We start from the raw sequence: 48385 nt of genomic DNA, 5'->3' as shown, positions 1-48385 counted from the left end.
GACCACCGTGACCTGGTCGGCGGTGATCTGTCCGGCGGCGAACCCGGCGGCCAGGGCCGGCAGGTGCTCCAGTGCCCGGCCGTTGCCGACCACCCGGCGGACCGCGGCCGGGGACAGCCGGGCGTGGCCGCGCAGCCAGGACGGCATCGTCGTGAGACCGTCGTGTTCGGCGGCGCCGGCCAGCTCGCACTGCCGCACGGTGCGCGTGATCTCGGCGGCCAGCCGGTTCTCCGCGACCAGCAACCCGCGCAGCCGGTCCAGCAGCGCCGGCCCGAACAACGAGTCCAGCTCGTCGTCGGCCAGCCCGTCCAGCGCGACCGCCAACTCACCCATGTGCGCCTCCCACCACGCTTCGATCAGGTGTTCGAAGTCTACCTCGCCGGGAGTTCAGCAGCGCCTGAATCCCCAGGTCAGTCGCCCGTCCACAGATCCCGGGGCGGTCTTGCACAAGCCCTGCACCGCCTCCCATGACCCGCCCGCCGTTGAGGCTGCCGGCGTCCACGACGAGCCGCCGTACTCGGGGTGAGCAGCGGCTGCGCCGGCGAGGTGGCTCCAGCCGATGCCTGCCTCGAGTGCCGAGCCGACCTGACGGTTCAGCGCGCGAGATCGAGTTCCTCGGCGCCGGGATGGCGGCCGCTCAGGATGGATCCATCTCCCCGCCCTCACTGGCGGTACTCAGGCGTGCGGAAGGCTGAGGCGGTCCAGGTCGGCGCCGGAGAGGGTGACGACCTCCGGGTCGTAGCCGAAGCGCACCGTCACCTCGCCCAGCCGCGCCTCGACCAGCGTCGTCGGGCGCTCGGGTGAGCCGTCGGCCGGGCGGTACCACCAGCGCTCGGCGAGCAGCGGCAGGCCGCGATGGCGCAGGAACGCCGCCGCCTGCTCCCGCGCCGGGAAGGCCCGCAGCGGAGAGCCGAAGAGGGAGCGCGCCACGCACACGTCCGCGCCGTCCCGCCGCTCGGCGGTCAGGTAGCCCACGAGTTCGCCGTCCTCACGGCGGTGCACCGGCTCCAGCTCCTCGGTTCGGGTCATGTCCCGACGGTAGGGAGACCGGCAACCGGGTTTCGCAAGCTTGCGGATTCCTTGCGGTTGCCGGGCGGGGACCCTGCGGTTGGCCCTCCAGAGTTCTCCCTGTCGCCGGGACACGGCGACGAACCGGACCGAGGAGGACCACCGTGACCGCCCAGAACGCCCGACTCCGCGCCAACCGGAGGCGCGTCCTTGCCTCCGCCGGCGTCCTCGGGGTCGCCGCGACCGTCGCGGGCCTCGGCACCTTCGGCACGTTCACCGACAGCACGACGCCGGTGGTGACCCAGCTCGACACCGGGGTGCTCTCGATCGCGCTCACCGAGGCCGCCGACGCCGCGACCCTGTCGCTGTTCGACAACGGCAGCTTCCTGGCCGGCGACGCCGAGAGCTCGGCGATCGACCTGGTCAACGACGGCTCGGTGGCGCTCTCGGAGCTGCGGCTGACCTCGACGGCGACGACGTCGAGCGTCCTGGACTCCGACGCGGACGACGGCCTGCAGCTGCTGGTCGAGTCGTGCTCGGTGGACTGGGAGCTGAACGCGGGCCTGTGGTCCTGCGCCGGGACGACGGCCCGCCACTACGCCGGCCCGGTCGTGGCCGACACCGCCCTGGGCGGCTCCGCGGGCCTCGCGGCCGCCGGGGTGGACCACCTGCTGCTCACCGCGTCCCTGCCGTCGACGACCACCGCCGACCTGGTCGCCGGTGCCGTCAGCGAGCTGGACTTCACCTTCAGCGCGGTCCAGCGCGACGGCGGAGCCCGATGAGCCGGCCCTCCGGGGCCTGACAGACAGCCGGCGTCTCCCTTGCACGGGGGGATGGAGCCGCCGGCAGCACGACCGGCGACGCTGTGGGGGACAGCGTCGCCGGGAGCACCACCGACGACGTTGCGGGGGAACAGCGTCGCCGGGAGCACGACCGGGGGCGCTGTGGGGGACGGCGTCGCCGGGAGCACCACCGGCGTCACCGTGGGGGACGGTGCCGCCTCCCGGGGGACGTCCGGTACGGCTGCGGGGGACAGCGGTGCCGGACGGGGACGACGAGGCCGGTCGCGGACATCCGCGACCGGCCTCGCCGCGTGTGGGGGCCGCCGGGGAACCCGTCGCGGACGGAGATCCACCATGGGGGCTGCGCCACGCCCGGGCCACGCAGTACGTTCGATCGGTGACCGACGGTGAGGACAAGCGCCCGCCATCGGCGCCTGCCCGCACCCGCAGCGGCGTCCGACGGCTCGACCCGGCGCGCGACCAGGCCATCGCGGCCGCGGTGCTGGAGGTGCTCGGCCGCGACGGGTACGCCGCCCTCACCATGGACGCGGTGGCCCTGGCCGCCGGGGTGGGCAAGGCGACCATCTACCGCCGCTGGTCGAGCAAGTCCGAGCTCCTGCTCGGCGTGATGGACGTGCTGGGCGAGCTCATCGTCGCCCCGGACACCGGCACGCTGCGTGAGGACATGCTCGGTCTGCTCACCTCGACGCTGGACCTGCTCGCCGGCCCGCCCGGCCGGGCCACCCGCAGCCTGATCGGGGCCGTGCTCGACGACTGCGTCCTGGCCGAGGCCTTCCAGCGGGGCCCGCTCGCGCACTGGGACCGCGCGTGGGCCACCGTGCTGGACCGGGCGGTGGAGCGTGGTGAGGTGAGCCGGGCCGCGGCGGACTCGCTCGCGGTCGAGGCCGGGACGGCGGTGGTCGCCCTGCGCTGGCTGGTCACCGGCCGGACGCTGGACGCCGACGTCGTGCGGGAGCTGGTCGACGGCGTGATGCTGCCGCTGTTGCGCGCCCGGTAGCTGCGGGTTTTGGATCGCCCCGGACGGGGCAGCGCAGGGCCTCAGACGCGGGAGGCCGGGTGAACCTCGAGAAGGTCGTCTTCGGCTTCTTCGTCGTGCTCGCCGCCACCCTGAACTTCGGGTTCTTCATCGGCGACATCGACGACCCCGAGCTGCACAACCCCTACGAGCTGTTCGCGGCGGTCGTCGTCAACCTGATCGCGACGGTGCTGAAGTTCGGTGACCGCACCCAGATCGGCGCCGTCCACCTGGCGACCAGCCTCGTCGCCGACCTGCAGCTGATCGGCGCCACGCTGATGTTCGGCTACGCCTCGTACGTCTCCACGGCCGGCATGACCCCCGCCTGGACGGCGAGCGTGGTCTCGCTGTCCGGGGGCGCGCTGCTGGCCAACATCGTCTCCGTCGTCCTGCTCGTCGTGGAGACGGTGTCCTTCCACCGCGGGTGACGGAGGTCGTCGTGGGCAACCCCCTGCTCGCCTTCTGGCGGAACGTCTTCGGCCGCGAGGACGACCGGCCGGTGCGCCGCAGCACCCTCCTGGTCGCCGCCGCGTCGGCGGCCGAGGCCTCGGCGACGATCTTCCTGGTCATGCGGCGGATGCGTGCGCCGCTCATCGTGCTCATCGTCATCTTCGCGGTCAGCGTGCTCGGGCTGACCCTCATCCCGGGGCAGGATCTCGAGGGCGACCCGTACCGGATGGGGTTCTTCGACGCGTTCTACGTCATGAGCTACACGGCCTCGACGATCGGCTTCGGCGAGATCCCGTACCCCTTCACCTACAACCAGCGGATGTGGGTGACCATCTCGATCTACCTGACGGTGGTCGGCTGGGCCTACGCCATCGGTTCGCTGCTCGCCCTCCTGCAGGACCGCGCGTTCCGCTCGGCGCTGGCCCTGCAGCACTTCACCCGCAAGGTGTCCCGGCTGCGCGAGCCGTTCCTGCTGATCGCCGGGTACGGGCGCGCCGGCGAGCTCCTCGGGCGGTCGATCGACGCGCTCGGCCGCCGGTTCGTCGTCCTGGACGCCAACTCCGAGCGGATCGACGACCTGGAGCTCGCCCCGCTGCACGCCGACGTCCCCGCCCTGGCCGCCGACGCCCGCGACCCCGGGCACCTCACCGTGGCCGGCCTGAACCACGCGTGCTGCGAGGCGGTCGTGGCGCTCACCGACGACGAGGAGACCAACCTCACCGTCGTCATGGCCGCCGCGCTGCTCCGGCCCGAGCTGCCGGTCATCGCCCGCGCCACCTCCCGGGCCATGGCCGACCGGATGCGGGCGTTCGGCGACCCCAGCGTGGTCGACCCGTTCGACCGCTTCGGCGACCACCTGCGGCTGGCGCTCAGCGCACCGGCGTCCTACCAGCTGCTCACCTGGCTGGAGAGCGGACCCGGGGCGCCGCTGCCCGGCCGCGGGACGCCGCCGCGCAGCGGGCGCTGGGTGGTCTGCGGGTACGGCCGCCTCGGCCGGGAGCTCACCGCCGACCTGCGGGCCGAGGGGATCGAGGTCACCGTCATCGAGCCGAACCCGACCGGTCCCGAGGACGCCGACATCGTGGTGGGGGACGGCTCCGAGCCCGAGGTGCTCGAGCGGATCGACCTCGCGCACGCGGTCGGCTTCGTCGCCGGCACGGACAACGACACCGCCAACCTGTCACTCGTGGCCGCCGCCCGGCGGGCCAACCCATCGCTGTTCGTCGCGGCCCGGCAGAACCGGCCGGCGAGCGCGCCGCTGTTCTCCGCCATGGCGGTCGACGCCCTCCTGGTGCCGACCGAGGTGATCGCGCACGAGGTCTACGCGCAGCTGTCCACCCCGCTGCTGTGGCGCTTCATCCGCGAGATGCCGGCCCAGGGTGACGCGTGGGCGGCCGACCTCGTCGACCGGCTCACCCAACTGTGCGGTCCGGAGCTGCAGGTGCTGTGGAAGGTCCGGCTGACCCCCCAGGAGGCGCCCGCGCTGACCCGGTGTCTGCCGTCGGGCGAGGTCCGGCTCGGCGACCTGCTGCGCAACCCGGAGGACCGGGACGAGCCGCTGCACGCCATGGTCCTGCTCGTCCTCCGCGGCGGGCGGGCCATGCTGGCGCCGGACGACGACGTCGTGCTGCGGACCGGTGACGAGCTGCTGCTCGCCGGCTGGGCGGCCGCGCGGCGGGCGCTGGGCCGGATCCTGCTGGTGGACTCCGTCCTCGAGTACGTCGTGTCCGGACGCCGGGTTCCCACCAGCTGGGTCTGGCGCACGATCACCCGCACCCCGGTGGGGGCACCGGCCGAGCGCCCGACAGAACGCACGCCGTCGTAGCGACGACGAGAGCGCGTGTCGTCGGATGCGGCGGAGCCTCACCGTCGGCGCGGCCCACCCTCGTCGAGTCCCTGCTCGACGGCACAGCGGACCAGCTCGACGCGATCGTGCAGCTGCAGCTTGCGCAGGGTGTTCTGCACGGTGCGGTGAGGCAGGGTCAGCTCCGCACTTTCTCGCGCTCAAGCGCCGACACGACCCGGGCGAACTGCTCCGCAGCGACTGGTACGCCCGGCATCGTGACCTGGCCCGGAACCTCTCCCCGGCGGCCGGAGGGCCGCGGCAAACGGATCCGCGAACTCGAACTCTCACTCGGACCCGTGGGTGGAGTGCGCGCAGTGGCCCGTGGCCGGCCCGGGGATGTCGAGGGCGGGGTTGCGGTCGAAGAAGCCGACCGGCGCGAGCGTGAACCCGCACGAGTCGACCGGCATCACTGGCCACTCCTCCGGCCGCGGGAAGTGGACCATCCCGAAGGTGTGCCACAGGACGACGTCCTGGTCCTCGAGCGGCCGGTCGCCGGCGACGAACACCGGCAGCCCGCCGGCCCCGGCGTGCTGGTTGACCAGGTCCCCGGCCGGGTGCCGCTGGGCAGGGTCGTACTGCGTGACCCACAGGTGTCTCGTGGCGAACTCGGCCCGCTCGTGGATGGACGAGGACTCGTCGGCCAGCAGGACCGGCTTGCCCTCCGGGATCAGGACGTAGCCGACCGGTTGCCCGAGCCGGTTGGTCACCGACGGATTGACCACCTGCCACATCCGGTCGACCGACGGATCGGCCATCCGTTGTGCCTCCGACTCACAGCTCAGCGGCGTCATCCGGCGGCGGAACCCGTTGCCGTAGGGGTTGACGCCACCCACCGCGTCCGGGACGGCGTCCACCTCGTAGACCGAGTTGGTCATCCCGTCGACGGCCATGTCCAACCGCGCGGAGAACAGGTGCTGGTGGAACGGGGCGCCCAGCCCGGGGGCGACCTCGGTCGCGTAGGGGTGGTCGATCCCTCGGTAGGAGCTCGTCCAGAGGATGCCGGTCGCCTTGACCTCCGCCTGGATCCGTCCGTCCAGGTAGAGGTACCAGTAGAAGCCGTAGTCGTAGTTCCCGACCGTGGTGACGAAGCTGATCACCAGCCGGCGCTGCCGCCGGGTCTCGGCCATGTCGAACCACAGGTCGCGGTGCTTCCAGAGGAGCCCGAAGTCCTCTTCGTGCATGCAGATCGCGTTGCGGATCAGCTGCGGGTGGCCCATCTCGTCGGCCAGCGTGGCGTCGAAGTAGTGGATCTCGCCGAGGCAGTCGCAGCCGAGCTCGAGGCTGTTGGCGAACCGGCCGAAGAGGTACTCGCTGCCGTCGAAGTAGTTCTGCCAGTAGCGAGCCGGTGAGGGGTCGGCGTAGGGCACGACCATCTCGGCGATCGATGCGCGGTAGACCACCGACCGGCCGTCATGCGTGAGCTGGTGCAGCGAGAGTCCTTCGCGGGCGTCGAAGCCGATCCGGAACCGCCAGCCGGCCCAGCTGACCTCGTCGTCGACGACGACGAAGCTCGCGCCCTCGGGCTGGGTGATCTCGATCGGCTTGAGGTCCGTCCGGGATTCCACCGCGTGCGGCGGGGCGTCCCAGCGGCCGCGTTCGGACGGAACCGGGAGATCGAGCAGGTCGTGCACCGCGGTCACCACGCCCGCCGTGAGGTCGATGACGCCGACCAGGCCGTCCACCGGGTGAGCCATCGGGTTGTCCTGCGGATCAGGCTGGTGGAAGGCGAGCACGCGAATGAGCCGCCGGCCGACCTCCTCGGACAGGCCGTACATGCCCGCGGACAACGGCGCGCAACGGACCTCCGCGACGGGGAGACCCCGCCGGGCCAGGGCCGCGGCCCACCGCTCGTCGGCCGCCACGATCCCGTCGAGCTCCATGAACTCCTCGACGAGGAGGGGTACCTGCCCCTCGGTGGCGGCGTCTATCACGACATCCCGGGCGACGGCGCCCTCCGTCAGCGAGACCGACACGTCGCGGGCGACCCCGGTGGCGCGGTCGAGCAGCAGGACGCGCGCCCGCCTGTCGACCTCCGCACCGGGCCGCCAGCTGAGCACGTCGCCCTTGTCGGGCTCCTCGAGCTCGACGAAGACGAAGCGGGTGGTGTCGGTGAGCATGCCGGCGGCCGCGAGCTGGTCGCGGACCTTCTCGATCTCTTCTGCGGTCAGCCGCGCCAGTGGGTGGCGGACGGTCGTGGCCCGGGTGGATGTCGCGGTCATCGGAGCTCCTCGCGCGCGGGTTGCCCACGCTTCTCCCGTCCGCGGCCGAGGGTCAACGGGCTTCGCCGTCAGCCCGGCGGGTCCTTCAGCAGGGCAGGATCCGTCGGCACGTGTCGTGGTCGTAGCCGCGATCGGCGGGGGCTCGCTGGGGAGCGACGGAGGCCGTCTCACGAACTCGCAGGTCAGGAGCAGAAGCGTTGCGAGCGATGAGTTCGGTCGTGCCCGGCAGTCTTCCCCGGGAGGTGCTGGGCGGCACCCGGGCCGTAGCTGTCCACCGGGTGCGACCGACCTGGATCAGCGGTGTCCCGAGGGGAGGCGTCACATGACGGATGCTCCTTCACGCACGCACGCTGACGTCGGGCTTCCGGAGGTGGTCTCGCCGGCTGAGTGGCGCGCCTCGTTCGAGGCGCTGTTGACCAGGGAGAAGGCGCTCACCGCTGCTCGTGACGAGATGTCCGCGGCGCGGCGGCGGATGCCGATGATGCAGGTCGACACCGGCTACCGGTTCGTGGGTCCCGCCGGTGAGGTCGGTCTGGTGGACCTCTTCGAGGGCCGCCGGCAACTCATCGTCTATCGCTTCTTCTATGCACCCGATGTCGAGGGCTGGCCGGAGGGAGCGTGCTCCGGCTGCTCCATGTTCGCCGACAGCATCACGCATCCCGCGCACCTGAACGCTCGCGACACGACACTCGCCTTCGTGTCCGCCGCACCTCAGGAACGCATCGAGACCTACCGCGACCGAATGGGATGGAGCGTGCCGTGGTACACGCTGGTCGGCGATGACTTCTCCCGGGACTTCGATGTCGAGGAGTACTTCGGCGTCAATGTGTTCATCCGGGACGACGACGCGGTCTTCCGCACGTACTTCGTCAACGGGCGTGGTGTCGAGACGATCGGATCCGCGCTCACGTTTCTCGACCTCACGCCGCTCGGTCGCCAGGAGCACTGGGAGGACTCCCCGGCGGATCGCCCGCAAGGCGACCCGTACGTCTGGTGGCGACGACACGACGAGTACGGCCAGATGTGATGGCGAGTAGCGCGGCGTGACCACGAGCGGAAGGAGCCACCCGTGCTGAGGCAGGTCGCGGAGGGTGTGCTGGTCCACCGGAGCGAGTTGCTCCGGAACAACGCCGTCGTCGTGCGAGGGCGAGCCGGCGTGTTGCTCATCGACCCCGGCATCACGGGCGACGAGATGTCCTGCCTCGCGAACGACCTGTCCGATCTGGGCCAACCCGTTGTGGCAGGCTTCTCGACGCATCCTGACTGGGACCACGTGCTCTGGCACGCCCCACTCGGCGACGCGCCCCGTTACGGCACAGCCCGCTGTGCGGCCCGTGTGCGAGATCTGCGGTCGGACGCGGACTGGAAGTCCCGCGTCGCCGAGGGGTTGCCGCCGGAGATCGCCGATGAGGTACCGCTGGACCTGTTCGGCCTCATCACCGGTCTGCCGGACGCGACTGCGCGGCTTCCCTGGGATGGCCCTCGAGTGCGGATCATCGAGCACCCGGCGCATGCCCCGGGCCATGCGGCGCTGTTGATCGAGGAGCGTGGCGTTCTCGTGGCCGGCGACATGCTCTCTGATGTGTTCATCCCGATGCTCGACGACGTGGCCAGCACCGATGACCCGATCGAGGACTACCTCGTCGGGCTGCGGCTGCTGGAGGGCGTGGCGGACGACGTCGATGTCGTCATCCCCGGTCACGGGTCGGTCGGCGGAGATGGTCAGGTACGCGCACGGATCGACCAGGACCGCGCGTACGTCCACGCCCTGCGTGACGGCCGTGCTCCCGACGACCCGCGGATCGGCCCATCGGTCGAGCCCGGCTGGGAATGGGTGCGCGACATACACGCAGGGCAACTCCAGAGCCTCGCTCGACGACGCGAGCGCGATGGGACGCCCGGCTAGCTTTCGCCCTTGACGTCAAGGGCGAAAGCTAGCCGGTGTCAGCCGTCTGAGTGACCTCAACCGCATCCGCCTCCGGTTGGGGGCAAACTCGGCCGGTGCGAGGGTGGCGACGGCTCAAGACTCCACGCGGGGTCTTCTGGTCCCTCGTGCTTTCGGCCCTCCTCATGGCGGTCTTCGGGGTACTCGTGCTCCTCTACGGAGATCAGGCTCACCAGGTCATCGGTGCAGGCGCCTTACTCCTCGCGTTGATCAACGCGGGGAAGGCCATCGGCCAGTGGTCAGAACTGAAGGCGGCTGAGAGTTCGGCTGATCGCGAGCTACCGAGCTAACAGGCCAGCGTCCGGTGTCCCACAGTGGGCCGCTTAGGGCACAAGGCGCAGGGGACAAGGGGCAGGCTTCGGGCTTGAAGCGGGTCCGGCTGGTCCCTACCCGACGAGGCATGCTGCCCCATGTCGTGGCCTACCCCAGGACCAGCGGGGTAGTGGGCGTCGATGGATGCAGTGTCGCTCGGCAAGGCTGGTCTCCAGGGTTGGCGCGCGAAGGTGGGAGACGCCGTCGCGGGACCGATCGCACAGCGCTCACCGTTGACCGACGACCAGGTGCGAGCCGCCGTGGGTGGACTGTTCTTTGTGCTCTCGCTGATCTACGTACTCGGCACGGTCAGGCGCCTCGCGCGTAGGAACTGACCTAGTGCCGGGTCAGGCAACCTTCGCCTTCTTGATGGTGGAGGCGCGCTTGATGACCTTGCGGAGCTTTGGGTCGGTGGTGTGCCGGTTTCGCCAGCCGATGTAGCGGCGGATCATGCGCGCCTGCTCGCGGTGGGTGGGGTGGTCGGTGCCGTCGAGGGTGAAGTAGCGCAGGGCAGTGAACTGCGCCTCGATGCGGTTGAGCCAGGAGCCGTAGAACGGGGTGTAGGCGATCTCGACGTTGTTCGCCTCGGCCCACGCCCCGACCCGGTCATCGCGGGTGGTCGACAGATGGGGGCTGAAGTTGTCGCAGACGATCGCGATCCGCACGTCGGCCGGGTAGAGCGAGCGCAGGTACCGGCAGAAGGCCAGGAACTGGGTGCGGCCCTTGCGGTGGGTGACGTGGCCGTAGAGCTTGTCGCGGGGCAGGTCGAGTGCGGCGAACAGGTGCCGCACGCCGTGCGGGCGGGTGTAGGTCGCCCGGCGTCGGCGCCGTCGCGGAGCAGTCGGGTCCCCGCGGCCGCTGGCCCGTGGCGCCCACTGCTTGCCCGGATGAGGCTGCAGGTTCAGCGGCCCGAACTCATCGACGCAGAACACGATCGTCGGGTCGTCCGGCCCGGGCTCGACGATCCCGTCGGCGATCGCGTAGAGCGCCAGCACCCGGCTGGTCTTGGCCTCGTAGTCCGGATCGGTGCTGGTCTTGAAGGTCTTCACGGCTTGAAAGCTGACGTCCTCGTCACGCAGGAGCAGGCGCAGGCCCTCGTGGGAGATGTCGTCGACCACCCCCTCGGCGACCAGGAAGTCGGCCAGCTTGGACAGGCTCCAGACCGAGAACGGCAGATCGTGATCGGCCGGGCGGCTCAGCGCGATCTGCTTGATCTGCTGACGTTGGGGCAGCGTGAACTTCGGTGGCCGACCGCCGGCGTAGCGCGGATACAGCGAATCGAACCCGTCGGCGTTGAAGTTGTGCAGCACGTCGCGGACCCGGTCGGGACTGGTGAAGGTGACCTCGGCAATCTTGGCCACCGGCATCCGCTGCGCGGAGAGCAGCACCATCTGCGCCCGCCGCCAGGCCACCACCGACCCGGTGCCGCGGCGCACGATGCGCAGCAGCCGCATGCCCTCGTCGTTGCTGATCGGCCGGACCTGCACGGGCTGGACCATCTCGCATCTCCTGCGGGGAAGTCAGGATCAGACGAGACAAGGCTGACCGGCACCGCCCCAGCCGAGAACCGGTCCTGCACCGGGCAAAGGTTGGCAGCCGCGGAACTAGTCGCGGGTGTCCACCACGACCGCCAGCTCGTGGCCCTCGGTGTGGGCCGTGGTGGCAAGGGCGGCCAGCGTCTCCTGCAGCGCGGCGGGATTCGGGTGCAGGCGGATTTGGCCGCGGACGCACAGCGCGTCGAAGACCGCCCTCGCGTCTTCCCCGCGGCGCATGGCCAGGGTCAGCTCGGCGTAGCCGGGGTCGGGCACCGTGCGCCCGGTATCGTCGGTGCGGAGGAACCGGTGGACCGCGTCGAGGGTCGGGCGGGCGGCCGGGTCGGCGGCGCGCAGCGCGAGATCGAGCACGCCGCCGCGGCCGACCGCGGGCAACTGGTGGCGGTCGCCGAGCATCGCGATGCGGACTCGGCACTCGTCGGCCAGGGTGAGCAGGGCGCGGGCGGTGTTCTGGTCGAGCATGCCGGCCTCGTCCACGACGAGTAGATCCCCGGGGAGCAGCCGCGCCCGTTGGGCCGGGCCGGCGTGGACGGCGCCGGTGGCCGGGTCGGCCTGCCCTGCGGTGAGCCGGGTCCAGGCGCCGTCGTGGTTCCAGCGCCAGCCGTGCTGGAAGGCCAGCCAGGCCGCCGAGCCGGCCGCGGTGCCGACCTCGGCGGAGGCGACCCGGGCCGCTTTGAGCGTCGGGGTGACCACCAGCAGCCCGCGCCCCTGTTGCGCGAGGAGGTGGCGGGTGGTGGCGAGGGTGGTGGTCTTGCCGGTGCCGGCCGCGCCCTCGACCACGACCAGCGGCTGGTTTCCGGCGAGCGCGGCCGCGGTGGCGGCCTGCCCGGCATCCAGCCGCCCCAGGTCGGCCGCCAGCTCCGGCTGGAGGTCGGCGCCGAGCCCATGGTCGGTGCCGCGGGCGGCGAGGCGGGCGGTCAGGTCGGCTTCGACCTCGAGCACCGCCGGCGAGGTCCACGCCCGGAGGTGCTCGGGTACCCCGTCGCGCGGCACCAGCGGAACGCAGTGGGCCAGGGCGCGGGCGGTGAGGTCCTCGGCCAGCTCGCTGCGCACCGCGGCCTCGGCCACGACGCCCTCCGCGGCGATGAGCTGTTCGGCCTCGCCGCGAAGGTCGGCGGCGTTCCACGCCGAGCGGCCGGCGGCCAGCCGGCTCAGCATGCGGTCGACGGCGCGGTCGCGGTCGAGCGCGCCGACCGGCGTGGGGCGCAGCTGGACCGGGGTGTCGGGGTCACGGTAGCCCAGGGCGGCCAGCTCGGCCTGCCAGCGCGCGATCAGGTCGGCGCCCGAGCGGGGGGTGACCTTGTCCGGGCGTCCGTCGGCCCACGCCCGGGCGTCCCAGGCTCGCCGCAGCGCCGGTCCGGGCTGCTGTCCGGGGTGCGCCTGCATCCAGTCGCGTTCGTAGCGGTCCAGATTGCGCCCGATCTGCGCTGCCCGGGCGTTGAACGGACCGGCGTACTCGGCGAGCTCCGGTATTTCTCCAGTCGCATCGACGGTGTAGCCGTGGGTGGCCAGCGCGGCCCGGAAGTGCGGATCGGTGGTGACCGCGGCGTGCCCGATCCCATTGAGCAGCGAGGAAGTCCCGCACGCCGACGGTGTGCAGCCCGCGCCACTGCCCGGCGGCGAACACCCGGGCGCCGATCTGCAGGTGCAGATGCCGGTGCGGATCGCCGGCGCGGGAGGTGTAGTGCCGCACCGTCGCTGCCTCCAGGATCTGGACCGGCAGCTGCACCTGGCCGCCGCGCGGGCCGACCCGGGTGGTCGCGTGCACAGTCAGCCAGCCGACGATCTGGGTGGCGGCGCGGTCCTGGGCGGCATCGTAGGCGGCGGCGATGTCCGGGTGCACCGCGGCGGCCAGCGACCAGGACTTCGGGCCGTTGACAACGACCTCGACGAAGCGCACCGCGCGCTCGTCGGTACGCAGCCGCCCCCGCGGTTCGCCGGTGTCAGGATCCCGGCCGGCCACCCACGTCTCGTAGGTCTCTCCGGTCAGCGCCGCACGTTCCTGCACCCGCCCGGCGCGGGCGGTGAAGCGGCGGGCCAGGCCGGTCCCCCCTGCCAGGTAGTAGTCATCGGCCCGCCCGCGATCGGCCTCCAGGTACTGCCGCGCGGCGGCCGGCGGACCGGCGTATACCTTCATTCCGCCGTGCATCTCCAACGCCTCCCAACAATGACCAACAGGTCACCCCTAGAAACGGCGATCGGGCCCCGCGAAGCGGGGCCCGAGCTACCCATATTGGTAGCATGCGTGCCGTTCTTCAGTAAAGGCTTGGGAGTTGGCGGCAGTTGTTGGGTGTCGTGAGCGCTAGGTCGTCCTAGAACTCATCTTATTGGCCGCTTGGTGCGACTATTCATCGTTGAGAGAGGCTGATCGCCTAGTGCTCCGTAACTGACGTGGTTGATGTCTTGCGGTGCCGTGGACCGGTGGCCTTGGCGATGATCGTGTCGGGATCCTTGGTCCAGGTGAACGGCCGGCAGCGGTCGTTCCAGGCGCCGATGAACCGCTCGATCGCGGCGATCAGGTCGGCCACGGTCGGGAAGCTGCCGCGGCGCAGCGCTTGGCGGGTGATGATCGAGAAGAAGGCCTCGACCAGGTTCAGCCACGATCCCGACGTCGGCGTGAAGTGCAGGGTCACCCGCGGATGACGGGCCAGCCAGGCGCGCACCGCCGGATGGTTGTGGGTGGCCAGGTTGTCGACCACCACGTGCAGCTCGCGGCGCGGATAGGCGGCCGCCACCTGCTTGAGGAAGGCCAGGAACTCCTGGTGGCGATGCCGGTCGGTGCAGGCCTCGGTGACCCTGCCGGTGGCCACCTCGAGTGCGGCGAACAGCGTGGTGGTGCCGTGCCGGACGTAATCGAAGGTCCGCCGTTCGGGAGAGCCTGGCCGCACCGGCAGCGTCGGCGCGGTTCGCTCCAGCGCCTGGATCTGCGGCTTCTCATCGACGCAGAGCACCACCGCCTTCTCGGGCGGATGCAGGTACAGCCCGACGACGTCGCGGATCTTGCCCGCCAGCTGCGGATCGGTGGAGAACTTGAACGTCTCCGCGCGCCAGGGCTGCACCCCAAAGCGGTGCCAGATTCGGGCGATGGTGGCGTGCGAGATCGGGGTGCCCTCCGCGCCCAGCGCGTCGGCAGCAGCCGCGAGGACCAGTGGGTCGCCCCGAGGGCGGTCGGCGGCTCGGTCAGGGTCAGCTGCAGCACCCGATCCCGCAGCCCCTCCGGCAGTGGCGAGGGCTTGCCCGACCGCGGCAGATCCTCCAGTCCGGCCAGGCCGTGCTCGGCGTAGCGGCCGCGCCAGGTCACCACCGTTCCCTCGGCGCAGCCCACGGTCGTCGCGATCTGCTTGCCGGGTACCTCGTCGGCGGCCAGCAGCACGATCCGGGCCCGCTCGACCACCCGCGCCGGCGCGCCCCTGTCCCGGGCCCGCTGCTGCAGCTCCAGCCGATCAACCTCCGGAACCTGCACCACCCGCACATGCGCGGCTATGAGAAATGGTCACCCCGGCCGTGAGATCACATCAAGGAGCACCGCGACGGAGCACTAGACTAGAGCCGCAGGAGTCTCCGACCCGGTTCGGTCACCGTGGCGTGAAATCGCGAGGCGTCCATGGCGTCGCGATCGACGGAAGAATCATGCGAATTCACGACCCCTGAAGGACTCGGCCTCTCCCCGCGTCTTCAGGCCTGACCCCGCGCAGTAGCAGACTGACGCTGTCGCCTGCCTTGGCCTGGTCGACGGCTTTGCCGGACATCAACGCCAGTCTGGTGACGACGCTGAACGTCGGCTTTGCGCCGGCGCCTGTGATCGTGACGGGGTCATTCTCTTTGACAGCGCCCTGCTCGATCCTCCCCGTCACAAGAGTGCCACGGCCCGTGATTACGTGAACGTCGTCGATCGGCATTCGGAACGAGCGGGCGGGAGCCTTGGCCTGTGGAGCTGTGCTCATGGTTTATGCCACCTCCGGCCATCTCCAGGGATCGCATCCTGATGGATCGGACATCCGGTCACGTCAGCTCGTCGATCTCGAGCCAAATCTCCTCGGCACCTTCGATTTGGGCGGAAAAGCCGTGCAGGCCGCTGGGTGGGGGGGTCCGACGGAAGGTTCCGGTGACGCTCTCGCCGGACGTCAACCTGGTGTCCGGCAGGTCTCTGCGAGCGATTTCGGCGGGCTGAGCGGAACGAAAACTCATCGCGGTCACGTCGTCATCGAGCGGCCGCCCCGACATGTCCGTCAGGGTTCCCGGCACGATTCGCGCGATGAGCACGTGATCGAAGCTCGGCCTCGCCGTGATCTCGTGGACGAGATGGAGCCGGCCGGCCGGGCCGAAGCACAAGTATCTCAACTCGGCATCCGGCGCCGGCTCACGCTCGACCAACTCGCTGAAGTGCACGACGTGCAGCACATCGGCCACGGCACCGGTGACGATCGAAACTCCCCCGCGCTCGAAGTGCCCGCGGAAGATGGTGCCCTCCAGAGAAGACCTTTTGGGACCGTTCCGGGGGTCGAGCTCGGTGATGGGAAAGAGTTCCGGGAGGAACGTGTACAAGCCACCGTCACCCGTGGCGCGGTCGGCAAGAAAGGCACGGGACGAGTCGTCGTCGAACCGCACCGACAGCAGCACTTGAAAGTTGTGCGGAAAGTGGAACATCGGCAGGTGTGACAGGTGCAGCACTTCGTCGCCGAACAGCAGCATTCCGTGGCTACCTGTCGTGTCGGGGTGGTCGTGACTGGAGTCGACCGGCTGTCCGGATGTGTGAGTCTGCTGATCGTCCATTTTGGCTCATCTCCTCACGTGATCCAGCACCGCTCCGGGCCCGACATCTCGCCCTGCTGCGCTGGGGTGACAGTGCGAAAACTGGTGTGTCCTGAATGACCCGCATCAACTGAAGACCTAGGCGCTCGCCCTGGCTCGCCGAGTCGGGTCCTGAATGCTGCGGTCTCCCGAGCCCATGGGAGGGCGGCACCAGCTCCTTTCGGCGATTAGTCCTCGGCAACTGGTGGAGCCGCGGCGGGCGACTGCTCCATGGCGAAGGCGACTCCGCGCTCGGCGGGGTGACGGCGGTGTACTCGTCGTGCCCATGCGTCGCCGACCGAGGTGACGTGGACGCGCGCCCTCCTTGTCGGTGAGCGCCCGGAAGTAGTAGTCCGGCAGCACGACCGTCGCCCTGCCGTGCGAAGCGCTCGACCGCCGCGTCGACCGGGTGACCGGCCCGCGATCCTGATCTTGATCCTGGGTCCGCCGCCCGTGCTCCTCGACCCACACCCAGGGTCTGGTACTCGGAACATCCCACGCTCCCTGATGCCCGCCGTTGCCAGCATCGAGCGCAGCATGGCAAGGAGGTGTCACTGCGCCGTCACCCGGTCGTCAACGCCGCGGTTAGGCGGGCGTTTGAGTGCCCGGTCATCGCCGCGCCCAGCCGCAGAATCTTGATCCGCCTATTGCCGTTGCCCAGTTGGGCCGGCGCGGTCAGATCGCGCTCGCGTCTCAAGCCTCGTAGGCTGCCACCCGATAGATGTCCTTCCAGGCTTGAGAGCCGAGTTGTCGCAAACACGGTCATCGCCGATTGGTACGGGTACCTATCGCCGTCTCACCGGCAGCGTCGCGCCGCTACTCGCGGATTCGGTCAAAAGACGAGTTCCCAGCTAAGGCCCGCGGCCTCGTACAGCTCTTGGAGTTTAGGCTTCAGTTCCTTGTGATCGTTGATCCACACTACAGAGGTTCCTAGTGGACGCAGCGACGCCTCAACCGCATCGTCCACCCGAGGGACGCTACTGTGCTTCAATATTGCGAAATGCCGTTGCACCTGTCGCCGAATCTCGTCCGGCTCTAGCTTTCTTTCATTCTGGTGACCATGCACCCGCTCCAACTTCGAGACGTGAAGCAGTCGCCGGATGTTCTCATCTTGCATTGAACTGCCGATGAAGAGAAAGGACCACTCGCGCAGAAGATACAAAAAGGTGTAGTTGAAGAGACTTGTCGGACTTCCGAAGAAGTCGTAGTAATCTTGTTCCGTAAGGACCACAGCGTCTGGCGCATTCTTCGCAGGATCGGCAGCCTTGGGGTCGAAACGAGTGAATCCGTGCATATGGTACACGTTCGTGCGCCCGACAATAGCCTGCGCAGAGGCTCTGTCGATCGTGCGCAATAGTGAGACTCCGTATCGTCCCCGGACGTATTCCTGTAGCACGTTGTCGAGATTTGACGTGACGACCGCGTGGACTTGTGGATTCGGCGAGTAGCGTGCATGCTCACTATCGCGCATGGCGCATAGACTAGCAACGGCTTGCAGCGTTACATTATTGAGTTGCACGTGCTGGACTAGCTCGGCTCGGACGTCGTGGTTGATTGGACCTGGAAAAAATGGAAACTCGCTGTACAGCGCCTCTCGAACTATTGCAACGAATTCTTCTCTGTCGCCGCACCGTTCCTCTAGGACACTCGCGATGACCTGCAATGGAACGTGACAGCTTTGGAGCTCGCGGACGAAGTCTGTACCGCCTTCATCCTCCACTCGGTCCGCAATCCTCTCTAATAGTCCGCTCCAGGTTGGTAAGCCGGAGCCGACCGAGACACCTGCCCCCAATACTACTACTATTCCGTGCTTGACGTAGGTCTCCTTCAGGTGGTCCCAGTTCATCAGTACCACGCATCCTCGTTCACGTCGGAATAGCGTACATGCCGCATCCATACTGGCCCTTCGATCGTGACCAAACAAGGTTCCTCGGCACGCCTGAATCAACAGTAGCGGCGGCCTTCGGTCCATTCGTCGTGCTGCTCGGACAGGACGGTGCCGACCAGGCGGACCAGCGCGTCGCGGTCGGGAAAGATGCCGACCGCGTCGGTGCGCCGGCGGATCTCGCGGTTGAGCCGCTCGGAGGGGTTGTTACTCCGGATCAGCCGCCGGACCTCCCTGGGCGAGGCGGTGAAGGCCAGCACGTCGGCGCGGGCGGCCTCGAGGTGCTCGGCGACCTTCGGCAGCTTGTCTGCCAGGGCGTCCAGGACGCGGTCGAAGTGGGCGTGCACGCTTGCGCACCCACGCATCCGGGGCGATCACCTCGACCGCGCGGCGGGCCAGCCGTTGGCGCACCGACTCCACCGCCCAGGTGGACGACGAGACGACCTGCTGAAGCCCCTGCTCGTCCACCCCGAGGCGCGCGGCCATCGACTGCATCGACTTGCGCCGCCCGTCCAGTAGCAACCCGCGCACATACGTGGTGCCCTTGTCCCGCTGTTCACGACGCATCAGCGGCGCGAACATCTCCGCCGGGAACTCCTCCAACCGCCCCCACACAGCGGCCAGCTCCCCCGGAGTCATGCCCAATCGCAGCGCGCGAACGCTGCTCAGACAGGAGCTAACGAAGTACTACTAGTAGTGCTTCGTTAGGTCGGTGCTCGGGCATGGGCGTCGACGGGTTGTCCGCAGACGATGCAGGTGCCGGTCCAGGTGGCCAGGAGGGTCTGCAGTTGGTGCAGGACCGCGTAGAGGCTCAGGCCGGCGCAGCCGCTTTTGGGCTGGTCCGCAGCACGGTGACGAACAGCTGGGCGGCGGTGACCAGGGTGACGTGGCGGTGCCAGCCGGCCCAGGTCCGGCCCTCGAAGTGGTCCAGGCCGAGGGCTGTCTTCAGCTCGCGGTAGTCGTGCTCGATCCGCCAGCGGATCTTGGCCAGCCGGACCAGCTCGGCCAGGTCGCTGTTGGCGGGCAGGGACGAGAGCCAGTAGTCGGTGGGCTCGGCGGTGTCGGGTGACCATTCGGCCAGCAGCCACACGAGGGGCAGCGAACCGTCTCGGGCCAGCCGTCCGGTCGGGCGGCGGCCGGCCGGACGTATCCGCAGCGCCACGAAGTGAGAGGTCATCGGCCCGCAGGAGCCCTCTCGCCAGGTCAGCTGCCGCGCGGCCTCGCGGCCTGCGGCCAGCACGTGCTCCCGGATGGCCAGCGGGGCGGTGCGGTAGCGCGGCTTGGGCCGCGGTCCCCGGCCGGAGTAGTCGATCGTCTCCGGCACCGCGTCGGCAGGATGCGCAGTCAGGTCGCTGTTGACCTGGCAGACGTAGGGCCGGCCGCGGGCGGTGAGCTGCTCGCGGAACTCGGCGTTGTTGCCGTAGCCGGCGTCGGCGACGACCACCGGCGGCGCCGGCCCCCAGCCGGCCAGCTCATCGATCATGTCCAGGGCAAGCCGCCACTTCTCCCGGTGTCGCTGCTCGGCCGGGATGCCGGCCCGCTGCCGGCGGTCGCGGATCGCCGCGGCCGCCTCCGGAGTGCTCGCGCAGGCGTCGTCCCAGCGCTCGGGCAGGAACAGCCGCCAGGACAGAGGGCAGGACGCCGTGTCGGTGACCGCCGAGATCGACACCCCGATCTGGCAGTTGCCGACCTTGCCCAGCGTGCCGGAGTACTGCCGGGCCACCCCCGGCGAGGCGGTGCCGTCCTTCGGGAAACCGGTGTCGTCGACCACCCAGGCATCCGGTGCGATCACCCCCACCGCCCGGCGGGCCAGCCGCTCGCGCACCGGCTCCACCGCCCACGTCGAGGACGACACGAACTGCTGCAGCCCCTGATGGTCGACGCCGAGACGCTCGGCCATCGGCTGCATCGACTTGCGCCGCCCGTCCAGCAGCAACCCGCGCACGTATGTCTGCCCCTTGTCCCGCTGATCATGGCGGGCCAGCGGCGCGAACATCTCCGCCGCGAACTCCTCCAACCGCCCGCGTACGGCGGCCAGCTCCCCCGGAGTCATGCCCCATGGCAGCGCGCGGACGCCGCTCAGACAGGACCTAACGAAGCACTACTAGGGCGTGTCTGACGGATCTTGGGTAGTTGAGTCGGCAGGCTCCGGGCGATGCGACAGCATCGAACGGTGGTCTCCGATGCAGCTGGGCGTGGATGCAGCCGTTGCTGCCGTCCTCAGCCGATCGGCGCGGCGGCCGGTCGCGCGATCACGACAGGTGATCGAAGCGATCGCCTGGAAGTACCGCACCGGCTCGCCCTGGCGGGAGCTGCCCGAGCAGTTCGGGCCCTGGCAGACTGCCTACGAGCGGCTGACCCGCTGGAGCGCCGACGGCACCTGGGCTCGGCTGCTGGCCCGGGCGCAGGCCGACGCCGACGCCGCCGGCGAGCTGGACTGGCTGGTCGCGGCCGATTCCACGCTGGTGCGGGTGCACCAGCACGGAGCCATCGCCCGGCGGGTGGGCGGCAACGCCTCAACCGTGCGGGAAGACGACGACCAGGAGGGCGGCCGGCGCCCCGAGCGAGGTTGATTTCTCAGCCGAAGTCCTCGCCGCCGAGCCGACCGATCACGCCATCGGGCGGTCCCGCGGTGGGCTGACCACCAAGGTGCACGCGCTCACCGACGGCCGCGGCCGGGCCCTGGTCGTGCTGCTGACCGCCGGCAACGTCCACGACACCACCATGTTCGCTCCGCTGCTGGCAGCGTTGCGCGTCACCCGCAGTGGCCCGGGCCGACCGCGGACCTGCCCGGACTACCTGGTCGCCGACAAGGGCTACAGCTCCCGGGCCAACCGCACGTTGCTCCGCCGCCGAGGCATCGCTCACACCATTCCCGAGCCCCGCGACCAGCAGGCCAACCGGCGCCGCAAAGGCTCTGCCGGCGGGCGTCCGGTCGGCTTCCACGCCGGCCGCTACGCCCGTCGCAACGTCGTCGAGCGCGGCTTCTGCCGGGTCAAACAATGGCGCGGACTGGCCACCCGCTACGACAAGCACGCCCGCAACTACGCCGGCGCACTCGATCTCGCCGCGCTACTCACCTGCCTTCCATGATCCAGCAGACACTCCTTAGACCACAGAGGAGGTGACCGACCAGCCGACCATCCCGGCGCTCAGCGCCTGACCGAAACGAAGGTCACGCGGTAGCCGTCACACACCACGCCAGCGGACTTGACCGTCGGTCAAACTCCGAGCAAACGGACTACGATGCTATGGTTGTGACCTGCCGCCAGCGCAATCGAGTCCCTGAACTCTCCGACTCGAGCAGGGCTTGATCGGCCATTCTTGTCTCCGTGACCAAGTTGCCCATACGTGTTGTTCCCCCACGACCAAACCGAGCCTGACTTAACTGCAAGCGTGTGGAATGCCCCAGCTGCGACGTGGGTGACGTCATCCAAGACCCGTTGTGGATGCATTTCGATGCCTCCAGCGCGCCCTACCCCTAACTGGCCCGCCATGTTGTTCCCCCAGGCAAACAGAGCTCTGTCGTCTCGTATAGCCAAGCTGTGGTACCTGCCGGCGTGCACGGATACGATATTCTCGACTCCTGGAATTTCCTGAGGATAGTAGTCCCAACTATGGTCCCGGGTCTCCCTTCCCAGCTGTCCGTAATCATTCCTTCCCCAAGAATAAACGTTCCCAGCATCCCCGAGGGCTAAGCTGTGATCTCCGCCAGCGGCCACTGCCCGCGTCGGCGGCTCCGGCGACCACACTGGCACTGGGTAGCAAGAGCTCGACTCAGTTTTGCCTAACTGCCCGTAATAGTTGGCGCCCCAGCTGAAAACTCGCCCGTCCTCATGGCCAAGCGCCAACTGATGATGATCTCCGGCTGCCAATGTCACACGTTCGAGGGGAAGATCGACCGGGAGAGGTATCGCACTCGAGGAGCGGCATGCGTACGCAGAACCCCAACGGAAGACGCGTCCGCCTGGGAATACCGCCAAACTCTGGTCTCCTCCAGCATAAACCTCTGTGGCGAGCAGTTCGCTCAGGAAGCATGCTTGGCTAAAGTCCGAGCGAGTCGTGTAGGTGCAGTTGCCGAGCTGTCCATAGTTGTTGCGACCGCAGGCCCAGACCGTCCCGTCGAAGAGGCTGATGACTGAGTGTTCCTCGCCGCCTGCGACACTCCTTACTTGAGTGATCTGCCCGACCCGTGCCGGCTCGAGGACCGACTCGCTTCTTTTTCCCTGCCCAAGCTGCCCGTGATAGTTGCGGCCCCATGTCCAGAGTGTGTACTCGAAGGGTGCGGCGCTATTATAGTGGGGGCTGCCGCTTCCCTGTTCCGCTGCATGGGTGACCCGTCCATTCCCGGGTAATCCGAGGCCGGTCGTTCCCAGACCGATACCTAAGGCAGCAATACCCAACCCCCTCATGACGTCGCGTCGAGAGATCATCGACGGGGGCTGATGGGCGATCATATCGCCCGGCAGCCCTCTGTTCGATCCCTGGTCACCTTGATCGTGCATGACCCCTCCCATTTCTGAGGATGCCTGTCGGCGGTCATGATGCTCCGTTGATCGCAGGGGTGGCTCTGTGTAGAAACCGCAGCGATCGCTCCATGCGATCCTAGATATCCATAGATATGGATATCCCAGATGTCGGCAGGCAGGGGTGCGGGCGCCTCCTCGTGCGGCAACGCGCGATCTCCAATCGGCGACAGTTGGCCCACAAGGCCGTAGCCCAAACATCGTGCTTACCGCTCGCAGGGTCCAGTCCCTCCGGGAAAGCAGTGAACATCCGTGGGCTCATCGCTGCCAACATGTATCGCCAGTCCTCTTAGTTGGCATCGATAGTCCGCGGAAGACTGGATGCCTGACTTAACAGTCTTCATCTTGTGCAGTCCTGGACAGTATGCTCACGAGGGGACAGTGCCACTTTCTGCATCCTGATATCGGTGCAGTCATCTGTCACAGCCGGGCGTCCACGGCTTCTCCTCGCACACTTCGTCGCTGGGGCTCGTGGGCTTCTGCGGCGGTGCCGGAAGGGGGATGTTGTTGAGGAGCAGGATGGGGTCCAACGTGGGAGCGCCGAGCCCGCGGCCGAGCCACGCCCCGCGGAAGCCACGCATCGACGGCCAGTCGCCGGCGCCCGGCGGGACGTCGAGTTCCCGGTCCATGATTTGGAAGATGGTTGTTTCCCAGCCGGATTGGTTGTCTGTGGGCTCGCCTGCCGAAGGCCCGTCGGTCAGGTCCCACAGGGCGCCGGCCACATTTCCTTCTATGTAGTCCCCAGAGGGTCCGCAGCCAGGCGACTCTAGCTGTCCGACAGTCGGAGTGCCGCCGATGCCGCTCGAACCCGCTCCCGGGTTGTTGCGCGCCACCGCCTGTGCGAACCAGTCGGCGAAGCCCTCCATCCAGGCGAGCTCTGGGCTGTTAATGATGTCGCCGCCCGGACCGTAGATGACGTTACCTCCGGGAAGGGTGGCCTCACAGAAGTCGTGGCTCGAGACGATCCAGGGGAGGCTGCCGATCTGCTCCTCGAGAAAGTGGCTGTACTCGTGCAGGGCGACCAGGTCGTTCATGACGTCGGTGGTGTTGATGGCGATCGTGTCGAAGGGCGCGTTGTACCAGGTGCCGGACGCTGACGTGGGTTGCACGCCCACGCGCGGAATCGGGTCCGACTCGGCTGGGTCGCGGCGGGCGACAGCGAAGTCGTACCCATGCCGGATGGCGTCCGCGAGATTGAAGTGCTGGGGCGTCCAACCGTCATCGAATGCGTACGAGAAGTCCATGACCTGACCGGCGTTGGTCGTGGTGCGTTGAATCGGTGCGCCGTCCGGCTCGCCGGGCTGTTCCCGGAACGGCTCGCTGTGCACCGCGTCGTTGGGCCAGACCACTGCGGCGTAGTTGGATGCGAAGATGCGAAGGGCATAGATGATGCCCGGGCCGTCGTAGCCGTACCTGGCCGATATGCGACCGGCGGCGTCGGTGGTGAGTGAGAAGTCCTTGCCCCATGCCCAGATGCCGAGGATACGTGGCGCGAAACGCCACACCTCCACCTCGGCGAAGGCGATTGGGCGCGGCCTGGTGCCGTCCTGATAGGTGAACGACCCGGTTACTGAGACCGTGGTGGGCCGCGGGGTTGCGCCAACGCCACCCTCACCATCGCAGATCCGCGGCGGGTTGGGGCCATCGCACTTCGGTTCCGCGGCGGCCGGAGCCGCCGCTAGGAATGCGCTGGCCGTGGCCACGGTGAGCAACGCCGATACGAATCTGAGCTTCATTCCGTATTCCAGGAGACGCTGCAGGAGAAACCGCAGAACCCGGCCAGCTAACAGCAGCATCTGCGGTTCAGCCTCGGACGATCGTGCGCTGTTGTTGTTCACCTCTCGCGTGGAGGGGACGTCGCCGCATGGAGGATTCCCGTGTTGCGAACATCAGCTCCCTATTCCCGAGCATCGCGCCCCACCCCCTGTCCGGCGCGCCGGGAGACATGGCCCGTTGATCAAAGTCGAGGAGTCGCATCAGCGGCCCCAGATTTGACCTGCCGGGAACGAGAGTGCCGGCGGCGTGCGAGCGCTTTCGCTGTTGCACACACAGCGCAACAGGATGTGACTCTCTATGCAACTCGACGTCACTCCCGAGGCGCCACTCACCTCGGCGATACGGAGACTTTTACGGCATTGATATTTCGATGTAGAGGCCACAGTGGTCGCTCCAAGCAATCTCGGGTATCCGGCAAACTTCGGCCGGCGGGCGTGGCCGCGCCCCGGGCGGCAACGTGCGGGCATCCGTGGTCCTCCAGCCATACTGCGAGGCGAAGGCGTCAGACCGTCCCACGAGGAAGCCGTCCAGATCGAAGGAGCCGTCTCCTTCGACGTTTCGTGCTCGTACGTCCGACCACGCCGCGATGCGGAAGAAGCGGAAGTTGCCAACGGGTGAATCGATCTCGCCGTCCTGGACATGAACGGCTCCAAGATTGAAGTCGCCACCGATGATCGGGGGCAGCAGGCGGGTGATCGAGGTAGATGGGAAGGTATTTTCGATGTGTGGAACCAGGCTCTCCCCGAGTTGGGAGTAGCTGTCATTCGTTGGCGATAGGTGGACAGAGTAAACGTCGACCCACCTTCCTACCTGGTCGGTAAGTGCGAGCCTGTTGAAGATGGCGCCGTCGATGCCCCAGTGAAGGCCGCGACCATCGACCACGGCGCAGTCGCCCCGCATGTCATCCGGCGGATTGGCACAGGAAAGACTGGGAAGAAGGGAGGCAGTCGTGGGCGCGGGGCGTGGCCTGCAACCGGATCCCGGATACAATTCCCCACTTGTCGGCGTAACGTTTGCAAAGCGGTTGCTGTTGTACAGAACAGCTCTGCCCTGACAAAGTGTCCCAAGACCGTCCTCCGAAAATTTGAACGGCACGGCCTCTACACTAAGTGCGGCGACCCGGTACTGAACTCCAGTGTCTTGGCGGATCTGTCGCATGAGCCCGAAAAGTGACTCGTAATCCATCGGATCGCATCCGCCTAAGAACCAGCACTTGCTCCCCGGCACTTCCTGTAGCAGAAGGACGTCCGGAACAGTCTGGGACTCGAGCATCCACGCGGCGATGCGCGCATATCGAACGCGCCATGGCACCGAGAAATTGTCTTCATCTGTGCCCTCGAGGTTCACCGTCAGCACCGTGACCTTGTCCGCCTCGGCCGTAATCGTCAGTGCCCCTGTCCAGGCCTCGTTGCCCTGATTGTCCAGTGCCCTGCCCGCCAGAATCAGGTCCATGGCCCGAAGCCGCCACAGGGGTCCGCACCACTGACGGTAAAGCGCCTGCATGTCGACGGGGACGGTGACTCTGTGGACGGCGGGTTCTAGAACCGGTGGCCGGAACTCACCGTAGATTCGCGGCCTCGCCGTCACCAAGCTGCCATCCCTCCGCTGGCACTGAACCCTGGCCTCGCCCTCAATTGCGACCAGGGTGACAGCGCTCTCGTCGGAGGCTTCGGCCACCACCGTGAATCGTCCGTGCCACCGACCGAGCGCGGTTACCGGCTGCTTCGCGACGTCAACATCGGAGGCGAGACCCGCGGTCTGCAGAAGCACCGTCGGAGGGCCTGACACAACGGGATCTGAGGTATCACCTCGCGTCCACGACAGGTCGTCCAGCTGTGCCCTTCCCGGGTTCTCGAGCGCGGGGTTGGCAAGCTCCTTGCCCATGAAAAGGATGGCCGATGCGATGCGGCCCTGGTCATCCGCAATGCGCAGCTCCGTGACGAGGTCCCGAGGGCGGGCGAAGCCGGCGACCAATAGGTCGCCACTGTCGGCTACAGGCCGACCGGTGAGGTCATACCCCACCAGCCGCGCGTACCGCTTGCAGGGGTCTGGCCCTTCCGGGAAGCAGTAGACATCTGTGGGCTCATCGCTTCCGATACGGGCCGACAACTCCTTGAGCTGGTAGCGAAAACCCAATGGCAACCGGTGCGCCCCGTTGGAGCAGCCAGCGTCGGCACAGTCATGGGCCGCGTGAAGCGCAAGTATCCCAGAGAAGGTCGTCACTCGGGTCGGGTGGAAGACGACGGGCGCGCTAGGGAAGTCGACGATGGAGTGTGTCAGCAAAACTTGGCCCGCGGAGAACTCGGGTGATTCAAAAGAGATGGTTTCTGCTTGGGTCGCGGACACCTCTGGGGGGAGCGAAGAACCTGGAGGGACAGCGACGGCGCCGTAAAGAAGGGTAAAGGCAGTACATACCGCCAGAGTGGTTAAGATACGAAACAGGCTCTTCGCTGATGTCGGGCAGGGTCGCGCAGCCATGCCGGCCTCGCAAGTGCACTTCGGACTCGTCTGAGCGGCACGAATGTTGATAGCGTGCCGCATAGCGGCCGCGATTGGCCAGCCCAGGTGCGCCACGACGTGGTGGGGGCAGTTTCCACCGCCGTGCGGTTCGCGTCAACCACCTGCGTCACGCAATTGAAGGATCCCGGCTTCGTGCCGCTCTCATGCGGGATGCTCCTGCGGGATGAGGGCGGCGTAGTGGGCCTCCTCGGCCTCGTTCGAGTGATCGTTCCGAGGGTGCCGGGCAGGTCTTCGGTTCCTTCAACAGTCGACTCCGCCGATGGCGGCGTACCCACGTCGGAGACCGTCTTGTAGGGCCCTGCGTGGAAGACGGTGGTGCGGATGCACTCGGTCTAGGTCAGGCCGATCACGTCTTCATCAGCGCGTTGTCGTCGCGGTGGCCAGGGTGAGCAGTTCGGCGCCGGTCAGCGCACTGCGCTGTCGACGACCACACCCGGCTGGCCTACGCCGAAATCCACCCCGACGAGACCGCCGCCACCTGCGCCGCCCTCCTCCGCCGGGCCGCGGCCTGGTTCACCGACCACGGCATCGACCGCATCAAGCGGGTGATGACCGACAACGCCCTGGCCTACAGGCGCAGTACCGCCTGGCAGCAGGCGTTGGCCAACGTCGGCGGCCAACCCCGCCGCATCCGCCGGTACCGGCCTCCAGCGACGTGAACCGCCCCAGGGTCAGTGGAGGCTCTGGGGTGCCCTGGGTTCGGTGGAGTTGGGTTCTTGGAATCCTTAGACCGCGACGATCTTGTTCTGGGTTTCGAACTCTACGGGTGACAGCCAGCCTAGTACTCCGTCGCGGTAGTCCTTGATGTGATCTCACGGCCGGGGTGACCATTTCTCATAGCCGCGCATGTGCGAGTGGTGCAGGTTCCGGAGGTTGATCGGCGGGAGCTGCAGCGGCGGGCCCGGGACAGGGGCGCGCCGGCGCGGGTGGTCGAGCGGGCCCGGATCGTGCTGCTGGCCGCCGACGAGGTACCCGGCAAGCAGATCGCGACGACCGTGGGCTGCGCCGAGGGAACGGTGGTGACCTGGCGCGGCCGCTCGCCGAGCACGGCCTGGCCGGACTGGAGGATCTGCCGCGGCCGGGCAAGCCGGCCCAGCTGCCCGAGGCGCTGCGGGATCGGGTGCTGGAGCTGACCCTGACCGAGCCGCCGGATCAGTTCGGGGCGACCCACTGGTCCTGCCGACTGCTCGCCAGCGCACTGGCCGGGGAGGGCACCCCGATCTCGCACGCCACCATCGCCCGGATCTGGCACCGCTTCGGCGTGCAGCCCTGGCGCGCACAGACGTTTCAACCTGCACACGCCGCACACACCCGCGGGCATCGAGCGTTCGGCAACGGCGTTCCGGCGTCTGATCGACCTCGCCGTCGCACGCGACGGCAGCTACTACCTGACGTACCACCGGTGGGCAGATCGCGAACAGTTGCTGGCCTGCTACCCGCAGCTCCCGGACTTCCTCGCGGTCAAGCGGGGGTATGACCCGCGCGAGGTGTTCCACAGCGACTGGTACGCCCACCACCGGGACCTGGCCCGGAGCACGCCCTCGGCAGCCTGACCGCCGCGGTGGACTGAATCTTGCCTAGCTGCGACTGGACGCGACGATCTGGTGGCGGCGTCGCCCTCATCGGGGGCGCAGGCCGCTGCAGGGCCTCGCGGACGGGCGCAACCGGGGCGCCGGCGCGGCGCCCATGGCGTCGGGTGGGCCGTTCATTGAGTGCCGGTCGGCGGGTCACGTGGTCCTGTCGCTGCATCGAGGGGCGGTTCCGTCGTCGGATCCTCGGAGCGCCGCGTGCGCGGGTTTTCGATGGGTTTTCGATGGCTTCGCGTGGGCGAGGATACCCGGCAGCCGGAGGTTCTGATGCAAACCAGCAGGTCAGAGGCTGGAATGGGAAGGAAGGGTGCGCCATCAGGGACTCGAACCCCGAACCCGCTGATTAAGAGTCAGCTGCTCTGCCAATTGAGCTAATGGCGCGTGTCGTCCGACTCGCGCCGGGCAACGAGGGAGAACGATACCAGCGCCGTCCGGCCCGCCGTGGGGAGGTCCCCGGGCCCGGCGTCCGTCGACGTTCCGCTTCCGCCAGGGACACTGGGGGCCGGTGCTGGTGGCCGGCCGGGGGGCGGCCACCGACGATGCGGAGGGGATCACGATGCGACGGACAGCCGCGCTGGTCACAGCGGGGTTCCTGGTCCTGGTGGCCGGGTGCTCGGGCGACGACGAGGGGGCGTCCGGGGCGTCGGCAGCGGCCGAGCCCACCGTCGAGACCACCCCGGCGTCGGTCACGGTGGCGCCGGCGGACGGGTCCGCCGACGTCTCGCCGGTCGTGCCGTTGGAGATCTCCGTCACCGACGGCGAGCTGACGGAGGTCACCGTCGTCGACGGCGCCGGTGCCGAGGTCAGCGGGACGGTGGCCGACGCGCCCGGGAACCCCGCCACCGACCTCTTCACCCCGGACAGCCCGCTGGCCTACGGGACCAGCTACACCCTCACCGCCACCGCGGAGGGCGAGGACGAGGAGCCGGTCGAGGCCGCGACGACGTTCACGACGGTCACCCCGCAGACGCTCTCCACCCCTTCCGTCGGCCCGCTCGACGGCCAGACCGTCGGCGTCGGCATGCCGATCCGCGTCTGGTTCGACGACCCGGTCGCCGACAAGGCCGCCGTCGAGAGCCACCTGCTGGTGACCAGCACCACGCCGACCGACGGCGTCTGGAACTGGTTCAGCGACACCGAGGTGCACTTCCGGCCGTCCCAGTACTGGCCGGAGAACACCGACGTCACGCTCGAGGCCGACCTGTACGGCGTCGCGCTCGGCGAGGGTGTGTGGGGCGAGAAGGACCGCGCGGTGTCCTTCCGGGTCGGCGAGCGGCACGTTTCGGTCGCCGACGCCGCGACGCACACGATGGAGGTCTACGACGGCGACCAGCTGGTGCAGACCTTCCCGATGAGCGCCGGCAGCCCCGACAACCCGAGCTACAACGGCGCCCACGTGGTCACCGAGATGAACCGCGACCGGGTCATGGACTCCAGCACCTACGGCGTGCCGGTGGACAGCCCGGAGGGCTACCGGACCCCCGTCGAGTACGCCGTCCGGCTGTCCGACAGCGGTGAGTTCGTGCACGCCGCGCCCTGGTCGGTGGCGCAGCAGGGCCGGGAGAACGTCTCGCACGGCTGCATCAACGTCTCGACCGACAACGCCCGCTGGTTCTACGAGTTCACGCAGCCCGGCGACGTCGTCGAGATCCGCAACTCCAGCGCCGGCACGCTGCGCTCCGACATCTACGACTGGACGATCCCGTGGGAGGAGTGGCAGGCCGGCAGCGCGCTCAAGTGAGTTGACGGTCGTCGTCCCGGCGTTTCGCCGGCTCTCCCGCGGGCAGTGATCACTCCGGTCCCCGAGCTGAGGAGAGTGCCGTGGACACCTGGGTGATCGTGCTCATCGTCGTGGTCGCGGTGGTGCTGCTCGCGCTGCTGGCCCTGATGCTCGCCAAGCGCAACCGCATCAACGGTGCCCGCAAGCGGGAACAGGCCCGCGAGCACCTGCAGGAGGCGCAGATGCGCGGCGTGCAGGCGGAGAAGGAGCGCGCCGCCGCCGAGGAACAGGCCGCCCGCGCCCGCCGCGAGCGCGCCGAGGTCGAGGAGCGCACCCGGCTCGCCGAGCAGGAGGCCGCACAACGGCACGCGCAGGCGCAGGAGCACGCGTCGGCGGCCGACCAGCTGCGGGCGAAGGCCGAGAAGCTGGCGCCCGGTCTGGCCGATCAGCACGACCAGCACGAGCGGCGCGACGCCGCCCGGTACGACGGCACCGGTCCCGACGCCGGTCGGCACGAGGGTGGCCGGACCGCCGAGTCCGCCGGCCCCGACCAGCCCACGGGTGGCGCCACCCGCCGGTGAGTTCTCGCCCCTCGGGGGGTCTGACCCCTCGAGGGGCGCACGCTGCGCCCCGTCCGCCGGACCCGGAGGGGCGTCATGACCGACCTGCTCGCCATCGGTACGCGCAAGGGCCTGTGGCTGGCCCGCAGCGACGACGACCGCCGCACCTGGACGCTGGGTGAGCCGCACCTGCTCGCCCAGGAGGTCGCGGCGGTCTCGATCGACACCCGCCGGTCGCAGCCGCGCGTGCTCGCCGGCATCCAGTACGGCCACTGGGGCCCGACCGTCATGTGGTCCGACGACCTCGGCGGCAGCTGGCAGGAGACCGACTCCGGCGCGATCCGCTTCCCCGAGGACTCCGGTGCCGCCCTGGCCCGCGTCTGGCAGCTGCGCCCCGACAGCGCCGACCGGCCCGAGGTGGTGTGGGCCGGCTGCGAGCCGCACTCGCTGTGGCGGAGCACCGATGGCGGCTGCAGCTTCGACCTGGTCCGTGGGCTGTGGGACCACCCGCACCGGCCGACCTGGGAGCCCGGCGGCGGCGGAGGCGCGGTGCACACGGTGCTGCCCGACCCGGCGTCGGACCGGGTCACGGTGGCGATGAGCACCGGCGGGGTCTACGTGAGCGAGGACGGCGGGCAGCAGTGGGCGCCGCGCAATCGCGGGATCAGCGCGGTGTTCATGCCCGAGCCCCCGCCGGAGTACGGGCAGTGCGTGCACAAGGTCGCCGTCGACGCCGCCGGCCCCGACCGGATGTACGCGCAGAACCACTTCGGCGTCTTCCGCACCGACGACGCCGGAGGCAGCTGGACCTCGATCGCCGAGGGCCTCCCGGCCGACTTCGGCTTCCCGATCGTCGCCTCGCCGGTCACGCCCGGCACCGCCTGGGTCGTGCCGCTGGTCGCCGACATGCAGCGAGTCCCCCCGGGCGGTCGGCTGCGGGTGCATCGCACCCGGGACGCGGGCGAGACCTGGACCGAGCTGAGCACCGGCCTGCCCGACCGGTTCTGGGCAGCGGTCATGCGCGACGGCTTCTGCGCCGACGACGGCGACCCCACCGGGATCTACGTCGGGACCCGCGACGGCTGCGTGTACGCCAGCGCCGACGAGGGGGAGTCCTTCACCCTCGTCGCCGACCACCTGCCCGACGTCCTCGTCGTGCGCGCGGCCCGGATCCCGTGATGTCGGTCGAGGTGGTGCTGCCCGGCGTCCTGGCCGACCTCGCCGGCGGCGCGAAGCACCTGCACGTGGAGCGGTGCGGGACGCTCGCCGAGTTGCTGGACGCGGTGGCGGCCGACCACCCCCGGCTCGACCGGCGGATCCGGGACGAGGCGGGGGCGATACGGCGGTTCGTCAACGTCTACGTGGACGGCGACGACGTCCGGTTCACCGGCGGGCTGGACGCCGCGGTGCCCGACGGCGCCGTCGTCCAGGTGCTCCCGTCGGTGGCCGGCGGCTGACCTACAGGGCGGCGAGGGTGGTGCACTCCGCGCACAGCTGCGCGTTCTCGTAGCCCTCTGGCGGCCAGATCGTCTGCTCGTCCACCGCGACGTAGGCGCCGCACAGCGCCTTGCGGCTGCGGCCGGTCACCTTCCCGATCGTCGCGTGCGCCGGCCCGATCTGCCGCGGCTGGAGCCCCTCGGCGCTGCCCACCGAGCCGACCATCACGACGGCGTGAGCGGTCCCATAGGAGTAGGCGAGAGTCATGCCCCCAGGGTCGCCAGGCCGGGCGGGGGCGACCAGCACCTGCGGAGGCGTGTTCGGCGCAGCCGTCACTGCCGTCCCACCGGGCACGTGGCCACCCGGCGGCCGGCCGCGCGGTCGTCTCTGCTGTGCCCGCGGCCCATTGCGGACCTGGGCAGGGCCGGAAGACCCTGGAACTGACGAGTTCCGTGGCCTACTTGTTTCTTCATGCACTCCAACGTGGTGGAGACCACTCCTGCGAGCAGCTCGGTGCCACCCGCGGCGTACCCGCAGGCCCCGATCTTCACCGCCTCGGTCGACCAGACGCGGGGTGCGATCCGCACCCGCGGCCACCTCGACCGGGTGGGCGCCGAGCTGCTGTGCGGCACGGTCCTCGCGCTGGAGCGGTGCGGCCACCGGCACATCACCGTGCTGATCCGGCCGCCGGCCACCGTCGATCCCGACGCCGCCCGGCTCCTCGCCGACCTGGCCGACCGGCTGGCAGCCGACGGCGTGCGGCTCGAGGTGGGGACCTGAGCCGCGACGGCGAGAGGCCCTGACCGGCGAACCGGTCGCGCACGCGCTACAGGAGGCCCAGCCTGCGGGCGCGGTCGACGACGCCGTCCCGGTCCGGGGTGGCGAGCTTCCGCTGCCGCCTCCGCACATGGCCGCGCACCGTGTTCTCTGAGTACGCCGGACGGACAGCGGCCGGCGGCTCTGGACCGTCCCGGGCCGTCGGAGGCACAGGTCACGGCTGGTCAAGGCCGCGAGGACCGGCCGACGACTCGGTCACCCGCTCGGCGCGGTGACACCGGTTCGCCACAACGTCGACGCGGTGGCCGGGGGGTGGGTCTTACTGAGCGGCTGCCTTTCATTGGCGGACGCTCCGCGCTCGCCCGCCTGGTGGGGGGCGTGGGCTCAGTCCTCGCCCGCATCCGGAACTCGACACAGCTCCGACGCACAGGGTTGGTGCGGCCCACCTAGTGGCGCTGATCTGAGTCCAAAGGTACTGAAGCCACGCGATGAACATCATTGCTCACGCCCTGTTCCGACGGACGCGGGTTCATGCCATCATCGCGGCACCGCGGAGTGCCGCTCGGCGCTGGGCGGGACGCAGACCCGAAACGACGAAGGCACCTTCAATGGCGGCTGAGCAACGCAGTCCCAGGCTGGACCTCGCCTGGCTCACGGCTCTGGCCGCTGTCTTCATCGCGGACAACTACGTCGCGCAGGTGCCGTGGTGGATCCCCGTGATCGGTTGGGGGACGTACGTCTCCTTGTGGGCCGGGCGCCGGCGACTGCGCCGGCTGCAGCACGCCGCTGACGAGCGGCGAACGCAGCACCGGATGGCTTTCGAGGAGGTTCGCGGCTTGAGCGAACGAGTGCGGCGGTTGGAAGCGAAGGTGGGCGGGCCAGGGTGAGAGTGCAGCCATCTTCGCGAGCCGCGCCCGAGGCGACAACGTCAGCCGCCCAGGCATCACCCGCCGAGAGCAACGGAGAGGCGCCGGCAGCGTCGTCTGACACGTCAGCGCAGGCGGCGGCGACTGAGAGTCAGACTCCGACGACGGCTGCTGGCTACTTCGACCGGTTCCGAACCTGGTCCGACATCGTCCTCGGCGGCGGCGGCGGGCTGGCTGTCTTCCTCGCCGACGATCGGTGGGACATCCTGAGCAGTATGACCGCCCCCGCCGCCGGGGTCATCGCGCTCGGCGGAGGCCTCGCGATCAGTGACGTGCGCCGGAGACAGAGGGCTGCAAAGGCTGCGGAGGAGGCGGCGGCTTCCGCGGCGCAGGTGCGTGAGCAGGAACAGTCGAAGTTCCTGAAGGGCCTCTCTCAGCTGAGGTCGCAACTTGACGAGGAGGGGCACCCAGACCTCGCGGAACGGCTGCGGAAGGACCTGTGCTCCTTCGAGCTGCGCCTCATCGACCTCCCGGTGCTGAAACGGCGCGCCGCCGGGATCCAGCTTGAGTGGGAGACCCGGCCAACGCCCTCGGCCAGCTGAGGCGGCCCAGCCGGCTCCAACAACTGCTATCAGCTGTACCCGGCCAGAACGTTGGTGACAGCGGTCTGGCTTGAACGCGGGAGAACCTCCGAGTGGAGTGTGGCTTGTCGAAGGCCCACCGCCGCTCGGAGGTTCTCGTGTCCCACGGTAATGCCCGCACGACCGTGCACGGCCGGTTCCTGATCATCGCCCGCTACCGGGCCGGCCGGCGCCAGGCGCACATCGCCGCGGCGATGGGGCTCTCGCGCAAGTGCGTGCGGACCGGCATCGGCCGCTATGAGGTTGAAGGCGAGGCCGGCCTGGTCGACCGGTCCAGCCGCCCGCACACCAGTCCGCGACGCACCGCCGCCGAGGTGGAGGACCGTCGTCGAGCTCTGCAGCCCTGAGCGTCGGGGTCCGGCCTGGCTCGGCGCCGACCTGGGCGTGCCGGCCGCGACCACATCGAGCACCTTGCGCCAGGAGAGGCCCTGACCGGCGGACCGGTCAGGGCCTCTCCACGTGGGGTGAGTGACGGGGCTCGAACCCGCGACACCCAGGATCACAACCTGGTGCTCTACCAGCTGAGCTACACCCACCACGTCTCCGGCCGGCCGCTGGCGAGAGCGGTCGACCGGGGAACCGGGACAACGATACCGGAGGACCTCAGAGGTCGGACGCGGCCGGGGGTGGCTCCTCCGCGGCGCCGGCGTCCTCGGCGGCGAAGAAGGCGGCGAAGGACTCGGTGACCCGGGCCGACGCGGCCTGCGCCTCGGTCGTGGCGGGGCCGGGAGCGTCGACGAACAGCGTCTGCCGGTAGTAGGCCAGCTCCCGCACCGACTCGATGATGTCGGCGAGCGCGCGGTGGGCCAGGCCCTTCTGGGGCTGGGCGAAGTAGACCCGCGGGAACCAGCGGCGGGCCAGCTCCTTGATCGAGGAGACGTCGATCATCCGGTAGTGCAGGTGGTCGTCGAGCTCGGGCATGTCGCGGGCGAGGAAGCCGCGGTCGGTGCCGATCGAGTTGCCGCACAGGGGGGCCGCCCGCCGCTCGGGGACGAACCGCTTCACGTAGGCCAGCAGCTGCTGCTCGGCCTCGGCCACGGTCAGCGTCGCCGCCCGGACGGCGTCGGTCAGGCCGGACTTCGCGTGCATCTCGGTGACGACGTCGGCCATGCCGTCGAGGTCGGCGTCGTCGGCGGAGATGACCAGATCGAGGCCCGGGTCGAGGACGTTGAGCTCGGAGTCGGTGACCAGGACCGCCACCTCGATGAGCTTGTCCCGGGTCAGGTCCAGCCCCGTCATCTCGCAGTCGATCCAGACCAGGTGCCCCGCGCTCTCCGCCACGTCCGCCGACCCTACGTCCCGTTCGCCACGTCCGCCCCGCGCGTCCGCCCACTACCGCACCCGGCGCACCAGTGCCAGTCGAGGGTCGGGAAACGGGGTCCTCCGCGGCTAGGCTCGGGGACGCCAGCCCCGACACCAGGAGTTCTGCCGTGCCCCCTGCCGCCGCACCCGTCGCGCCCGACCGAGTGGTCCCCGCGGCTCCGGGGTCCCTGACCGCAGCGCTGCGCCACCCCGTCGCCGCCCTCCGCTGGCTCTGGCCGGCTTACATGACGCCCGGACAGCCCGGCCGGCCGACGACGCAGCAGGAGCTGCGCTGGATCTACACCGCGTGGCTGGGCGCCTTCCTGCTCAAGATGCTCGGCTCGTCGTGGGACGTCTCCTGGCACTTCCGCTGGCTGCGCGACGACCTCGCCCCGCCCCACCTGCTCAACTCCGCCGGCACCGCGGTGGTCATCGCGCTGGTGGTCTTCCACAGCTACAGCGGGCACGGCGTGGACCGCCGGGCGCTGCGCCTGATGCAGGCCGGCATCGCGACCTTCCTCGTCGCCATCCCGATCGACATCCTCAACCACCGGATCAACGGGCTGGACATCACCAGCTGGAGCCCCAGCCACGCCCTGCTCTACATCGGGACGGCGATCATGCTGGCCGGCGCGATCCGCGGCTGGTGGCTGTACGCCGCGCCCGGCCGGGTCCGCGACCTGGTCTCCCTCGGCCTGTGGCTGTTCTTCGTCGAGAACGTCGTCTTCCCCAACCAGCACCAGGAGTACGGCGTCCTCTCGCTGGAGGCCTACGAGGCCGGGCGGACGACGGCCGAGCCGCAGCTGCTGGACTTCGCCGCCGCCCAGGGCCAGACGCCGCAGATGTTCATGCTCCCGGTGCCCTCCTGGGTGCACCCGGCGTGGATGCTCTGCGCCGGCCTGCTCGCCCTCGTGGTCGCCCGCAAGCTCGTCGGCCTGCGCTGGACCGCCACGGCCATCGCGGCCACCTACCTGGCCTACCGCGCGGTGATGTGGCTCGGTCTGGTCGCGATGGACTTCCCGCCGTCGGTGCTGCCCGTCGTCCTCGTCGTCGGCGCGGTCGCGATCGACCTCGCGGTCACCTGGCGGGTGCCCGGGTGGCTGGCCGGGCCGCTGGTCACCGCCGTCTTCTACGCCGCCGGCGCGGTGCAGGACGCGGCGGGCTTCCTGCCGCCGTGGGACTGGACGTGGTGGTCGGTCCTGCTGGTCGGCACCACGTTCACGCTCCTGTGGACGGCGGTCGACGTGCTCGACCGCAGCCGCTGGCTCGCCGCGTGGCGGTTGCCGGTGGAGCCCGGTCGCGCCGGCGACCACGCCCTCCTGCCGGGCGCCACGCCGACCCGCTGACGCTCCGGACCGGCCCGTCACATGACGTAACGTCGGGCTGACGGGCTCCTGCCGGACGCCGGTCGCCCCGGCCCGCGGCCGACCCGGAGCCGCGCGCGGTCCCGGACCGCCTCCCGCTCCCCACACCCCGCTCGGAGGACGACGTGCTGCCCCTCACCCCCATGCCGCTGCAGACGGCGGGGGAGCGAGCGCTGTTCGCGGAACTGGCCCGGTGGGACACCGGCGGGGCCGTCCGCGGCGCGGTCGTCGCCTCCGTCCCCGTCGTCGACGGGCCGATGGAGCGCCGGATCTCCGACGCCGTGCTCTTCGTGCCCGAGGGGCTGGCCGTCGTCCGCGTGGTGGAGGTCGTGCGGCAGAGCGGCGTCGTGACCACCTCGCCCGACGGCGCCTGGACGATCGGGCCCGACGCCGGGCCGGGCGACGTACTGCAGCTGGCCGGGGGCGGCTCCACCCCGCTGGACGGCCTCATGCGCGCCGGCATGGACGCCGCCGTCCGGTTGCGCCGCGCCGGGCTGGAACCGGGCCGGATCGCCCGGCTCACCGTGCTCGTCGGCGAGCTCACCGGGCTGGTGCCGGCCGACGGCGACCTCGGCGAGGGCGACCAGGTCGCCCTGCTCGAGCCGCGCTCGCTGCTGCTCGGCATCGCCCGCGCGGCGCGCTACACCGGCGTCGACAACCCCCGGCTCTGGACGACGGCCGACGTGCGGGCCGCCCTGGAGGCGCTCGGGATGCCCGGTCGCGGCCCGTCGGTCCAGCAGCTCAACAGCGAGGGGTTCCCGTACTCGCCGTACGTCCTCCGCACCCCCGAACTGCTGGCGCCCGCGGCGATGAACGCCGCACCGCGTCCGGCCGTCCCGGAGACGCCGTCCTGGTCCGGGTCGCACGCCCCGGCGGGCCGGCCGCTGGTCGACCCCGCGGCCGCCGCGGCGGTGGCCGCGGCCGCGATCCGCGCCGACGAGGAGGCCGCCGCCAGGGCCGCCGCCGCGCGGGATGCGGCGGTCGCGCAGGCCCTGGCCCAGCGTGCGGAACCGGTCGCGGTCGCCGGACCGGCCTCCGCGCAGGAGGTCCGCCCCGATCCCGCGGTGCCCGTCCACCAGGACACGCTGGTCGGGCCGACGGCCGGCGTGGCCGTCGAGGAGACCGGCGGCATCGGCGGCCTGTTCACCGACGCCGCGCCGGCCGACCCGGAGCCCGCCCCGGCGGCCGTGCCACCCGCTCCGCCGGCGCCACCCGCGCCGCCGGCGCCCCGCGCCGCCCCTCCGGACGACGTGCCCCTGGTGGGCCCGCGCCGGCGCCCGCCGTCGTCTCGGCGGACCGTGCTGCTGGTCGTGGCGGCGTTGCTGGTCGTCGCCGTCCTCGGGATCGGCGGGGCGCTGCTGCTCGGCACGGACGACGAGCCGCCGGCGACACCCGGGGCCGGCACGTCGGCGGCGTCGGCCTCGACCCCGCCGGCCGAGGAGGAGACGGGGCCCCGGCCGGGCGACAGCGAGGTCGTCGACGGCCGGACGTTCGTCGTCCAGGCCGTGCAGGCCGACCCGACCTGCGCCGGCAACGCCTACGGCGCGGTGGCCGACTTCTTCGCCGACACCGACTGCGCGGGCCTGTCCCGGGCGCTGTACTCGAGCGACGTCGGGGGGCGACCCGCGGTCGTGTCGGTGTCGGTCGTGGCGATGCCCGACACCGCCGCCGCCCGGGCGCTGCGCGCGCTGGCCGACCGCAACGGCAGCGGCAACGTCAGTGACCTGCTGCGCGAGGGCGTGCGCTACGGCGGGGGTCCGGAGCAGCTGTCGGGCGCCGAGTACGCCAGCGCGGTCTCCGGGAGCACCGTGACCATCGTCGAGACCGCCTGGGCGGCGCCGGGTGCCGGTGGGACCGCCGCGGACCTCGACGTCCTCGCCTCGACCGCCCTCGTCCTGCCCATGCCGGAGCCCACGGCCGGCTGACGCCCCAGGCATAGGAAGCTGTTCCCACGTCCGGCGCCGCCAGACGTGGGCAGAGCTTCCTTTGCCTCAGTCGGGTGCGGCCGCCTCACATCGGTGCGCGGCGCCTCAGCAGCCGGTGGCGGCGGCCTCGGCCATCGCGGCGAGCAGCGCGGCCATCCGGTCGCGGGGCAACCGGCCGGCGCTGTGCGGCGTCGAGTTGACCAGCCCGAACAGCGCGTGCGCCCGCGCCCGGCTGACGTCGGCGTCGGTGTGCGGGTGCAGCCGGCCCAGCACGCCCACCCACACCTCGACGTAGCGCCGCTGCAGCCGGCGCACCTGCGCGGCGTCCTCCTCGGGCAGCGAGCCCAGGTCGCGATCGTGCACGGTGATCAGGGCCGGGTTGTCCAGCGCGAAGTCGACCTGGAACGCGATCAGCGTGCGCAGCTGGACGAGCGGGTCCTCGCCCGCGGCGGCCACCCTGGCGGTGCCGCCGGCCAGCAGCCGCTCGCTGATCCGCAGCAGCATCTCGGCCAGCATCGCGTCCTTGCTGGCGAAGTGGCGGTAGATCGCCGGCCCGGTCACGCCCACGGCCGCCCCGACGTCGTCCACCCCGACGGCGCGCGACCCGCGCTCGGCGAACAGCTGCGCGGCGGCCCGCAGGATCTGCTCGCGGCGCGACGGCCGCGTCGCGTCGGCGTGCAGGGCGGTGTCGACCTCGGTCACGGACGAGATGTTAACGCGCGTTGACCCACAGCGTGAACGGTCGTTAACATCGGCCCGTGGACGCCCCCGTGCTGGCTCGGACCCCGACCGCCGACGCCGCGGCCGCCGCGCGCAACGCCGCCGCCCACGCCGAGCTCGCCGCCGACCTGGCCGCGCAGCTGCAGCGGGTCGCACTCGGCGGCGGGGAGCGGGCCCGGCAGCGGCACGTCGAGCGCGGCAAGCTCCTGCCCCGTGAGCGGGTCGACGCCCTGCTCGACCCGGGCAGCCCGTATCTGGAGCTCTCGCCGCTGGCCGCGCACGGGCTCTACGGCGGCGACGCGCCGGCCGCCGGGATCATCACCGGCATCGGCCGGGTCGCCGGCCGGGAGTGCGTGGTGGTGGCCAACGACGCCACCGTCAAGGGCGGCACCTACTACCCGATGACGGTGAAGAAGCACCTGCGTGCCCAGGAGGTCGCGCTGCACAACCGGCTGCCGTGCGTCTATCTGGTCGACTCCGGCGGGGCGTTCCTGCCGATGCAGGACGAGGTCTTCCCCGACCGCGAGCACTTCGGCCGGATCTTCTACAACCAGGCGACGATGTCCAAGGCCGGCATCCCGCAGATCGCCGCCGTCCTCGGGTCGTGCACCGCCGGCGGGGCCTACGTGCCGGCGATGAGCGACGAGGCGGTCATCGTCCGCGAGCAGGGCACGATCTTCCTCGGCGGCCCGCCACTGGTGAAGGCGGCGACCGGCGAGGTGGTCACCGCCGAGGAGCTCGGCGGCGGCGACCTGCACAGCCGGGTCAGCGGGGTGACCGACCACCTGGCCGAGGACGACGCGCACGCCCTGCAGCTGGTCCGGCAGATCGTGGGCACCCTGGGCCCGCGCAGCCCCCGGCCGTGGGACGTCGAACCGGCCGAGGAGCCGCTGCACCCGCCGGAGTCGCTGTACGAGGTGGTGCCGCCGGACTCCCGCACGCCCTACGACGTCCGCGAGGTCATCGCCCGGCTGGTCGACGGCAGCCGGTTCGCCGAGTTCAAGCCGCTGTACGGGCAGACGCTGGTCACCGGCTTCGCCCGGCTGCACGGCCATCCGGTCGGGATCGTCGCCAACAACGGCGTGCTGTTCGCCGAGTCGGCGCTCAAGGGCGCGCACTTCATCGAGCTGTGCGACCGGCGCAGCATCCCGCTGCTGTTCCTGCAGAACATCTCCGGGTTCATGGTCGGCCGCGACTACGAGGCCGGCGGCATCGCCAAGCACGGCGCCAAGATGGTCACCGCCGTCGCCTGCGCCCGGGTGCCGAAGCTGACCGTCGTCATCGGCGGCTCGTTCGGGGCGGGCAACTACTCGATGTGCGGCCGGGCCTACTCGCCCCGCTTCCTGTTCACCTGGCCCAACGCCCGCATCTCGGTGATGGGCGGGGACCAGGCGGCGTCGGTGCTGGCCCAGGTGCGCCGCGACGGGTTCGAGGCCCGCGGCGAGCAGTGGCCGGCCGCCGACGAGGAGGCGTTCAAGGCGCCGATCCGCGAGCAGTACGAACACCAGGGCCACCCGTACTACGCCACGGCCCGGCTGTGGGACGACGGCGTCATCGACCCCGCCTCGACCCGCACCGTGCTCGGCCTGGCCCTGTCCGCCTGCGCGAACGCCCCGTTGGAAGACGTCGGCTACGGCGTCTTCCGGATGTGAGGGCGGAAATGGCCATTTCCGCCCCTGGAACGGGGAGCTGAGCGTGTTCGAGACGGTCCTGGTCGCCAACCGCGGGGAGATCGCGGTCCGGGTGATCCGCACGCTGCGGTCCATGGGCATCCGGTCGGTCGCCGTGTACAGCGCGGCCGACGCCGGCGCGCTGCACACGCACGTCGCCGACGTCGCCGTCCCCATCGGCCCGGCGCCGGCGGCCGACAGCTACCTGTCGATCGAGCGGGTGCTGGACGCCGCCGCCCGCACCGGCGCCCAGGCGATCCACCCCGGGTACGGCTTCCTGTCGGAGAACGTCGAGTTCGCGCGGGCCTGCGAGAAGGCGGGGATCGTCTTCATCGGCCCGCCGGTCGCCGCGATCGAGGCGATGGGCGACAAGATCCGCGCCAAGCAGACCGTGACGGCGGCCGGCGTGCCGGTCGTCCCCGGCCGCACCGAGCCGGGCATGGACGACGACGCCGTGGCCGCCGCGGCGGTCGAGGCCGGCTTCCCGGTGCTGCTCAAGCCGAGCGCCGGCGGCGGCGGCAAGGGCATGCGGGTGGTGCGGTCGCAGGCGGAGCTCCGTGACGCGATCGCCGCCGCCCGGCGCGAGGCCCGCGGCTCCTTCGGCGACGACACCCTGCTCGTGGAGCGCTACATCGGCTCGGCCCGGCACATCGAGGTGCAGGTGCTCGGCGACGCGCACGGCACCGTCGTCCACCTCGGTGAGCGCGAGTGCAGCCTGCAGCGCCGGCACCAGAAGGTCATCGAGGAGGCCCCCTCGCCGCTGCTGGATCCCGCGCAGCGGGCTGCCATGGGCGCCGCCGCCGTCGGGGCCGCCCGCGCGGTGGGCTACACCGGAGCCGGCACGGTGGAGTTCATCGTCGACGCCGAGCGGTCGAGCGACTTCTTCTTCCTCGAGATGAACACCCGGCTGCAGGTCGAGCACCCGGTCACCGAGTGCGTCACCGGGCTGGACCTGGTGGAGCTCCAGGTGCGGGTGGCCGCGGGGGAGCGGCTGCCGTTCGGTCAGGACGACGTCCGGCTCGACGGGCACGCCGTCGAGGCGCGGCTCTACGCCGAGGACCCCGCCCGCGGCTTCCTCCCGCAGGCCGGCACCGTGCTCGGCCTGCGCGAACCGGCCGGCGCGGGGGTGCGGGTGGACACCTCGCTGGCCGTCGGCTCCGTCGTCGGCAGCGACTACGACCCGATGCTGGCCAAGGTGATCGCGCACGGCCCCGACCGGGAGACCGCGCGGGCCCGGCTGGTCGGCGCGCTCGGGCACACCGCCGTGCTGGGCGTGCCGACCAACACCGCGTTCCTGCGCGCCCTGCTCACCGATCCCGACGTGGTCGCCGGGCGGCTGGACACGGGCCTCATCGAGCGGCGCGGCGAGGCGCTCACCGCCGTCGGGCCGCCGTCCGAGGCCGTGTACGCGGCCGCCGCGCTGGCGCTCCTCCTCGAGTCCGAGCCCGCCGGGCCGGTCGTCGACCGCTGGGACGTCCCCGACGGCTGGCGGCTCGGCGAGCCGGCCTGGACCGTGCGCCGGCTGCAGGCGGCCGGCGGTGCGCCGGTGACCGTGCGGGTGCGCGGCCGCGCGGCCGACGCCGTCGTCCGGGTGGAGGACGGGGAACCGGTGCCCGCGCGGGCGGTCCGCGACGGCGACGAGCTGGCGGTGACCCTGGACGGCGTCACCCGGCGGTACCTCGTCGTCCACGCCGGGGGCGACGTGTGGCTGGCGGCCGAGGGCCGGGTGACCGCCTTCCGGGAGCACGAGCGCCTGCACACGGCGGCCGAGGGCGCCGGAGGGGACGGCGTCGTCAGCGCACCCATGCCGGGGACGGTGACGGTGGTGCGCGCGGTCGTCGGCGACCAGGTGGAGGCGGGGACCCCGCTGCTGGTCGTCGAGGCCATGAAGATGGAGCACGTGCTGACCGCCCCCGTCGCGGGGACGGTCACCGAGCTCGGCGTGACAGCGGGCCAACAGGTCCGGCTGGACGAGCGGGTGGCCGTGGTGACCCCATCGGCCGCCGACGAGGGGGAGTGACCCGGATGCTGGACTACCGGCTCGACGAGGAGACCGAGGCGCTGCGGAAGACGGTCCGCCAGTTCGCCCAGGAGGTCATCGCCCCGCAGATCGGGGAGTTCTACGAGCGCGACGAGTTCCCGACCGCGATCGTGCGGCAGATGGGGGAGCTCGGCCTGTTCGGGCTGCCGTTCCCCGAGGAGTACGGCGGCTCGGGCGGCACCTACTTCGACCTGTGCGTGGCGCTGGAGGAGCTGGCGCGGGTCGACTCCTCCGTGGCGATCACGCTGGAGGCCGGGGTCTCGCTGGGCGCCATGCCGATCTACCGGTTCGGCACCGAGGAGCAGAAGCGGGCGTGGCTGCCGCGGCTGTGCTCCGGTGAGGCGCTGGGCGCGTTCGGGCTGACCGAGCCCGGCGGCGGTTCGGACGCCGGTGCCACCCGCACCACCGCGCGCCTGGAGGACGGGCACTGGGTGGTCAGCGGCTCGAAGGCGTTCATCACCAACGCCGGCACCGAGCTGACCGAGCTGGTCACCGTCACCGCGGTCACGGGCACCCGGCCGGACGGCGGCAAGGAGATCTCCGCCATCGCCATCCCGTCGGGGACGCCCGGGTTCACCGTCGGCCAGCGGTACTCGAAGGTCGGCTGGAACGCCTCGGACACCCGCGAGCTCTCGTTCAGCGACTGCCGGGTGCCCGAGGGGAACCTGGTCGGCGAGCGGGGCCGCGGCTACGCGCAGTTCCTGTCAATCCTCGACGAGGGGCGCATCGCGATCTCCGCGCTGGCCGTGGGCCTGGCGCAGGGGTGCGTGGACGAGTCGGTGAAGTACGCCGGGCAGCGCGAGGCGTTCGGGCAGCCGATCGGCCGCAACCAGGCCGTCCAGTTCATGATCGCCGACATGGAGGTGCGCGCCTCGACCGCGCGGCTGGCGTACTACCGGGCCGCGGAGAAGATGCTGCGCGGCGAGCCGTTCAAGCGCGAGGCCTCCATCGCCAAGCTGTACAGCTCCGAGGTGGCGATGGACAACGCCCGCTACGCCACCCAGGTGCACGGCGGCTACGGGTTCATGAACGAGTTCCCGGTCGGGCGGTTCTACCGCGACGCGAAGATCCTGGAGATCGGCGAGGGGACCAGCGAGGTGCAGCGGATGCTCATCGCCCGCGACCTCGGCGTCGGCTGACGTGTCGGAGTGGATCCGTGGGTGTCACGCCCACGGATCCACTCCGACAGCTCAGGCCGTGACGTCGATCAGCACCTTGCCGACGGCGCCCTCCTCGACGGCCCGGTGCGCCTGCGCGGTCTCGGCCAGCGGGTACACGTGCAGCGGCAGCCCGGCGTCCTCACCGACCCGGACCGCGCCGTCCAGAACGGCGGCGTTGACGTCCTCGACGGCGAGCTCCTTGGCCCGCCGCGGCTCGGTGTAGACGAAGACGAACTGCCAGCGGGCGTTGGCGTTCATCTGCAGCCGCACCGGGATGGTGACCTCGGCGCCGCCGTCGTCGGCGTACATCGCCACCGCGCCGTGCCGCCCGATCACCTGGGCGTCGATCCCGGCGTTCCGGGCCGCGGAGACCTCGACGATCGTGTCCACCCCGTGCGGGGCGATCCTGCGGACCTCCTCGACGACGTCCTGCCGCCGGTAGTCGACGACGTGTGAGGCGCCGGCGGCCGCGGCCAGCTGTGCCTTCGCGGGGCTGCTGACGGTGGTGATCACCGTGGCGTCGGCCCAGCGCGCCAGCTGGACGGCGGCGTTGCCGACCGCGCCCGCGCCGCCGGCGACCAGCACCGTCCGGCCCTGGAGGGTCCCGGGGCCGAGCCGGTCGGGCACCGACTCGCCGAGGGTCAGGCAGCGGTGCGCGGTGAGGAACGGGATGCCCAGGGCGGCGCCCAGCTGCAGGGAGGCGTCCCCGCCGAGCAGCACGGTCTGCCGGACGGGGACGACGGTGTGCTCGGCCGCCGTTCCGTGCGCCCGCTGCCAGGCCGCCTCCCACACCCACACCCGCTGACCGACGATCGCCGGGTCGACGCCCTGGCCGACCGCCTCCACCGTGCCGGCCCCGTCCTGGCCGGGGACCTGCCCGCCGGGGTCCGGGGGCGCGGTGCGGCGGCGCTTCCAGTCGGTGGGGTTGACCCCGGCGAAGGCCAGGCGGACCCGCACCTCTCCGGGGCCGGGGTCGGGGCTGGGCCGGTCGACCAGCCGCAGGACGTCGGGATCGCCGTTCTCGGTGTAGACGATGGCTCGCACGGACCCCTGCCTACCCGCTCGCGGCTCCCGCGGCGACCGTGGGCGGACGGCGGCGTCGTCTCAGCGCCAGGTGACCGTCTCCGGACGGCGGCCCAGCACCCGGGTCACCCGCGCCGCGGTCCGCTCGTCGGCGTTGACCAGGACCGGGCGTGGCGTGCCGGCGAACAGCGGCAGGTCCGAGTCGCTGTCGCTGTAGACGGCGACCCACGGGGGCGGGTACCCGCGGTCGATCAGCATCTGCACCTTCGTCGCGCCCATCGCGCGCCGCACCCGGGGCGGTACGAGCGACCCGGTCGAGCCGACGACGTCGACGTCCCCCAGGCCGACCGCGGTGAGGAACCCGCGCGCCATCGTCTCCTCGCAGCCGGTCGCGACGACGACCTCGTCCCCGGCCGCGCGGTGCGCCCGCACGCACGCGATCGCCTCGGCGACGGCGGCCTCCGGGCGGCGGGTCAGTGCCGTGCGGTAGGCGTCGGCCACCGCCTCGACGTCCGGAGCCGACCGCCCACCCACCGCCAGCCGGGTGAGCAGGCGGGCGGCCTGCGGCCGGGTCCAGGGCAGCGCCGAGCCGGGCAGCAGCAGGGGGGCCGCGGCAAGCAGCGGCAGGACCCGCAGCGGCGACTGCCGCAGCCGGCCGGCGAGGAAGAGTGTCGAGGCGTCGCCGGAGAGCAGCACCTTGTCGAGGTCGACGACGACGGTCGGGGCCATGCCAGGGGAGTACCGGGCTCCCGTGGTGGCGGAAACCTGCCCGGGGGATTCCGCGGCCCGCGCCGGTCTGCCCCCTTCGGGGTGGTCGTGGCCCGGAACACTGCACCTGGCCGCCGTCCGGCCGATGACCCAGACGTGCACCCGACACTCTCCAGCCGGCTCGCCGCGCTGCTCCCCCAGGGTCGGATGCTGCCCGACGAGGTCTGGCGGCGCCGCCACCGCGTGATCGTGTGGATCGCGGGGCTGCAGGCCGCCGCCCTGGGCCTGGTCGCCCCTGCCACCGGAGCCGACCTGTTGACCACGGTGTTCACCGTGTTCGCCGTCGGCTACCCCCTGCTGTTCCTGGTGCTGCCCGGAGCCGCCCGCGGCCTGCAGTCCGGTGCGACGACGGTCAGCCTGCTCGCGGCGTCGATGGCCGTCGTCGCGCTGTTCGACGGCCTCACCGAGGCGCACTTCCACTTCTTCGTCGTCATCGGCGTGGTCTCGCTCTACCAGAGCTGGCTGCCGTTCGGCGTCGCGCTGGTCGTGGTGCTCGGCCACCACGGCCTGGTCGGTCACCTGGCACCCCACGCCGTCTTCGGCCACGAGGCCGCGACGCACAACTCCTGGGCCTGGGCGGCGGTCCACGGCGCCTTCGTGCTGGCCTCCAGCCTCGCCCACCTGGCCGCGTGGCGGCTCAACGAGCAGCAGGGTCTGCGCGACACGCTGACCGGACTCGCGAACCGCACCCAGCTGGTGGAGGACGCCGACCGGCTGCTCGCCCGGCACACCCGCACCGTCAGCGTTCTGCTGCTCGACGTCGACGACTTCCGCGACGTCAACGACTCCCGCGGCCACGCGGCCGGCGACCGGCTGCTGGTCGCCGTCGGCAAGCGGATCGCCGGCTGTGTCCGTCCCGGCGACCGGGTCGCCCGGCTCGGTGGCGACGAGTTCGCCGTCATGGTGGACGGCGGGCCGGAGGTCGCCCAGGCGGTGGGGGAGCGCATCCTCCTGACCCTGACCGACCCGGTCGCCGTCGAGGGGCGTCCGCTGGCCGTGCACGTCAGCGTCGGCGTGGCCGGCACCGAGACCGCCGGCGAGCGGGACGCCGTCACGCTGCTGCGCAACGCCGACCTCGCCATGTACATGGCCAAGGCGCTGGGCAAGAACCGGCTGGTGCACTACGCCGACGGCATGGCGCAGGCGGCGCGGAACAAGGCCGAGCTGCTCGAGGACCTCGCCGGCGCCATCCCGGCCGGACAGTTCGAGGTCCACTACCAGCCGACCATCGACCTGGCGACCGGCGTGACCACGGGCTACGAGGCGCTGCTGCGCTGGCACCACCCCACCCGAGGGCTGGTGCCGCCGGTGGAGTTCATCCCGCTGGCCGAGGAGGGCGCGCACATCGTCGACATCGGCCGCTGGGTGCTGGCCGAGGCCACCCGTCAGGCCGCCGCGTGGTCCGCGGCGGCGCGCCGGCCCATCGGCATCGCGGTCAACCTCTCGCCGCGCCAGCTGGCCGACGACGACGTGGTCGCCACCGTGCGCGCCGCGCTGGCCGACAGCGGCCTGCCCGCCCGGCAGCTGACCCTCGAGGTCACCGAGGGCGTGCTGGTCCGGGACGTCGACCAGGTGGTCACGCAGCTGCTGGCGCTGCGGGCCCTCGGCGTCCGCATCGCCATCGACGACTTCGGCACCGGCTACTCCAGCCTGTCCTACCTGCGCCGGCTGCCCGCGGACATCGTCAAGATCGACCGCAGCTTCGTCCAGGACCTGGGCACCGGCGGCCGGACGACGACCCTGGTCGCCTCGATCATCGAGCTGGCTCGCAGCCTGCACCTGGATGTCGTGGCCGAGGGCGTCGAGTCCCCGGAGCAGCACGCCGCCCTCCGCGGGCTGGCCTGCAGTCACGCCCAGGGCTTCCTGTTCGGCCGCCCGCAGCCCGCTGGCGTCCAGACCCCCGCGGCGCAGCCGGCGATCGCCGCTGCGCCCGTGTCCCGCAGGCCCGCGCCGCTGGCCCGCCGCTGACGGACCCCGTCGCCGGCCGGGTCACACCGGCGTGATCGAGAGGGTGAGGGCGCGGCGGCCTTCCTCGGTGCGGGCGGTGGCCATGCGCTCGGCGGTGGGGGTGCCGTACTCGGTGGTGCGCTGGCGGGCGGGGCGGCCGATGGCGGCGGCGATCGCCTCGAGGTCGGCGATGGTCTTCAGCGAGCCGTTCTCGCTGCCGGCCATC

At 70.8% G+C, this 48385-nt stretch carries 38 protein-coding genes, 2 tRNA genes and 6 pseudogenes; 23 read left to right on the top strand and 23 right to left on the bottom strand.

The annotated features are described in order from the left end of the window. On the bottom strand, positions 1–333 hold a 333-nt coding region (locus tag MY520_RS21090), incomplete at its 3' end, for a DUF222 domain-containing protein (RefSeq protein ID WP_436694526.1). A gap of 342 nt (positions 334–675) precedes the next feature. Continuing rightward, complete coding sequence (locus tag MY520_RS21085) at positions 676–1029, bottom strand: hypothetical protein (RefSeq protein WP_436694525.1); 354 nt, start codon at positions 1027–1029, stop codon at positions 676–678. Positions 1030–1172: 143 nt separating this feature from the next. Here MY520_RS21085 and MY520_RS21080 point away from each other — a divergent pair, with 143 nt between their 5' ends. From MY520_RS21080 to MY520_RS21065, 4 genes are all read left to right on the top strand, one after another. Further along, positions 1173–1790 (top strand): hypothetical protein, encoded by a 618-nt coding sequence (locus MY520_RS21080; RefSeq protein WP_436694524.1) that lies wholly within the window; start codon positions 1173–1175, stop codon positions 1788–1790. Between the two features lie 397 nt (positions 1791–2187). Then, positions 2188–2808 (top strand): TetR/AcrR family transcriptional regulator, encoded by a 621-nt coding sequence (locus MY520_RS21075; protein WP_436694523.1) that lies wholly within the window; start codon positions 2188–2190, stop codon positions 2806–2808. 59 nt (positions 2809–2867) lie between these two features. Beyond that, the gene (locus tag MY520_RS21070; protein WP_436694522.1) at positions 2868–3254 is read left to right on the top strand and encodes a DUF6394 family protein; all 387 of its coding nucleotides are present in this window, start codon (positions 2868–2870) and stop codon (positions 3252–3254) included. Between the two features lie 11 nt (positions 3255–3265). After that, the gene (locus tag MY520_RS21065) at positions 3266–5101 is read left to right on the top strand and encodes a potassium channel family protein (RefSeq protein ID WP_436694521.1); all 1836 of its coding nucleotides are present in this window, start codon (positions 3266–3268) and stop codon (positions 5099–5101) included. Positions 5102–5406: 305 nt separating this feature from the next. Here MY520_RS21065 and MY520_RS21060 read toward each other — a convergent pair whose 3' ends face one another. Beyond that, entirely contained in the window at positions 5407–7341 is a 1935-nt protein-coding gene (locus MY520_RS21060) for a primary-amine oxidase (RefSeq protein WP_436694520.1), read from the bottom strand. A 322-nt stretch (positions 7342–7663) separates the two neighbouring features. Here MY520_RS21060 and MY520_RS21055 point away from each other — a divergent pair, with 322 nt between their 5' ends. Then, complete coding sequence (locus tag MY520_RS21055) at positions 7664–8368, top strand: DUF899 domain-containing protein (protein ID WP_436694519.1); 705 nt, start codon at positions 7664–7666, stop codon at positions 8366–8368. Positions 8369–8410: 42 nt separating this feature from the next. Then, the gene (locus MY520_RS21050; RefSeq protein WP_436694518.1) at positions 8411–9247 is read left to right on the top strand and encodes an MBL fold metallo-hydrolase; all 837 of its coding nucleotides are present in this window, start codon (positions 8411–8413) and stop codon (positions 9245–9247) included. A gap of 698 nt (positions 9248–9945) precedes the next feature. Here MY520_RS21050 and MY520_RS21045 read toward each other — a convergent pair. The 9 genes and pseudogenes from MY520_RS21045 to MY520_RS21005 form a co-directional block, all read right to left on the bottom strand. Further along, complete coding sequence (locus MY520_RS21045) at positions 9946–11097, bottom strand: IS630 family transposase (protein ID WP_436694517.1); 1152 nt, start codon at positions 11095–11097, stop codon at positions 9946–9948. Between the two features lie 108 nt (positions 11098–11205). After that, positions 11206–13288: pseudogene (gene mobF, locus MY520_RS21040) on the bottom strand (MobF family relaxase); the annotation flags it as partial. Between the two features lie 235 nt (positions 13289–13523). Next, positions 13524–14623: pseudogene (locus tag MY520_RS21035) on the bottom strand (IS630 family transposase). Between the two features lie 166 nt (positions 14624–14789). Then, entirely contained in the window at positions 14790–15050 is a 261-nt protein-coding gene (locus MY520_RS21030; RefSeq protein ID WP_436694516.1) for an EF-Tu/IF-2/RF-3 family GTPase, read from the bottom strand. Between the two features lie 103 nt (positions 15051–15153). Then, positions 15154–15924 (bottom strand): hypothetical protein, encoded by a 771-nt coding sequence (locus tag MY520_RS21025; RefSeq protein WP_436694515.1) that lies wholly within the window; start codon positions 15922–15924, stop codon positions 15154–15156. Positions 15925–16774: 850 nt separating this feature from the next. Next, a complete protein-coding gene (locus MY520_RS21020) occupies positions 16775–17788 on the bottom strand; it encodes an SIR2 family protein (protein ID WP_436694514.1) in 1014 nt (337 codons plus the stop codon). Between the two features lie 104 nt (positions 17789–17892). Further along, positions 17893–18180: pseudogene (locus tag MY520_RS21015) on the bottom strand (transposase); the annotation flags it as partial. Positions 18181–18196: 16 nt separating this feature from the next. After that, positions 18197–18409, bottom strand: a pseudogene (locus MY520_RS21010) (transposase); the annotation flags it as partial. 229 nt (positions 18410–18638) lie between these two features. Then, a complete protein-coding gene (locus tag MY520_RS21005; protein WP_436694513.1) occupies positions 18639–19880 on the bottom strand; it encodes an IS701 family transposase in 1242 nt (413 codons plus the stop codon). A gap of 146 nt (positions 19881–20026) precedes the next feature. Here MY520_RS21005 and MY520_RS21000 point away from each other — a divergent pair. Beyond that, a pseudogene (locus tag MY520_RS21000) lies at positions 20027–20920 on the top strand (IS5 family transposase). A 128-nt stretch (positions 20921–21048) separates the two neighbouring features. On the opposite strand, the gene MY520_RS20995 reads toward MY520_RS21000, so the two are convergent. The 3 genes from MY520_RS20995 to MY520_RS20985 all read right to left on the bottom strand — a co-directional run bounded on the left by MY520_RS20995 (position 21049) and on the right by MY520_RS20985 (position 26475). Continuing rightward, positions 21049–22239 carry an RCC1 domain-containing protein gene (locus MY520_RS20995; protein ID WP_436694529.1) on the bottom strand — a complete coding sequence of 397 codons (1191 nt, stop codon included), beginning with the start codon at positions 22237–22239 and terminating at the stop codon, positions 21049–21051. Positions 22240–22766: 527 nt separating this feature from the next. Then, a complete protein-coding gene (locus MY520_RS20990; RefSeq protein WP_436694512.1) occupies positions 22767–24191 on the bottom strand; it encodes a hypothetical protein in 1425 nt (474 codons plus the stop codon). A 289-nt stretch (positions 24192–24480) separates the two neighbouring features. Next, positions 24481–26475 carry a hypothetical protein gene (locus MY520_RS20985; protein WP_436694511.1) on the bottom strand — a complete coding sequence of 665 codons (1995 nt, stop codon included), beginning with the start codon at positions 26473–26475 and terminating at the stop codon, positions 24481–24483. Between the two features lie 584 nt (positions 26476–27059). On the opposite strand from MY520_RS20985, the pseudogene MY520_RS20980 reads away from it, so the two are divergent. The 3 genes and pseudogenes from MY520_RS20980 to MY520_RS20970 all read left to right on the top strand — a co-directional run. Then, positions 27060–27296: pseudogene (locus MY520_RS20980) on the top strand (DDE-type integrase/transposase/recombinase); the annotation flags it as partial. A gap of 210 nt (positions 27297–27506) precedes the next feature. After that, entirely contained in the window at positions 27507–27782 is a 276-nt protein-coding gene (locus MY520_RS20975) for a helix-turn-helix domain-containing protein (RefSeq protein ID WP_436694510.1), read from the top strand. Then, positions 27674–28126 (top strand): helix-turn-helix domain-containing protein, encoded by a 453-nt coding sequence (locus MY520_RS20970; protein ID WP_436694528.1) that lies wholly within the window; start codon positions 27674–27676, stop codon positions 28124–28126. The genes MY520_RS20975 and MY520_RS20970 overlap by 109 nt, the downstream gene beginning before the upstream one ends. Before the next feature lie 420 nt (positions 28127–28546). Here the strand turns inward: MY520_RS20970 and MY520_RS20965 are convergent. Next, positions 28547–28619: transfer RNA gene (locus tag MY520_RS20965), tRNA-Lys, on the bottom strand. A gap of 175 nt (positions 28620–28794) precedes the next feature. Here MY520_RS20965 and MY520_RS20960 point away from each other — a divergent pair. The 4 genes from MY520_RS20960 to MY520_RS20945 all read left to right on the top strand — a co-directional run bounded on the left by MY520_RS20960 (position 28795) and on the right by MY520_RS20945 (position 31975). Continuing rightward, positions 28795–29979, top strand: a complete 1185-nt coding sequence (locus MY520_RS20960) for an Ig-like domain-containing protein (protein WP_436694509.1) — start codon at positions 28795–28797, stop codon at positions 29977–29979. An 80-nt stretch (positions 29980–30059) separates the two neighbouring features. Beyond that, positions 30060–30539 carry a hypothetical protein gene (locus tag MY520_RS20955; RefSeq protein ID WP_436694508.1) on the top strand — a complete coding sequence of 160 codons (480 nt, stop codon included), beginning with the start codon at positions 30060–30062 and terminating at the stop codon, positions 30537–30539. Positions 30540–30614: 75 nt separating this feature from the next. Beyond that, positions 30615–31697 (top strand): WD40/YVTN/BNR-like repeat-containing protein, encoded by a 1083-nt coding sequence (locus MY520_RS20950; protein ID WP_436694507.1) that lies wholly within the window; start codon positions 30615–30617, stop codon positions 31695–31697. After that, positions 31697–31975: a MoaD/ThiS family protein gene (locus tag MY520_RS20945; RefSeq protein ID WP_436694506.1), complete on the top strand. Its 279-nt coding sequence runs from the start codon at positions 31697–31699 to the stop codon at positions 31973–31975. The genes MY520_RS20950 and MY520_RS20945 overlap by 1 nt, the downstream gene beginning before the upstream one ends. Position 31976: 1 nt before the next feature. Here the strand turns inward: MY520_RS20945 and MY520_RS20940 are convergent, their stop codons facing one another. After that, the gene (locus MY520_RS20940) at positions 31977–32222 is read right to left on the bottom strand and encodes a hypothetical protein (protein ID WP_436694505.1); all 246 of its coding nucleotides are present in this window, start codon (positions 32220–32222) and stop codon (positions 31977–31979) included. A gap of 204 nt (positions 32223–32426) precedes the next feature. Here MY520_RS20940 and MY520_RS20935 point away from each other — a divergent pair, with 204 nt between their 5' ends. The 3 genes from MY520_RS20935 (at position 32427) to MY520_RS20925 (ending at position 34586) form a co-directional block, all read left to right on the top strand. Continuing rightward, positions 32427–32735: a hypothetical protein gene (locus tag MY520_RS20935; protein WP_436694504.1), complete on the top strand. Its 309-nt coding sequence runs from the start codon at positions 32427–32429 to the stop codon at positions 32733–32735. Positions 32736–33615: 880 nt separating this feature from the next. After that, complete coding sequence (locus MY520_RS20930; RefSeq protein ID WP_436694503.1) at positions 33616–34200, top strand: hypothetical protein; 585 nt, start codon at positions 33616–33618, stop codon at positions 34198–34200. 137 nt (positions 34201–34337) lie between these two features. Beyond that, positions 34338–34586 carry a helix-turn-helix domain-containing protein gene (locus tag MY520_RS20925; protein ID WP_436694502.1) on the top strand — a complete coding sequence of 83 codons (249 nt, stop codon included), beginning with the start codon at positions 34338–34340 and terminating at the stop codon, positions 34584–34586. Positions 34587–34699: 113 nt separating this feature from the next. On the opposite strand, the gene MY520_RS20920 is transcribed toward MY520_RS20925, so the two are convergent. Both MY520_RS20920 and orn read right to left on the bottom strand, forming a co-directional pair. Beyond that, a tRNA-His gene (locus MY520_RS20920) sits at positions 34700–34775 on the bottom strand. Positions 34776–34842: 67 nt separating this feature from the next. After that, positions 34843–35520 carry an oligoribonuclease gene (gene orn / locus MY520_RS20915; protein WP_436694501.1) on the bottom strand — a complete coding sequence of 226 codons (678 nt, stop codon included), beginning with the start codon at positions 35518–35520 and terminating at the stop codon, positions 34843–34845. Positions 35521–35669: 149 nt separating this feature from the next. Here orn and MY520_RS20910 point away from each other — a divergent pair, with 149 nt between their 5' ends. Both MY520_RS20910 and MY520_RS20905 read left to right on the top strand, forming a co-directional pair. Continuing rightward, entirely contained in the window at positions 35670–36887 is a 1218-nt protein-coding gene (locus MY520_RS20910) for a hypothetical protein (protein ID WP_436694500.1), read from the top strand. Positions 36888–37030: 143 nt separating this feature from the next. Continuing rightward, positions 37031–38830 (top strand): hypothetical protein, encoded by a 1800-nt coding sequence (locus tag MY520_RS20905; protein WP_436694499.1) that lies wholly within the window; start codon positions 37031–37033, stop codon positions 38828–38830. Between the two features lie 105 nt (positions 38831–38935). On the opposite strand, the gene MY520_RS20900 is transcribed toward MY520_RS20905, so the two are convergent. Then, on the bottom strand, positions 38936–39532 hold the full coding sequence (locus MY520_RS20900) for an SACE_7040 family transcriptional regulator (RefSeq protein ID WP_436694498.1): 597 nt from the start codon (positions 39530–39532) through the stop codon (positions 38936–38938). 56 nt (positions 39533–39588) lie between these two features. On the opposite strand from MY520_RS20900, the gene MY520_RS20895 reads away from it, so the two are divergent. The 3 genes from MY520_RS20895 to MY520_RS20885 are packed head-to-tail and all read left to right on the top strand — an operon-like array spanning position 39589 to position 44400. Beyond that, positions 39589–41202 carry a carboxyl transferase domain-containing protein gene (locus tag MY520_RS20895; protein WP_436694497.1) on the top strand — a complete coding sequence of 538 codons (1614 nt, stop codon included), beginning with the start codon at positions 39589–39591 and terminating at the stop codon, positions 41200–41202. Positions 41203–41245: 43 nt separating this feature from the next. Then, positions 41246–43240 carry a biotin carboxylase N-terminal domain-containing protein gene (locus tag MY520_RS20890; protein WP_436694496.1) on the top strand — a complete coding sequence of 665 codons (1995 nt, stop codon included), beginning with the start codon at positions 41246–41248 and terminating at the stop codon, positions 43238–43240. 5 nt (positions 43241–43245) lie between these two features. Beyond that, entirely contained in the window at positions 43246–44400 is a 1155-nt protein-coding gene (locus tag MY520_RS20885; protein WP_436694527.1) for an acyl-CoA dehydrogenase family protein, read from the top strand. A 51-nt stretch (positions 44401–44451) separates the two neighbouring features. On the opposite strand, the gene MY520_RS20880 is transcribed toward MY520_RS20885, so the two are convergent. Together MY520_RS20880 and MY520_RS20875 are read right to left on the bottom strand one after the other, a co-directional pair. Beyond that, the gene (locus MY520_RS20880) at positions 44452–45465 is read right to left on the bottom strand and encodes an NADPH:quinone reductase (protein WP_436694495.1); all 1014 of its coding nucleotides are present in this window, start codon (positions 45463–45465) and stop codon (positions 44452–44454) included. 60 nt (positions 45466–45525) lie between these two features. Further along, positions 45526–46173 carry a haloacid dehalogenase-like hydrolase gene (locus MY520_RS20875; protein ID WP_436694494.1) on the bottom strand — a complete coding sequence of 216 codons (648 nt, stop codon included), beginning with the start codon at positions 46171–46173 and terminating at the stop codon, positions 45526–45528. 135 nt (positions 46174–46308) lie between these two features. Here MY520_RS20875 and MY520_RS20870 point away from each other — a divergent pair, with 135 nt between their 5' ends. Further along, on the top strand, positions 46309–48180 hold the full coding sequence (locus MY520_RS20870) for a putative bifunctional diguanylate cyclase/phosphodiesterase (protein ID WP_436694493.1): 1872 nt from the start codon (positions 46309–46311) through the stop codon (positions 48178–48180). A gap of 21 nt (positions 48181–48201) precedes the next feature. Here the strand turns inward: MY520_RS20870 and MY520_RS20865 are convergent. After that, a partial coding sequence (locus tag MY520_RS20865) for a hypothetical protein (RefSeq protein ID WP_436694492.1) occupies positions 48202–48385 on the bottom strand: 184 nt, incomplete at its 5' end.

The sequence above is a fragment of the Geodermatophilus sp. CPCC 205506 genome (assembly GCF_051383635.1).
Lineage (GTDB): Bacteria > Actinomycetota > Actinomycetes > Mycobacteriales > Geodermatophilaceae > Geodermatophilus.
Note: the sequence above shows the minus strand (reverse complement) of the source record. Positions and strands in the feature narration are given on the sequence as shown.

What these genes read in the sequence shown, in the direction of transcription:
- MY520_RS21060 (WP_436694520.1), bottom strand. Translation starts at nt 7,341, where the DNA reads ATGACCGCGACATCCACCCGGGCCACGACCGTCCGCCACCCACTGGCG.
- MY520_RS20950 (WP_436694507.1), top strand. Translation starts at nt 30,615, where the DNA reads ATGACCGACCTGCTCGCCATCGGTACGCGCAAGGGCCTGTGGCTGGCC.
- MY520_RS21085 (WP_436694525.1), bottom strand. Translation starts at nt 1,029, where the DNA reads ATGACCCGAACCGAGGAGCTGGAGCCGGTGCACCGCCGTGAGGACGGC.
- MY520_RS21055 (WP_436694519.1), top strand. Translation starts at nt 7,664, where the DNA reads ATGACGGATGCTCCTTCACGCACGCACGCTGACGTCGGGCTTCCGGAG.
- MY520_RS21025 (WP_436694515.1), bottom strand. Translation starts at nt 15,924, where the DNA reads ATGGACGATCAGCAGACTCACACATCCGGACAGCCGGTCGACTCCAGT.
- MY520_RS21030 (WP_436694516.1), bottom strand. Translation starts at nt 15,050, where the DNA reads ATGCCGATCGACGACGTTCACGTAATCACGGGCCGTGGCACTCTTGTG.
- MY520_RS20960 (WP_436694509.1), top strand. Translation starts at nt 28,795, where the DNA reads ATGCGACGGACAGCCGCGCTGGTCACAGCGGGGTTCCTGGTCCTGGTG.
- MY520_RS21020 (WP_436694514.1), bottom strand. Translation starts at nt 17,788, where the DNA reads ATGAACTGGGACCACCTGAAGGAGACCTACGTCAAGCACGGAATAGTA.
- MY520_RS21045 (WP_436694517.1), bottom strand. Translation starts at nt 11,097, where the DNA reads ATGGTCCAGCCCGTGCAGGTCCGGCCGATCAGCAACGACGAGGGCATG.
- MY520_RS21005 (WP_436694513.1), bottom strand. Translation starts at nt 19,880, where the DNA reads ATGACTCCGGGGGAGCTGGCCGCCGTACGCGGGCGGTTGGAGGAGTTC.
- MY520_RS20935 (WP_436694504.1), top strand. Translation starts at nt 32,427, where the DNA reads ATGCACTCCAACGTGGTGGAGACCACTCCTGCGAGCAGCTCGGTGCCA.
- MY520_RS20945 (WP_436694506.1), top strand. Translation starts at nt 31,697, where the DNA reads ATGTCGGTCGAGGTGGTGCTGCCCGGCGTCCTGGCCGACCTCGCCGGC.
- MY520_RS20940 (WP_436694505.1), bottom strand. Translation starts at nt 32,222, where the DNA reads ATGACTCTCGCCTACTCCTATGGGACCGCTCACGCCGTCGTGATGGTC.
- MY520_RS20995 (WP_436694529.1), bottom strand. Translation starts at nt 22,239, where the DNA reads ATGAGGGGGTTGGGTATTGCTGCCTTAGGTATCGGTCTGGGAACGACC.
- MY520_RS20885 (WP_436694527.1), top strand. Translation starts at nt 43,246, where the DNA reads ATGCTGGACTACCGGCTCGACGAGGAGACCGAGGCGCTGCGGAAGACG.
- MY520_RS20875 (WP_436694494.1), bottom strand. Translation starts at nt 46,173, where the DNA reads ATGGCCCCGACCGTCGTCGTCGACCTCGACAAGGTGCTGCTCTCCGGC.